The sequence below is a fragment of the Brevibacterium otitidis genome (assembly GCF_042429315.1).
GTDB classification, from domain to species: Bacteria; Actinomycetota; Actinomycetes; order Actinomycetales; family Brevibacteriaceae; genus Brevibacterium; species Brevibacterium otitidis.
In genome coordinates, this window is record NZ_JBHMAU010000071.1 from 1 (window position 1) to 55312 (window position 55312).

The window sequence follows — 55312 nt, forward strand, 5'->3', positions numbered from 1 at the left end:
TTCATCCTGGCTCGAAGTTCGAATCAATCGAAACTCTTGCTGAAGTCGGTGTGCAGTCAGCGTCCTACGCCACGATCAAACCTGACTAATTTGAGCCAAGTCAGGGCGCCCAGAATGATCCCGAAGAACACGCTCCAGCCGATGAGGAACAGCCATGTGCCGACACAGGCGATGATGTGTAGCACGTAGATGATCCCGGCCCACCGCACGCTGACGAAGTGATCGAACTTCAGATCGAGCAGCGCACCGAGGAACCCAGTGGTGTCACGTCCGGAACCAGGCTGCGCTGCCGCCGGTGCGCTGCCCCAGCCGCTAGCGGACTGGGTGCCGTAGTGGGTGCCGCCGGCCGGCTGTCCGCTGGGGCTGGTGGGGATGCTGGGTCATGCTGTTCCTTTCAGGGGTTGATACTGCTCACAGTCTAGAGAGCGCGGCGGATATCGGGGTCTCGGCACCGGTGGCGCGGCATCAGGCATCCGCCAGGAGCGGCTCAGCGGTCGGCTGTGCTGATGACGACAGTCGACGCCGCCTTGTCGTGGAAGCCCTGGCGGAGCTTCGTGTCGATGAACAGCGATAGGTAGCACAGCAGTGTGCCGAACCCGCCGACGAACGGGACGTAGGCGCAGAGCCCGGGGATGAGCCAGCGCAGGAAGCTGCGGCCGAATCCCGGCCGGGTGCCCTCGTCTGCCCGGACGACGCGGATGCGCATGAGCAACTTGCCCACTGTCGCACCCCAGATCGCGACCATGATGAGCTCGTAGGTCCAGACCAGGGTGAGGACGAGGAGGAACGCCAGCAGGTATCCGCCGAGCCGGCCGGCCTGGGCCATGAGCATGCCTTCGACAGCCTCGCTGCTGTTGGCCCGGCCGATCGCGGCGCCGATGAGCGCGAAGGTGAAGTAGATGACGGCCGTCAGCGCGTTGACGAAGGCGAGGTCGATGATGCGGGCGATCCAGCGCCTGACAGGGTTGGCCAGCACCGCTGTCTGGGAATCGGCGAAGGCGACGACCGTGGGGCCGGGAGCGGAGGCGGGCTGGGCAGAGTTGTGGGTCTGGGGCTGCATGTTCGTGGCCGTGCGCTCCAGCCACGCCCCGCCGCGGGCAGCCGCGCCGGTGACTGCGGCACCGGCCTGCGCTGCGTAGGAGGCTGCCCGGCTGCCTGTCGTCTGGGCCGGGCCGGTAGGCGCATGCGGCGGTGGGGGCGGAACTGTGTTGCTGCCGCTGCCTGCCGTGGGAGGTGCGGCAGGCGGCGGTGGTGGCTGGGCGGGAGGTTCAGGTGACGTCATCGGCATCTTCTCTCCTCGAATACTCGATATAGGGATATGTGAAACCGCTTCCGCGGTTCCTGTCAGCCTAACGACTTCCGCACGGAATGGAACGGGCTCAGCAGAGCTTTTCGGCACACGCGATCGCGGCACCGGACATGATGTCCGATGCCGCGATGTGAAGAGGAGCGGTTCAGGTGCGATTGAGCGCTTCGGTCAGGGCCTTGGCGGCTTCGAGGATGGACTGCGCATGCAGGCGTCCGGGCTGCCGCGTGAGCCGTTCGACTGGCCCGGAGATCGACACGGCAGCGACGACGCGATTGCTGGGGCCGCGCACAGGTGCGGAGACCGAGGCGACGCCGCGTTCGCGTTCGGCGATCGACTGTGCCCAGCCGCGTCGGCGCACGCCGGAGAGCATCGTGGCAGTGAAGCGGGCTCCGCGCAGGCCGGAGTGCAGGCGGTCAGGCTCCTCCCATGCCAGCAGGACCTGGGCGGCAGACCCGGCGCGCATGCTCAGGGTCGCACCGACGGGAACGGAATCGCGCAGGCCGACCGGACGCTCAGCCGCAGCCACGCACAGGCGCAGATCGCCCTGCCGGCGGAAGAGCTGCGAGCTTTCACCGGTGCGGTCGCACAGCTGGTTGAGCACCGGGCCAGCAGCAGCCAGCAGCCGGTCTTCGCCGGCAGCCGAGGACAGTTCGGCCAGGCGCGGGCCCAGCACGAACCGGCCCTGCAGATCACGGCCGACGAACCGGTGGTATTCGAGTGCCACGGCCAAACGATGTGCGGTCGGGCGGGCCAAACCAGTGAGCGTCACGAGTTCGGCCAGGGAAGCCGGACCGGCTTCGAGAGCTGAGAGAACGAGGGAGGCCTTGTCGATGACGCCGACGCCGCTGCCAGATTGTGTGCTCATAGCCCACATTCTGCAATCTCATAAATCGAGATGCAAGTTCACCATGCAGAATGCGCGATTAGTGTCGGTGGCCAATCCGCTCCATCTGTGACCTGTGTTGAGCACGAACCGCATATAGGAGGACCCTGTGGGCAAGACACTGGCCGAGAAAGTCTGGGCCGATCATGTCGTCACACGCGGCGAGGACGGCGCTCCCGACCTGCTCTATATCGACCTCCACCTCGTGCATGAGGTGACGAGCCCACAGGCATTCGAAGGGCTTCGGCTGGCCGGACGCACGGTGCGCCGACCCGATCTCACCATCGCCACCGAAGACCACAACACCCCCACGCTGGAGATCTTCAAGCCGATCGCCGACCCGACATCGCGCAAGCAGATCGAAACCCTGCGCGCCAACGCCGAGGAGTTCGGCATCCGGCTGCACTCGCTCGGCGATGCCGATCAGGGCATCGTCCATGTCGTCGGACCGCAGCTGGGACTCACCCAGCCGGGTATGACGGTGGTCTGCGGCGACTCCCACACTTCCACCCACGGTGCCTTCGGCGCACTGGCCTTCGGCATCGGCACCTCGGAGGTCGAACACGTCCTGGCGACCCAGACGCTGAGCCTCAAGCCGTTCAAGACGATGTCGATCACCATCGACGGTGAGCTGCCCGAAGGCTCGACCGCCAAGGACATCATCCTCGCCGTCATCGTCAAGATCGGCACCGGTGGCGGCCAGGGCTATGTGCTCGAGTACCGCGGCGAGGCGATCCGGAAGCTGTCGATGGAAGCCCGGATGACGATCTGCAATATGTCGATCGAAGCCGGTGCCCGCGCCGGCATGATCGCCCCGGACGAGACGACCTTCGACTACATCCAGGGCCGCCCGCACGCACCCGAGGGCGCCGACTGGGATGCTGCCGTGGAGTACTGGAAGACCCTGCCGACCGACGACGATGCCGTCTTCGACGCCGAGGTGGTCCTCCAGGCTGCTGACATCGAGCCCTATGTCACGTGGGGCACCAATCCCGGTCAGGGCCTGCCGCTCAGTGCCCGGGTGCCGGACCCGGCTGAGATCGTCGACGAGAACGACCGCGCGGCCGCTGAAAGCGCCCTGGCCTATATGGACCTGCCTCCGGGGATGGCGCTGCGCGATATCAGCATCGACACGGTCTTCCTCGGCTCCTGCACCAACGGCCGGATCGAGGACCTGCGCGCTGCCGCCGAGGTGATCCGCGGGCGCACGAAGCATCCGAACGTGAAGTTCATGGTCGTCCCCGGTTCAGCGAAGGTCCGCCTGCAGGCCGAAGCCGAGGGGCTCGATGCGGTGTTCACTGAGTTCGGAGCCGAATGGCGCTTCGCCGGCTGCTCGATGTGCCTGGGCATGAACCCCGACCAGCTGGCCGAAGGGGAGCGCTGCGCCTCGACTTCGAACCGCAACTTCGAAGGACGGCAGGGCAAGGGCGGGCGCACCCACCTCGTCAGCCCGCTCGTCGCCGCCGCCACCGCTGTGCGCGGCACCCTGTCCTCGCCTGCCGATCTGACCGCCGACGACCGCGCTGCCGTCAGCGCCTGAGGGAGGAACCATGGAGAAGTTCACCACGCACACCGGAACCGGCGTGCCGCTGCGCCGCTCGAACGTCGACACCGACCAGATCATCCCGGCCGTCTACCTCAAGCGGATCACCCGCACCGGCTTCGACGATGCGCTCTTCGCCCGCTGGCGCAAGGATCCCGACTTCGTCCTCAGCCAGGAGGCCTACGCAGGCGGCTCGGTCCTCGTCGCCGGCCCGGACTTCGGCACCGGCTCCTCGCGCGAGCACGCCGTGTGGGCGCTCAAGGACTACGGCTTCAAGGCGGTGCTCTCCAGCCGCTTCGGCGATATCTTCCGCGGCAACGCCGGCAAGGAGGGCCTGGTGGCCGCCAAGCTGGAGCAGTCCGATATCGAGCTGATCTGGAAGATCCTCGACAACCAGCCGGGCACCCCGGTCACCGTCGACCTCGAAAGCCGCACCGTGACCTGCGATTCCCTCACCGTGCCCTTCGAGATCGACGACTACACCCGGTGGCGGATCCGCGAAGGCCTCGACGACATCAGCCTGACCCTCGGCCATGCCGAGGACATCGAGGCCTATGAGGCGTCCCGCCCGAGCTTCAAGCCGCAGACGCTGCCCGCAAAGGTCTGAGCAGCCACACTCCTCTGGCGCCCCGACAGTGTGGTGACAGGCCGATCAGCACGAGATTCGCTAGGCTGGTCACGCATGCCCTGCGGCCGAGACACCGCCTCGGCGCCGGCAGAAGCGTCAGACGACTGGCATGCGCGATGCCGGGACACGGCGAAGGAGGACAATGCTCGAGGTCGACGGAGGCACTCCGCTGTGCGGAACCGTGCGCGTTCGAGGGGCGAAGAACCTCGTGTCGAAGGCGATGGTCGCCTCACTGCTGGGATCCACCCCATCGGTGCTGCGGGGAGTGCCGCGCATCCGCGATGTCGAAGTCGTCACCGGACTGCTCGAGGTCCACGGGGTCAGCGTCGAGACGCGCCCGGACGGCGACTTCCCCGACGGTGAGCTCATCATGGACCCGGCCAATGTCGAACAGGGTTCGATCGTCGACATCGACGCCCACGCCGGCTCCTCACGCATCCCGATCCTGTTCTGCGGCCCGCTGCTGCACCGCCTCGGCCGCGCCTTCATCCCGGACCTGGGCGGCTGCCGGATCGGCGACCGGCCCATCGACTTCCACCTCTCGGTGCTGCGCCAGTTCGGCGCGACCGTCGACAAGACCCCCGGCGGCATCCAGCTGGAGGCCAAGCAGCGCCTCCAGGGCACCCAGGTCGAGCTGCCCTACCCCTCGGTCGGGGCGACCGAGCAGGTGCTGCTCACCGCTGTCACCGCCGAAGGCGTGACCGAGCTGAAGAACGCTGCGATCGAACCGGAGATCATGGATCTCGTCGCGATCCTGCAGAAGATGGGTGCGATCATCTCCGTCGACACCGACCGCTGCTTCCGGATCGTCGGCGTCGAAGAGCTCTCCGGCTACACTCACCGTGCGCTGCCGGACCGCATCGAAGCGGCCTCCTGGGCATCGGCGGCGCTGGCCACCGGCGGCGAGGTGTTCGTCGAGGGCGCTCACCAGCCGGACATGATCACCTTCCTCAACGTCTTCCGGCAGATCGGCGGCACCTTTGACGTCACCGAGACCGGCATCCGCTTCGCCCACCCCGGCGGCGGCCTGTCCTCGCTGCCGCTGGAGACCGATGTCCACCCGGGCTTCATGACCGACTGGCAGCAGCCGCTCGTCGTCGCCCTCACGCAGGCGACCGGTCTGTCGATCATCCACGAGACCGTGTATGAGAACCGCTTCGGCTTCACCGAGGCGATCAACCGGATGGGCGGGACGATCCAGCTCTACCGCGAATGCCTCGGCGGCACCCCGTGCCGGTTCGGGCGCAAGAACTTCAAGCACTCCGCCGTCATCTCCGGACCGACCAAGCTGCACGGCGCCGACATCGAGGTCCCGGACCTGCGCGGCGGGTTCTCCCACCTCATCGCCGCGCTCGCCGCTGAGGGCACCTCGCGGGTCTCGGGCATCGGGATCATCAACCGCGGCTACGAGGACTTCCTCGACAAGCTCGCGGCCCTCGGCGCGAAAGTCCAGATGGCATGACACACAACGACAGCCGCGCCCACCCTGACGACGTGCCGGCCGAGGCCCTGCATGCCACCCACGACGGCAGCGTCGACGTCACCGGCACCCCGCCGAAGTACCACGTCGACTTCGATGCCAAGAGCCTGAAGAAGCAGAAGTTCACTGCCGGCTTCGTCGCCCCGGTCGCCGGCGTGCTCTTCCGGCTGTTCGGCCGTTATGAGGTGATCGGGGAGGAGCACATCCCGCCCACCGGGCAGCCGGCGATCTTCGTCGCCTATCACGCCAGCTACCTCGACCCCCTCCTCATCGGACTGACGCTGTGGTACCGCGGGCGGTTGCCGCACTACCTGGCCAAGTCCTCGCTGTTCACCGGCGTGCTCGGCATCGGCCTCAAAGCGATCGGCCAGATCCCGGTGGTGCGCAACTCCGTACATGCCGGCGGCAGCCTCGTCTACGCCAGGGCCGCACTCGAAGGCGGGCAGTCGATCGTCATCTACCCGCAGGGAACCCTGACGAAGGATCCCGACCTGTGGCCGCAGGCCTCGAAGTCAGGTGCCGCGCGCCTGGCCCTATCGACAGGAGCCCCGCTCATCCCGGTCGTCCACTGGGGCTTGGACAGGTCGATGCCGGTCGGAGCGAAGATCCCCAAGCTGCGTCCGCGCAATACGCTGCGCGTCGCCTTCGGCCCGGCGATCGACTACAGCGACCTCGATGGGCTGACCACCGCCAACATCCGCACCCTGACAGGCCGCGTCACCAGCCACATCGCAGCCGAACTCGCAGTGCTGCGAGGTGAAGCGATGCCCGAGCGCTTCCGCGCCGACTACCGGCCGGTCGCCGGGCGAACAGAAGGAGACATCGCATGACGATCGCCGTACTCGGAGCCGGGTCCTGGGGGACGACATTCGCCAAGGTGATTGCCGATGCCGGTCACGAGGTGCTGCTGTGGGCCCGCCGCACGGAAGCGGCAGACGAGATCAACACCTCCCACTCCAACAGCCGCTACCTGCCTGGCATCGAGCTGCCTGACACGATCCGCGCCAGCGACGACGTCGCCGACGTGCTCGCCGCCGCTGAGGTGGTGGTGCTGGCGGTGCCTGCGCAGTCCCTGCGCGAGAACCTCACCGCGTGGGCGCCGCTGCTGCGTGAGGACGCCGTGCTCGTCAGCCTCATGAAGGGCATCGAAGTCTCCACCGGCAAGCGGATGAGCGAGGTCATAGCCGAGGTCACCGGTGCCGGCCCGGAGCGCATCGCCATCGTCTCCGGGCCCAACCTGGCCCGTGAGATCGCCGTCGGCCAGCCGACTGCCACCGTCATCGCCTGTGCCGATGAGGCTGTGGCCGACCGCATCGCCGAACTCACCGCCAACGCCTACTTCCGCCCCTACACCAACGATGACGTCGTCGGCGTCGAACTCGGCGGGGCGATCAAAAACGTCATCGCCCTGGCCGTAGGCATCACCGACGGGCAGGGGATGGGAGACAACTCGAAGGCCTCGATCATCACCCGCGGCCTGGCTGAGACCACCCGGCTGGCACTGGCGATGGGCGCAGACGCCCACTCCCTGGCCGGTCTCGCAGGCCTCGGCGACCTGGTCGCTACCTGCGCCTCACCCCTGTCGCGCAACCGGTCCTTCGGCCGGCTGCTCGGCGAGGGCCTGAGCCTGGAGGAGGCCACCGCCCGCACCGCCCAGACCGCCGAAGGCGTCAAGAGCGCTGCCGCGGTGCTCGAACTCGGCCGCTCCCACGGCGTCGAACTGCCGATCACCCAGGGGGTGACCGCCGTGCTCACCGGCCGGCTGCATGTTGACGAACTGGGAGGTTTGCTGTTGTCTCGAAAGCGTAAGACCGAAAGCCCGATGAAGTACGACCAGACCCCGGGCCAGAGCCCGGCCGGCAGCTGAGAGCCCTCAGCCGCCACCCGTCACCGGCTCAGGAGGAAACATGATCGAACACCAGAACTCACCCTTCGCCAAGCTCAACGAGGTCCCGCGCTTCGAGGTCACCAGCACCGACATCACCGAAGGAGCCGAACTCGACGCCGCCCAGCGCTCCGGCGCGATGGGCATCGACGGCGGCGGGGACATCTCTCCGCAGCTGTCCTGGTCCGGCTTCCCAGCCGAGACGAAGGCCTTCGCCGTCACTTGCGTCGACCCCGATGCCCCGACCGGCTCCGGATTCTGGCACTGGGTGCTCACCGACCTGCCGGCCGATGTCACCGAGCTGCCGGCCAACGCCGGTGACCCGGATGCCGGGCTGCTGCCCGACGGCGCCGTCATGATGCGCAACGACGCCGGTGAGCCTCGCTTCGTCGGTGCCGCCCCGCCGGAGGGCCATGGACCGCACCGCTACTTCTTCATCGTCCACGCCCTGTCCGAACCGCTCGAACTCGACGCCTCGGCCAGCCCGGCCTTCGTCGGCTTCAACATGTTCTTCAAGTCGATCGGCCGCGGCTGGATCGAGACCACCTTCGAAGTCAAATGACCAATACTGCCAGGAACAGCTGATCCCATGACACCAGTCTCCTCGTCCTCCACCGCCGGTGGCTCCCGTCCTGTCGTCGCCGTCCTGTTCGGCGGCCGCTCCTCCGAGCACGCCGTCTCGTGCGTCTCGGCGGCCAATGTGCTTGCCGCGATCGACCGGGACGCCTACCGGGTCATCCCGATCGGCATCACCCGGCAGGGCACCTGGCGGATCGTGGAGGACTGGGAGAAGTTCTCCTTCGACCCCGACTCGATGCCGGAGGTCACCGACGACGGCACCTCGGTCATCCCCTCGATCTCCGAGCATCGCGAACCGCTGCTGCACCGGGCCGCCGACGGCACGCTGAGCGAACTCGACGTCGTCGATGTGTACTTCCCGGTGCTGCACGGCCGCTACGGTGAGGACGGCACCATCCAGGGGATCTTCGAGTTGTCGAACACTCCGTTCGTCGGCGCCGGCGTGCTCGCCTCGGCCGTGAGCATGGACAAGCACTTCATGAAGGCCGTCATGGCCAACTCCGGGATCCCGGCCTGCCCGTTCGTTCTCATCACCGAGGTGAAGTACGAACACGCCCCGGAGGTCATGGCCGAGCGGGTCGAGCAGCTCGGCTTCCCCGCCTTCGTCAAGCCTTGTCGTGCTGGATCGTCGATCGGCGTCTCGAAGATCAACGACGCCTCCGAACTCGATGCGGCTCTCAAGGAGGCGTTCGAACACGACAACAAGGTCATCGTCGAACCGCTCGTCGACGGACGTGAGATCGAATGCTCCGTCCTCGGCTCCGTCTACGACCGCCGGGCGCGGACCTCGGTGCCCTCGGAGATCGTCTTCGGCGGGGACCACGAGTTCTACGACTTCGAGGCTAAGTACCTCGACCTCGATTCGGTCAAGCTCATCTGCCCGGCTGATGTCGATGCTGAGACGACCGCGAAGATCCAGGATCTCGCCGCCCGCACCTTCAAGGCTTTCGAATGCACCGGCCTGGCCCGCGTCGACACCTTCGTCACCGCCGACGGCGATGTGCTCATCAACGAGCTCAACACGCTGCCCGGCTTCACCCCGAGCTCTGCCTACCCGCAGATGTGGGCGGCGACCGGCCTGGAGTACGGCGAGCTCATCTCCGAGCTCATCAGCATCGCGATGAGCGACCACGCCCGGGGTTCATGATCACGAGTGGCGGACTCACCGCCCGATCGACCAATGAAGCTAACGCTGTCGTTAGGGGAGCAGGGATGGAGTTGGCAACAAGTCCTGTGCCTCGCAGTACTGCGGATTCGCTGAATGTTGGCGGCTAAGAGCCCTAGATTCTTGTCCCAGGAGCAGTTGCGCAGAAGCAGCCCGGTGAATGCGTCGAATGCGTCAGCACTGACGACTTGCGAGCGGAACTGCACCTTCGCAACTCTTGCACAAGAGTATCGGAGTGGTTACGCTTGCAACCATCATCCGTCTATGAGTAGAGGTGCACAATGAGACGAGTATTTGCCCCCCCGGTGATCGCACTTAGCTTGGCGTTCTCGCTTCTGGCCACGCCAGCTATGGCATCCGCCCAGGCACAGTCGCCTGACACGGGTGCGGTCATTTCCGGTGTTGAGATTTCCGGCGGAAATCTGACGTCCAAAGAATCAGCAGACGGCAGCGTTGATTTTAGCTTCCGCGGGCCGTCTATCGAGACCCCGGACGAGCTGAAGTGGGAACACGGTCTAGAGGGTGGAGTTTACGCCGTAGATAGTTCGGGCGAATTCCGCCTGGTTGTTTCGGCTCCGGAGGTCGCTGGTAACGTGGTCGCGTGGGCGATCGATGGAAATGAGCTGAAGGTCGATACCGATCGCCCAGTGGGTTCGGAGCGGGTCAATGCCGCGGCCGGAATTTCGCTGATCAAGAGCGTCAAGCGAGGAACTGAAAAGCGCAAGCCGCGGTACATGATCAGCCCGACCAAGGTGGGGCGGTTTGCGCCATCGGCAGTGCACGCCACAGCTGGTTGGAATGAGGCGAAGCGCAAGGGCGTTAATCGACCGACGCAGGGTCTGAAAGAGCAGTACGTGTGCCACCCAATGTCAAAGGTTGCTCGTTTGAAGTCGACGTGGAATATTGAGTCCTGGCGCCCAACGGTTGGTTTGCCGCGGACGCTTGCGGCGGCATGTAATCCCAAGTGAGGAGTAGAGAGATGAGGAAATCTAACGTCCTGAATGTTGTTCTAGGGGTGTTCTTTGTTCTGTTGCTACTCGCCTTAGTGGCCAGTGGCGCCATTTCTGGAATGGAGCGCGACAACAATATCTACGGTTCGCCGGCGGATCAGCTCTTTCCGTGGCTAGCGATAGCTGTTCTGGGAGTCGGAGCTGTCTGGGGTGTTTCGCTCTTCCGGAGCCTTAGCCGGCGTCGCCGGTAAAAGCAGGACAGTCAATAAGCGGCGCGTACGCAGTTGGAAACTGCGTACGCGCCGCTTATTGCATGAGGTCCGCTTTCGGTTGGAACCTGTCAGTTGGAGGTTCTGCTCACGGCTGGGACGTCTCCTCACCGGCAGGCTTCTCACCGGCCGGCTTCTCCTCGGCACCCGGTGTCTCGATGGGCTGACCCTTCTCATCGAGATCCTCAGCGCCGACGCACTGCCGGGTCTGCTTGATCGTCGACACCGGCGGGGACACCTCGGCGAGCACAGTGGCACCGGCGATCTTGTCCGTGGCGACAAGCACCTCGACAGCCGGTTCACGGCCGTAGGTGACGAACCGCCAGTTCTTGCCCTTCTCCTCGGTCGAGACCCAGTCGACGCCGTTGACGTTGACGCAGCGGTCCGTCGAAGGAACCGGCGGCTCGACGCCGCAGCGCAGCACCGCCACCGAGGGATCGCCCCACGCCTTGGTGCCCTGCGATGTCGTCTTGCGCCCGTTGTTGCCGTCGACCTCACCGGGCATCCGCAGCATGACAGCAGCGCACTCGGGGTTGTGGGCATCGGCAGCCGGCTCGACGGACAGAGCGGCACCGCAGCCGCTGAGACCCAGGCCCAGGACGGCGCAGCCGGCAGCGATGATGGGGAGGCGGTTCATGCCCTCCAGGTTAGTCGGTGTCCGTTCCGCTTGGCATACTGACCCCATGACATCACCTGCTCCCGGCACACCGCCGGTCTCACCTGGTGCCACGCTCGGCGACGTCGGCGAGGACGGCGTGCTCGCAGCCCTTATGGACGTGCTCCCGGCTCCCGGTCCCGAGGTGCGGGTCGGGCCCGGAGACGACGCTGCGGTCTCGACGGTGCGCGGGGATCTCGTCTCGACGACCGACATGCTCGTCGAAGGCGAGGACTTCCTGCCGGCCTGGACGGACCCGCATCGGCTCGGTATCAAGGCCGCCGCCCAGAACCTCGCCGATGTCCACGCGATGGGTGCCTCCCCGCACGGGATGCTGCTGACTCTCGGCGCGCCGAAGGACACTCGGCTGTCCTTCGTCCGGGAGTTCATGAGCGGTTTCGCTGAGGAGACCGCACGCGGGGGAGCACAGGTCCTCGGCGGCGACCTGTCCGGCGGGCCGGTCGTCATCATCTCCGTCACCGCCCTCGGCACGCTCGCCGCCCGCCCGCCGGTGCTGCGCAGCGGCGCACAGCCCGGCGATGCGATCGTGCTCGCCGGCACTGTCGGCCGGGCCGCAGCAGGACTCGACCTGCTGCTGGCCGAACCCGAACTTGCCGAAACGTCGGAACCGGCCCTGCGCGAGCTCATCGAAGTCCAGCGCAGCCCCCGGCCGGACTACGCCGCAGCCGCCCGGATTGCCGGCAGCGCGCACGCGATGATCGACGTCTCCGACGGACTCGCCGGCGACCTCGGCCGCATCGCCGCCGCCTCGCACGTCACCGCCGACCTCGACCCGGATGCCCTCGACGCACTCGCCGCACCGCTGCAGGCCGCCGCCGACCACCTCGGGAACGATGCCGACCCGCGGGACTGGGCGCTGCACGGGGGAGAGGACCACGGGTTCCTCGCCACCGTCGATGAGGCCGACGTTCCGGTAGGCTGGATGCGCATCGGCACCTGCCGCGAAGCCACTGAGAGCGGCGGCGTCACGATCGCCGGGCAGCCGGTGCAGGCAGGGTCGTTCCGGCACTTCGGCTGATCCGCACTGCGCAGGCGACGACGAGCGGGGGAGGGGAGCATGAACGAGCGCGATGCGCGCAATATCAACGGGCGGCTGGCCGCCCGCTGGGCCCGACGCACCGTCGAACGGATGCGCCGCGAACGCAACGACATCAACGCCATCAACGTCTTCCCCGTCGCCGACGGCGACACCGGCTCGAACCTCTACCACACCGTCCGCTCGGCCTACCGCGCCGTTGAGAACCTGCGCGGGGCCGTGACCCTCAGCGACGTCATCGGCGCGATGGCCACCGGCGCGCTGCGCGGAGCCCGCGGCAACTCCGGGCTCATCCTGTCTGTCGCCTTGCGCGGAGTCGCCGACGCCCTCGACGGAGTCACCGACCTCGACGCCCCGACCTTCGCCGGCGCACTCGAACTCGCCGCCGCCCGCGCCCGTACCGCCGTCGCCGCCCCGGTCGACGGCACCATGCTCACCGTGCTCGAGGCGATGGCCGCCGAAGCCCGCAGCCAGGCCGATGCCGGCGCTGACCTCATCACGCTCATCGCCGCCGTGCGCGAAACCTCCCAGCAGGCGCTGCTGGAGACCACCGGACAGCTGCCTGCGCTGAGCGAAGCCAACGTCGTCGACGCCGGTTCGTCTGGCATCGTCGAGCTCTTCGACCTGCTCTACCTCACCGTCACCGGTGAGGACCCCGCCGACCACCCCGCCCTGCACGCAGCCCACCTGACCGCCACGACCGGCGGCTCCACCGCCTCGGGCACTGACACCGGTGCAGGAGCCGACGCGGCTGCTGAGGAGTGCCGCGAACCGAGTGCCGGGGCGCTGCTGCACACCGGCGAACAGGGCTTCGAACTCGTCTTCTACGTCGCCGAGCGCCGCGACCGCACCCGGCAGGTGAAGAAGACCCTCACCGCCGCCGGTGGTGACTCGATCGTCGTGTCCTGGCCGATGATCCACGTGCACGTGCCCAGCGAGGACGCCACCCTGGAGACCCTGCGGTCGTGTGCCGACCTCGGGATCGACCGGCTGCGCGTCGAAGACCTCTCCGTCACCGGCGGCCGCACCCTGGCCACCACCGTCATCGCCGTCTGCTCCGGGGTCGGGATGCTCTTCGCCTGCGCGCTGCAGGACGCCCACGCCGTCAACGCCGACGGGGCAGCAGTCGCCGAGCAGATCGACGAGCTCATCGCCGAAGCCGACGCCCCCGTCATCGTCGTCCCCGACTCCGCGCAGCTGCTCGGCGAGCTGCGTCGCCGCTACGGCCACGGCAGAGAGGCCGCCGCAGACAGCACCGGCGGCGAGTCACGACAGCCGGTCTCGATCGTGCGCTCCCGCTCAGCTGCCGCAGTGCTCTCGGCACTGGCCGTCTACGACAGCGCAGCCCCAGCCGCGGAGGCGTTCGAGGACATGGCCGAATCAGCCGCCGCCACCCGGGTCGGAGGAGTCGTGCGCGCCGAGCGCAGCTCAGCCGGCCCGCTCATCTACGACCGCAACGACCTGCTTACGATCATCGACGGGCGGATCCGCAGCGTTGAGCAGAACCCCGCCGCCGCCGTCATCGCCTGCGCCGACCGGCTCCTCGGCGCCGGCGGTGAGGTCATGACGGTCGTCACCGGCGCACAGCTGCCGGCCAGTGCCGTCGATGCGTTGCTGCGCCACGCCGAGACCCGCCACCCCCTCGTCACCGTCGACATCGTCCGCTCCGAGCACCCCGAGGGCTGCGCGGTGCTCGGCGTCGAATAGATCGCGGAGAGCCGAGAAGATGACCCGCGAACCGATCGACGTCAGCACCCTGCTCGATGACGAGCGCCTGTCCGCTGACCTGCGCACCGTCGGGATCACCACTGTCGACGAAGCGCTGCGATACTTCCCGCGCCGCTATCTGCAGGCCGGCACCCTGAGCAATCTCGCCATGGTGATGGAGGAGGGCGCCGATGTCGCCTTCATGGCCCGTGTCGAATCGGTCACCACCCGGCAGATGCGGCGGCGCCGCGGCAGCATCACCACCGCCCGCGTCACCGACGGCTCCTTCATCGTCGATGTGCCGTTCTTCAACCAGCACTGGATCGCCGACAAGATGCTGCCGGGCACGGAGATCGCCATCAGCGGCAAAGTCGCCCGCCAGAACCCCCGCTACGGCACGGATGCGCACTTCCAGATCAAGAACCCGGTGTGGCTCAATCAGATCGCCGGCGATGAGCTGAGCTTCGAGACCCGCAGCCATCCGATCCCCATCTACCGGGCCACCAACCGCATCGCCACTCACCGGCTCGCCGCGGCCATCCGCACGATCCTCGACACCGCCCCTGAGGAGGCCTTCGCCGACCCGCTGCCCATCCAGGTGCTCAGCGATCGGCAGCTGCCGGATCTGCGCAGCGCCTATGGGCACATGCATCGGCCCGACACCATGGAGCAGGTCGCAGCCGCCCGGCAGCGCTGGAAGTTCGAGGAGGCCTTCGCCCTGCAGGCTCACCTGCTGGCGGAGAAGAGCCTGTGGAACCGGGAGCTGGCCCGCGAACTCCCCGGCCGGCCGGACGGCGCGCTCGCCTGCTTCGATGAGCACCTCGCTTTCCCGCTCACCGGCGCCCAGCAGCGCGCCGGCGATGAGATCGCCGCCGATCTCACCCGGGCCCATCCGATGAACCGGCTGCTGCACGGCGATGTGGGCTCCGGCAAGACGCTGGTGGCACTGCGGGCGATGCTCCAGGCCGTCGACTCCGGCGCCCAGGCGGCGATGCTCGCCCCCACCGAGGTGCTGGCCGCCCAGCACTACCGCTCCCTGCTGACGATGCTGGGCCCGCAGGCTGAGGATCCCTCGCTGTTCTCCCACAGCCGGCTGCCGAACGAACACACCCGCGTCCGCGTGGCGCTGCTGACCGGCTCGCTCACAGCAAAGGAGCGCAAAGAGCTGCTGCTGGGGCTGGTGTCCGGGCAGATCGACATCATCGTCGGCACCCACGCGCTGGTGTCCGATACGACGATCTTCAACGCCCTCGGCCTCGTCGTCATCGACGAGCAGCACCGCTTCGGCGTCGCCCAGCGGGAGGCGCTGCGCCGCAAATCCGCCGACTTCGCCCCGCACGCCCTCGTCATGACCGCGACCCCCATCCCACGCACCATGGCGCTGACGGTGTTCGGCGATCTGGAGACCTCGGTGCTCGACGAGCTGCCCCACGGTCCTAAGGACATCACCACCCACGCCTTCTCCCTCGGCGAGCACCCCAGCTGGCTCGGCCGCGTCCTCACGATCGTCGCCGAGGCCGCCGCGCAGGGACAGCAGACCTTCGTGGTGGCCTCGAAGATCGACTACGACCCCAGCCAGGGCGACCCGGTCACCGCACCGATCGGCGTCGACGAGCTGCTGCGCCGCCTTCAGGGACACCCCGCCGTCGCCCACCTGTCCATGGCGACCCTGCACGGCCGGATGAGCATGGAGGACAAAGACGCCGTCATGAGCGCCTTCGCCGCCGGTGAGCTCGACGTCCTCATCGCCACGACCGTCATCGAGGTCGGCATCGACGTGCCGCGCGCCCGCATCATGGTGATCTTCGATGCGGAGAGCTTCGGCATCGCCCAGCTGCACCAGCTGCGCGGCCGGATCGGCCGCGATGGGAAGCCCGCCACCTGCTTCCTGCTCACCCACCAGCCCACCGAGACCGAGGCGATGGAGCGGCTGCAGACCGTCGCCGGGACCCTCGACGGCTTCGCCCTGGCCGAATACGACATGGAGAAGCGCCGCGAAGGCGATGTGCTCGGCCGCACCCAGTGGGGCCGGACCTCGCTGACCCATCTGTCGGTCGCCCGGGACAAACGCGTCATCGAAGAGGCCCGGAAGGCCGCGGCCGCGGTCGTCGACGCCGATCCGCTGTTCGAGGCCTATCCGCACCTGCGCGACTTCATCGACACGATCATCGGTCCCGACGGCAGCTTCAGCAGTTCGGCCAGCTGAGCATGCGCATCATCGCCGGCCGCTTCAAAGGCCGCCGCCTCAAGACGCCGGCAGGGGGGAACACCCGGCCCACCTCCGACCGGGTGCGCGAATCGCTGTTCTCCTCCCTTGAGAGCCTCGACGTCCTCACCGGCGCGCAGGTCCTCGACCTCTGCGCCGGTTCCGGTGGCCTCGGCTTCGAAGCGCTCTCCCGCGGCGCGGCGCACGTGACGTTCATCGAACGCGCCGCCGCGGTGTGCCGGGTCATCACCGCCAATGCCCGCGCGCTGCGTGCAGCACGGGAGGTCGACGTCGTCCAGGCGCCGGCCGCCTCGGGAGCGGCACGCCTGCCGGCCGGCAGCATCGACCTCATCTTCGCCGACCCGCCCTATCCCATGCCCGAAACCGAGGTCGCCGAGATCCTCGAGGCCTGCCGGCCGCTGCTGCGCGACGCGGAGGCCCTCATCGTGCTCGAACGCTCCAGCCGCTCGCCTGAGCCCAGCCTGCCGGCGGGTCTGGAGGTGTTCCGGCACCGGAAGAGCGGCGAGACCGCGCTGTGGTTCCTGCAGCTGGAAGACGCAGAGACGAGCGCGGTTCCGGCTCAGTGATCGAGCACAGCGGAGAGGAACTTCGCGGTGCGCTGATGCGTCGGATGTGTGAAGATCTGCTCGGGCGGGCCGTCTTCGATGATCTGACCGCCGGAGAACATCATCACCCGCTGCGAGACGTCGCGGGCGAACTGCATCTCGTGGGTGACGATGAGCATCGTGATGTCGGTGGTCTCGGCGATCTCGCGCAGCACCTTGAGCACATCGTCGACGAGCTCCGGGTCGAGCGCTGAGGTCACCTCGTCGAGGAGCAGCACCTCCGGATCCATCGCCAGCGCACGGGCGATCGCCACCCGCTGCTGCTGACCGCCGGAGAGCTTGGTGGGATGCTCGTTCTCCTTATCGGCCAGCCCCACCTTCTCCAGCAGCTCGCGCGCCTTGTCGAGCGCATCCGACTTCGACATCCCGAGCACATGCATCGGCGCTTCGATGATGTTCTCGGCCACCGTCATATTGGGGAACAGGTTGAAGTGCTGGAACACCATGCCGATCTGCTTGGTGTTGCTGCGCACCTGCTTCTTCGGCAGCGCCACGCGCTTGCCGCCGCGGTTCTCATGGGTCAGGGGAGTGCCGTGGACGTAGATATAGCCGTCCGTGAGCGTCTCCAGGGTCATGATGAGCCGCAGGATCGTCGTCTTGCCCGAACCGCTGGGGCCGATGAGCGTCACCCGCTCGCCGGGTGCGACGGTGAAGTTGAGGTCCTTGAGAACCGTGTTGTCGCCGAAGCGCTTCTCAACACCGGAGAACTCGATGGCCGGCTGGGCTCCCGCCGCCGAGGCGGTGGCGGCGCTGGCCGGCTGGGTCTCGTCAGTACCGGGCAAGGGATTTCTCCAATCGTCGGATGAGCAGTGAGGTCGGGTAGCTGGCGGCCAGGAAGATGAGGCCGGCGATGGTGAACGCCTCGGTGTAGGCGAAGTGCCGGCCGCCGTACTGCTGGGCGGAGGTGACGAGCTCGACGACGCCGATCGCGAACAGGAACGGCGTGTCCTTGAACATCGCCACCGCATAGTTGCCCAGCGACGGCACCGTGGCGCGCAGCGCCTGCGGCAGCACGATCGAGCGGAACGCCCGGACCGGCGGCAGGGACAGGGCGCTGATCGCCTCCCACTGGCCCTTGGGCACCGCGTCGATGCCGGCGCGGTAGCTCTCGGACATGTACGTCGAATAGTGCACGCCGATGATGATGAGCCCCAGCGTCAGCGACGGAATGCCGGCGAGCACCGGGTTCTTGGCGAACAGGAAGTAGATGAACAGCAGCTGCACCACCAGCGGCGTATTGCGCACGAAGGCGACGGCGAGCTTGAGCAGCCAGTTGATCCACCGGGGCAGCGCCCGCAGCAGCACTGCGATGATGAGGCCGAGGACGACGGCGATGAGGGTGCCGCCGAGGGTGGCGATGAGCGTCTTGCCGAAGCCTTCGAGCAGCATCGGCAGCGCATCGAGTGCCCGCGACCAGCTCCACATCAGCTCACCACCCCCTTCTTCGGTCCGTGCTGGCGGAAGAGCACACCGCGCAGCGCACCGGACTTCTCACGGCGGCCGAGGCGGACAGCGGCGCGCTGTTCGAGGAAGTCCATGCCCACCTGCAGCAGCCAGGCGAGGACGAAGTAGCCGAGCAGGCCTACGGAGTAGGAGAAGAAGGTGTCGCCGGTGGCCTGCCGCAGCTGATCGATGCGGTCAGTGAGGTCCTGCAGCGTGATGAACGAGACGACGGCGGTGCCCTTGAGCAGCTGGATGAGCAGCGTCGCCAGCGAAGGGATCATGAGCAGCCAGGCCTGCGGGAAGATGATGCGCCGCATCATCCGCACCGGCGAGATGCTCAGTGCGGTGGCCGCCTCCCACTGGCCGCGGTCGACATGCGCGATCGAGGAGCGCACCACCTCGGCGGAATAGGCGCCGTAGTTGAGCGCGAGAGCGAAGATGCCGCAGCTGAGCGGATCGAGATTCACCCCCAGCAGCGGCAGCACATAGAAGAGCCAGAAGAGCTGCACGAGCAGCGAGGTGCCGCGGAAGAACTCGACGATGATGCGGGCGGGCACGCCCAGCCAGCGGTACGGGCTGGCCATCGCCAGGCCGAGCAGCACGGCGATGAGCAGCGCGCCGGCGGCACCGCCGCCGGTGAGCATGAGCGTGACCTTGAGCCCGTCCCACAGCTGGGGCAGCTGATTCAGGAGAGCGGAGAGATTGTCTGTCATGAGAGCGTGTCTGTCATGTGCGGGCCTGAGAATCCTGAGGGGTCGGCTGGGAACACATCGTCACCGGTGAGCGGCCCGCACCCGAGGTGCAGGCCGCCCGGCCGATGACGCTGGCGGTGCAGCAGCAGGCTGCGATCAGCTCGGCAGGTCGCCCGAGCACAGCTGCTCGGTGGTGATGGAGCCGTCCGGGCGCTCCTCGGCGGTGAAGCCGAACTCGCCGACGATCTCCAGGTAGCGCTCCTCATCGCCGACGATCTCCTCGAGCTTCTCGTTGTAGGCCTCGAGCAGGTCTTCGTCATCGGTGCGGAAGACCGTGCCGCCTGCGCCGATCTGCGGCACCCCGTCGATCTCCTGCACGAAGGAGTCGGTCACCTCGACACCGGCGTCGGGGTTGTTGTCGGCCATCCAGTTGAGCGAGATGCCGGTGAGCGCGAAGACATCGGCGCGGCCGGAGGTCACCATGTCCATGCCGTCCTGCGGAGTGCCCACCTCGGTGGAGCCCTCGATGCCGAGGTCGGCGGCGTAGTCGGATTCGATCGCACCGGTCATCGTCGCCAGGGTCAGATCCGGGTTGGCGGCGACGTCGTCGAGGGTCGAAAGGTTGTGCGGATTGCCCTCTTCGACCATGAGCGCGGTCGTGTACATGAACTCCGGGCTGGAGAAGTTGGCCTGCTCGCAGCGATCCGGCAGGATCGACATGCCGGCGGAGACGACATCGAAGCGGTTGGCGTTGAGGCCTGGGATGAGGCCGCCGAATTCGGTGAGCACGCCGTCGACCTCCTCGACGCCGAGCTCCTTGAAGATCTCCCGGTGCAGAGCGACGGTCGCGCCGGTGAGCTCGCCATCGGCTTCGAAGCTGTAGGGGGCCTCACCAGCGAAGCCCACGGTGATCTTCTTCTCCTCCTGGATCTTCTCCAGGGTGTTGCCGGCCTCCGAACCGCCGCCTCCGCAGGCAGCGACGAGGCCGAGGGAAGCGACAGCGGCAACGGCTGCCAGAGGACGAGCGATTCGGCGGTTGCGCATAGTGTTCTCCGTTTCGTGTATTCAGCATTCGACAGCGGGCAAGCCGTGCGGATGAGGATCCTTATGACCTGCATCACTGCTGAACAACGTAGTCGAGGCGCAGCGTGAAGCCCCCAGCTTCTGCGGGAGCGTTAGGACATCGTTACATGCATACGCGGCGCATCGGTCGCGGGAACCGGCCGCGCCCGAGGTGTCCTGCGCTAGTCTGAGAGCGTCCCCTGCCCCGGATGGAACGGATGCGCATGAAGGTCGTCTGCCCCGGCTCCTATGACCCGGTCACCGTCGGACACATCGACATCGCCGCCCGTGCGGCCGCACTGTTCGACGAGGTCGTCATCGCGGTCGTGCACAATCCGTCGAAGACCGGTCACTATCCGGTCGCCCAGCGCATCGAGCTCATCGCAGCGGCGCTGGCCGCTGAGCCGCGCACCGCAGAGGCCGCCAACATCAGCATCGACGATGTGCCCGGCGGGCTGCTCGTCGACTACTGCCGGACGATCGGCGCCACCGCCGTCGTCAAGGGGCTGCGCTCGGGCACCGACTTCGCCTATGAGCTGCCGATGGCGCTCATGAACCGCCACCTCACGGACCTGGAGACGATCTTCCTGCCCGGCGACCCGCGCTTCGAACACGTCTCCTCCTCACTCATCCGCGAAGTCCACGCCCTCGGCGGCGATGTCTCCGAGCTCGTGCCCGCGGCGGTGCTCGCAGCGATGGACGCCAAGCGCGACCGCTGAGAGCCTGCGGCCCCGCCATGTGGGTCACAGCCGCCCAAGTGGCAATCACTGGGCGAAGCCATTAGACTGTTTCCTTGCGTGTGATCCGTTGCGTGCCGACATCACGGACAGCGTCCAAACCGGAGGTGAAGACACATGAGCAGTCGATCTGACCTCATCGTCGACCTTCGCTCGCTCGGCCTGGCAGACAGGCCCGGCGAATGGACCCGGCTGGAACGTGACGTCCCGGCTCCGGCGGATCTGCGGATCGAGATGATCGGAGTGCCAACCGGTTCGCCGCTTCACCTGGACCTGCAGCTCGACTCCGTGGTGGAGGGGATCTTCGTCTCCGGCACCGTCACGGCCACAGCCCAGGGACAGGACGCCCGCACGCTGGAGGACCTGGAGGTTCCGCTGAACGTGGAGCTGTCCGAACTCTTCGCGTACGAGGTCGAAGAAGGCGACGAGGAGACATATCCGGTTGATCGCGATCGGATCGACCTCGAACCGGCGATCCGAGACGCACTCGTCATGGCTTTGCCGTTCCGTCCTCTCAAGGATGGGGAGGATGCGGACGAGTTCCGGTACACCGTCGGCGAGGACATTGTCGAAGAGGCACCGGAAGATGACCCACGCTGGTCAGAACTGAAACGACTGTTAGAAGAGAAAGAGAGCTAGACGTGGCTGTTCCCAAGCGAAAGATGTCGCGCAGCAATACCCGCCACCGTCGTTCGCAGTGGAAGGCCAAGGTTCCGACCCTGGTCAAGACTGTGGAGAACGGTCGCGTTGTGTACTCGCGCCCGCACCAGGCCAAGGTGGTTGAGGACTCCGCCGGCACCCCGCTGTTCCTTGAATACAAGGGACGCAAGGTCGCCGACATCTGATTCGGTTCTGCACCGGAATCGCATCAGACAGTGGAATCAGCACCTGATCTGAACACACTCAACGAGCGTCTCGGGGTCGACATCGACCCCGAGACGCTTCGTCTTGCCCTCACGCACCGCAGCTACGCGTTCGAGAACGGCGGCATCCCCACCAATGAGCGCCTCGAGTTCCTCGGCGACGCCGTCCTGCAGCTCGTTGCCACCGAGTCGCTGTTCCTCGACAACCCCGAGTTGCCCGAGGGCCGGCTGGCGAAGATGCGCGCCGCCGTGGTCAACACCCGTGCGCTGGCACAGATCGCCCGGCGTCTGAAGATCGGCAAGTTCGTGCTGCTGGGCAAGGGCGAGGAGATGACCGGCGGGCGGACGAAGGACTCGATCCTCGCCGATACCGTCGAATCCCTCATCGGCGCCTGCTTCATCAGCTGCGGCCGCGCAGAGGCCTTCGCGCTCGTCCACCGGCTCATCGACGACATGCTCATCGACGCCGTCCGCCTCGGCGCCGGCATGGACTACAAGACGACTCTGCAGGAAGCCGCCGCCGATCTCAGCCTCGGCGCCGTCGTCTACGAGGTCACCGGCCGCGGCCCCGACCACGCACGCGTCTTCACCGCCGTCGCCCTGCTCGGCGGGACGGCATGGGGCACCGGCGAGGGCACCTCGAAGAAGGCCGCAGAAGCCGTCGCCGCCGAGGCGGCCGTCACCGCGATCCGCGCCGCCCACCCGGACTACAGCCGGCACTGAGCCGATCGCTGTGCCCGAGCTTCCCGAAGTCGAATCCGTCCGCCGCGGTCTGGCCGAATGGCTGCCCGGCGCCCGCGTCGACGCCGTGCGTCTGTACGACCCGCGGATCCTCGGCACAGCCTCCCAGCGCATCATCGCCCCGGCCGCAGCCGAGGCGTTCGCCACCGGCATCACCGGTGCGGCTTTCGACGTGCCCGCCCGCCGAGGCAAGTTCCTCTGGGTGCCGCTGGCCGATCACCGGCGTGCGCTGTCCGTCCATTTGGGGATGAGCGGCCAGTTCCGCATCCATGAACCCGGTGACCCGCTGCACCGGCACACCCGTGCCGATTTCGCTTGCTTCGCACCCAGCGGCCGGGAGTTCTCACTTCGGTTCGTCGACCAGCGGATCTTCGGCCACCTCGGCATCGACGAGCTCACCGTCCCCGCCCAGTGGAACAGCCACCTGCCGGTGCCTGCGCAGATGGCCCACATCGCCCCAGATCCGCTGGAAGCAAGCACCGACCTCGAAGCGATCGCCCGGGTGGTCAAGACGAAGCGCTCAGCGATCAAATCCGTGCTGCTCGACCAGAGCGTGCTCAGCGGCATCGGCAACATCTACGCCGACGAAGCTCTCTATCGCGCTCGGGTCCACCCGCTCGCCCAAGCCGCTCGTCTGCGGATCTCCCGGGTGCGGGCTGTGCTGGAATCTGCCCGCGAGGTGATGCTCGAAGCCCTCGCGCAGGGTGGGACGAGCTTCGACGCCCTCTACGTCAACGTCAACGGCGAGTCCGGTTACTTCGACCGCTCTCTCGGCGTCTATGGCCGTACCGGTCAGCCGTGCCTGCGCTGCGGAACTCTCATCACTCGGCTCGTCGTCGGCGGCCGCGGCACACACATCTGCCTGCAGTGCCAGAAACCGCAGCGCTGAGCTGCCGAGGTGGAAATCAGTAGTGGTAGCGAGCCTGCAGGATAACGAGGTCATCACCGTCGACAAGATAGACGAGCCTGTGCTCCTCAGTGATCCGACGCGACCAGGATCCCTGCGCACCGTACTTGAGTTGCTCCGGCTTGCCGATGCCGGCGAAAGGCTCGCGCAAGCAGGCATCGATGAGCGTATTGATGCGTTTGAGAATCTTCCGGTCAGCAGTCTGCCAGTACCTGTAGTCCTCCCATGCTGACCGGTCCCAGACCAAGCGCACTTAGGCGGACCTCTCAATCTCGTCGGACCGGTCGAGCTCGTGCACCTCGGTGTCGCCCGAGGTGGCGCGCTCATACGCGTCGAGCAGCCGACGGGCGTTGGCCGGCGAGCGGAACAGGTAGGCGGTCTCCTGCCATGCCGCATACTCGTCGGCCGGCATGAGGACGGCGTTGCCTTTCCGGGAGACGATCTCGACGGCCTCCCGGTCATCATTGATGCGTTCGATGAGAGGGAACAGGGTCTTACGGGCTTCGCTGGCGCTGATGGACATGAACCGCTCGCTTCCATGGATGAGTTGTACCTATTAATGGTACCACTTTGGATGGGTTCTCCGGGACCCAGCTTTCGAGCAACTCTCCCGAACCTCATGCAAGCCCTCGGGCTCATGGAGGAAGCCAGAGGGCTGTTTCAGCGCGTCGACATCGATAACTTCCCGAAGAAGCAGTCCCGTTGTGAGCTGGGACACTGAATAGTGATTTTCCGATACCGTGGAAGTCTTCGACGCCGGTACCAGAGACCGCGCCGGTGAAACGGAACAGATCTGGAATTGGACACTGATGCCCGACGTACACAGCACCCCTCCCTCTCGCCGATCGACCCTGGTGACGATTGCGAGCTTCGCCTGCTTCTGGCTCATCCTCACCATCGTCTCCGCAATACGCGATGACGCCTCGACTGCCGCAGCGATCAGCGTTGCGTCCGCTGTTCCGCTGATCATCTGCTCCGGGATCATGCTCTGGCGCAACCGGCGGCGACGCCGGCGCGCTGATCACAGCTGAAGGCGCCAACCACCTCGGGAACGGTGTCCTCCGATGCGTGCGTGAGACCGTCGAGCGACTGTCGCGGCTGGTCAGCCCCGGCGCGGCGGGCCAGACGGTAGACTTTCGCACAATGTCACCGCCGGCGTGACACCGGAACCGACCGCGGAGAGGAGCTGAGGCGATGTACCTGAAGTCGCTGACGCTGCGCGGTTTCAAGTCCTTCGCCTCAGCCACCACACTCGCCTTCGAACCCGGCATCACCTGTGTCGTCGGGCCCAACGGCTCGGGCAAGTCCAATGTCGTCGACGCGCTGGCCTGGGTGATGGGGGAGCAGGGGGCGAAGAACCTGCGCGGCGGGAAGATGGACGACGTCATCTTCGCCGGCACCTCCTCCCGGCAGGCACTCGGGCGCGCCGAGGTGTCGCTGACGATCGACAACACCGACGGTGCGATTCCGATCGAGTACACCGAGGTGACGATCTCCCGGACGCTTTTCCGCACCGGCGGCAGCGAGTACGCCGTCAACGGCGCACCGGCCCGGCTGCTCGACATCCAGGAGCTGCTCAACGACTCCGGTCTGGGCAAGGAGATGCACGTCATCGTCGGGCAGGGCCGGCTCGACCAGATCCTGCACGCCGACCCACTCGAGCGCCGCGGCTTCATCGAAGAGGCCGCCGGGGTGCTCAAGCACCGCCGTCGCAAGGACAAGGCGCTGCGCAAGCTCACCGGTCTGCAGACCAACCTCGACCGGGTCGCCGACCTGCGTGCCGAACTCGCTCGGCAGCTCGGCCCGCTCGGCCGGCAGGCCAAGGCAGCCAAACGCGCCGCTGTCGTGCAGGCGACGCTACGCGACACCGCCGCCCGGCTGCTCGCCGACGACATCGTCCAAGTCCAGGCCCGGCTGGAGACCATCACCGGGCCCGAGGACTCCCAGCAGCGCCGCGAACAGCTGCAGGCCGCGCTCACCGACATCGACGAGCGGATCCGCGAAGTCGAGACACAGCTGCGCGACCACGACTCCGGCGCCGAGGCGATCCGCACCCGGCTGCGCACCGCCGGCAACCGCGCCACCCGAGCTACCGCGCTGGCCCAGCGGGCAGGCGACCGGATCGGGTTCCTCGAACAGGCCCCGGTCGACCGCAGCGGCGGTGACAGCCCCGATGCGATCCGTGCCAGGGCTGCGAAGTTCGAAGAGGAACTCGAAACCGTGGCAGCCGATCACGAGCAGAAAGCCGCCGAACTCGCCGAGCTCACAACCCGGCGCGATGAGGCGGCCGGGAAGCTGAAGGAAGCCGAGCAGCAGCTCACCGTCCAGCGCCAGCGCATCGCCCAGCGGCTGCGAGAGCGCTCCAGCGTCGAATCCGCCCGCGATGTCGCGCGCAAGACCCTCGCCGATGCTCAGCGTCAGCTCGCAGGCCTCGGCGAACAGGAATCGTCCCTTACCAGCAGGCTCAACGAGGCGAAGACGGCATTGGCGTCAGCCCAGCAGCAGGCGCAGGACACCGAATCCGGGGAGACCGCCCTCGACGAAGCCCACGAAGCGGCACTTGAGAAGCTCAACGCGCTGCAGGAGACGAAGTCGCAGGACGAAGCCGAACGTGACGAGATCCGCACCGAACTCGGCCAGGCCAACGCCCGGGTCGAGGCGCTGCAGATGAGCACCCGGCTGGCCGCCGAGACCGCTGAGCTGCTCGACAGCGGACTGCCCGGCATCCAGAGTGCCGTCGGCGATCAGCTCGACATCACCCCCGGCTGCGAAACCGCGATCACCGCCGTCCTCGGCGAACTCGCCGGAGCTGTCGTCGTCGACGACATCGATGCCGCACTCGCCGTGCTCACCCACGTCGGCGAGGACACCGACGTCGACCTCGTCGTGGCCGGAGCGCCGAACGCCGCCACGGGCACGACGGGTGCGCCGGCGGCCACCGCCTCGGGCGCGGAAGCCCCCGACCTGAGCCGCGGAGTGGCAGCACTCGACCTCGTCTCCACCAGCCATGCTGGTCTGGCAGCACTGCTGACGGCCAGCCTCGGCGAGGTCATCGTCGTCGACTCCGCTGACACCGCCGCCGCGCGTGCCCGCGACGCCGGCGGAAGGACCTTCGTCACCCCGGCCGGTGAGGTGTTCTCACCCTTCCGGGTGGCCCGGGCCAGCTCCGGAGAGGGCGCGCGCATCGCCTCACGCCAGGCGCTGGCCGAAACCGTCGAGAAGGTCGAGGCACTCGAGCGGTCGCTGGCCGCCGTGGAGAAGCGCCTGGCTGATGCCGAACCCGGCATCAGCCAGGCACAGACCGCAGTCGACGAGGCGCTGGAGAAGCTGTATGCCTCCGATGCGCAGATCGTGGCCGTCGGCCAGGAAGTCTCCCGCGCAGCAGAGGAAGTCCAGCGCCTGGAGAAGACCCTCGCCGGCACCGACGAAACCCGCAGCAGGCTCAGCGACGACATCGCGCAGGCCGAAGCCGAACTCGCACGCGCCGAAACCGCGCTGCAGGCCAACACCGACCACGTCGAGGAGGAACCGGACACGAGCGAACGCGACCGACTCGCCGCACGCGTCGCAGGACTTGGCGATGAGGTGATGGAAGCCCGCATCGCCGAACGCGGACTCAGCGACCGCGTCGGCTTCCTCACCGACCGGATCCGCGGCCTCGAGCGGGCAGCCAAGCAGGAGGAGGACGCCCGTGCCCAAGCCGCCCGGGCCGCAGCACGGCGGCGCGCCCAGGCCGCATCAGCCCGCGTCATCGAACGACTCGCCGAAGCGCTCGCCACTCGGCTCAAGGACATCGAAGCCCGCGCCGAAACCGAACTGGCCGAATCGAAGACCCGGCACGAACAGCTCGACGAGGAGCTGCGCCGGCTGCGCGAATCCCGCACCAGCCAGGCCGATGAGCTCACCGCTGTCACTGATGCCGAACACCAGGCCCAGCTGGCACGCGAACGGTTCGTCCTCACCCTCGATGAGCTCACCCGGCGGGCCCGCGAGGAGATCGGCCTGTCGCCGGAGAACCTCGTCGACCAGTTCGGACCGCACATGCCGGTGCCGATCCTGGACGAGACAGCCGGTCGCGACGACGACGGCCCGGCCGGCGAGGTGCCCTACGTTCGTGCCGATGTCGAGAAAGCGCATGCCGCTGCCGAGAAGGAGCTGAAGAAGATCGGGGCGGTCAACCCGCTGGCATTGGAGGAGTACGCCGCGCTCAACGAGCGCCACGACTACCTCGAAAAGCAGATCAACGACATCGAGACGAGCCGGCGCGACCTGCTCAAGCTCGTCGACGACGTCGACGAGCACGTCCGCGCCGTCTTCGCTGAGGCGTTCGCCGACACCCAGCGGGAGTTCGCCGATATCTTCTCCCGCCTGTTCCCCGGCGGTGAGGGCCGGCTCGAACTCACCGAACCCGATGACATGCTCGCCACCGGCGTCGACGTCTACGCCCGCCCGGCCGGCAAGAAGGTCAAACGGCTCTCCCTGCTCTCCGGCGGTGAGCGCTCCCTGGTGGCGATTGCGATGCTCGTGGCGATCTTCAAAGCCCGCCCGAGCCCGTTCTACGTCATGGACGAGGTCGAGGCCGCCCTCGACGATCTCAACCTGTCCCGCCTGCTCACGGTGTTCCGGGAGCTGCAGGAGTCCTCACAGCTCATCGTCATCACCCACCAGAAGCGCACGATGGAGATCGCCGACGCCCTCTACGGCGTCACCATGCACGGCGATGGTGTGTCGAGGGTGATCTCTCAGCGAATTCACCGCGGCGAATGACGTGGGTGCGCCGCCGGCGCGGTGGAGGGGAGATACACTATCGGGGACACACGCTCTATGCCTCGGTGTTCATGCGTTCGCACACGCGCGCACACCTGATGAGAAGGAGACCCCAGCGCATGCCCGCAGCTCAGCCCATCTCGGAGACGCCATGGGCATAGGCGGCGGTCTTGCGGTTCTCATCGGCCTGGGCGCCACGGTGCTCATCGGCCTCGTCATCGTGCTCGTCGTGGCACTGCCCGGTCTGCAGTCCGAAGGCCGGATCAAGAGCGACCGCACGCAGCGGTTCCGGCTGCCGAACGAATGGACCGGCTACGACGACGAAGCGCATGGCTTCTTCGGCCACGACGAGGAGACCTCGCATCTGGCCACTCGTGAACAGGCGGCCGTCACCGCGATGCGCGAGCACTCCTATGTGCTGCGCCCGCAGCCGCGCCGCCACTGCACCCCGGCCCTGCTGACATTCCGCCCGCGGACCCGGCACTGGAAGGTGCCGGAGACCGGATCGGGCTTCCGCACAGCACTGACCCTGCTGTTCGGGTGAACCCGTGCCGTGCCGGTGAGCTGCGCCGCACCTGCACGCGCGTGCCGCTGGCAGCTTGCCAGCCCGCACCGCACATGACACTGTGCCAAGTGAAGCGCCCACCTGCGGGCGCATGACCAACGACCGCCGCCGGCCCGCCTGACTGTTTGGAGATGATCGTGGACGCTCTGACCGGAGACTCGCTGCTGTGGATCGTGCTCATCGGCGCGGCCGTGCTCATCATCGGCGCTGCGCTGCTCTTCGTTCCCAAGCGCCGTAAGCCCGTCCCGCCGGAGAGCGAGCTGCCCGACCTCACCGAGGAGGCCGCGGGAGACCTCGAACCCGGGGAGGAACCGCCTGCCGATTCCGCCGAGGCGCCGGTCGCCGTTGAGACGCCGACCGAACCGAAGACCCGGCTCGCGAAGCTGCGCAGCCGCCTGGCGAAGTCGAACTCCACCATCGGCCGCGGCCTGCTGGCCCTGCTCTCGCGCGACACCCTCGACGAGGCCACGTGGGAGGAGATCGAAGACACCCTCATCATGGCCGACCTCGGCGTCGACACCACCACCGAGCTCGTCGACCGGCTGCGCGAACGCGTCCGCGTGCTTGGCACCCGCGAACCGGAGACCGTCCGGGAACTGCTGCGCGAAGAGCTCATCGCCGTCGTCGACCCGACGATGGACCGCAGCCTCAACGTCAACCGCGACACCGCCGGCACCCCCGGCGCTGACCCGGCGGTTGTGCTCGTCGTCGGCGTCAACGGCTCCGGCAAGACGACGACTGTGGGCAAGATCGCCCGCGTGCTCGTCGCCGAGGGCCGCAGCGTCCGCCTCGGCGCAGCCGACACCTTCCGTGCCGCGGCGGCCGAGCAGCTGATGACCTGGGGCGAGCGCGTCGGCGTCGAGACGGTCAGGGGAGAGGAGGGCGCCGACCCCGCCTCGGTCGCCTATGCCGCTGTCGAGAAGGGCAAGGTCGACGGCGCCGAGGTGGTGCTCGTCGACACTGCCGGGCGCCTGCAGAACAAGCGCGACCTCATGGACGAGCTCGGCAAGGTCCGCCGCGTCGCCTCCCGCCCGCTGAGCGAAGAGGGCCACGACATCGACGAGGTGCTGCTCGTCCTCGACGCCACCACAGGCCAGAACGGCATGCAGCAGGCCAAGGTGTTCTCCGAGGCCGTCCACATCACCGGCATCGTGCTCACCAAGCTCGACGGCACCGCCAAGGGCGGCATCGTCGTCGCCGTTCAGCGCGCCCTCGGCGTGCCGGTCAAGCTCATCGGCCTCGGCGAGGGTGCTGATGACCTGGCGCCCTTCGACGCAGCAGGATTCGTCGACGCGCTGCTGGCCGAATGATGTGCGGCGCCTGACCGGAGCCGCCTGGGCCAAGGCGACCGGCACCTCGGCAGCCAAAGCTTAGGCGACCGGCACCTCGGCGCCGTGCTGCCCGTCATCTCGGTGCGTTATCCTGAGATGCTGATAAGCCCTGACTCTGACGAAAGCTAAAGACCTTCGTGTTCAACTCACTCTCCGATCGTCTGACATCGACCTTCAAGAACCTGCGCGGCAAGGGCAGACTGTCCGAAGCCGATGTCGATGCCACGATCCGGGAAATCCGGCGCGCGCTGCTCGATGCCGACGTCGCCCTGCCGGTCGTGCGCACCTTCACCGGCAATGTGCGTGAACGCGCCCTGTCGTCTGAGGTCTCAGCCGCGCTCAACCCCGGCCAGCAGGTCGTCAAGATCGTCAACGACGAGCTCGTCTCCATCCTCGGCGGGCAGACCCGCCGCCTGCAGTTCGCCAAGCGTCCGCCGACGGTCATCATGCTCGCCGGCCTGCAGGGCGCCGGTAAGACCACCCTGGCCGGCAAGCTCGCCCACTGGCTCAAGTCTGAAGGCCACCGGCCGATGCTCGTCGCCGCCGACCTGCAGCGCCCCAACGCCGTCAACCAGCTGCAGATCGTCGGTGAGCGCGTCGGCGCCTACACCTATGCCCCGGAGCCGGGCAACGGCGTCGGCGATCCGGTCAAGGTCGCCACCGATTCGATCGCTGTGGCCAAGTCGAAGCTGCACGACGTCGTCATCGTCGACACCGCCGGCCGCCTCGGCATCGACGAGGAGCTCATGCAGCAGGCCGCCGACATCCGCGCGGCCGTCAACCCCGATGAGGTCCTCTTCGTCATCGACGCGATGATCGGTCAGGACGCCGTGCAGACCGCCGAGGCCTTCCTCAACGGCGTCGATTTCACCGGCGTCGTGCTCTCCAAGCTCGACGGCGACTCCCGCGGCGGTGCCGCACTGTCGGTCGCACAGGTGACCGGCAAGCCCATCATGTTCGCCTCGACCGGCGAGGGCATGAAGGACTTCGAGCAGTTCCACCCGGACCGGATGGCCGACCGGATCCTCGATATGGGCGATATCCTCACCCTCATCGAGCAGGCCGAGAAGACCTTCGACCAGGAGCAGACGGAGAAGCTGGCGAAGAAGGTCCAGGCCGGCGAGGACTTCGACCTCAACGACTTCCTCACCCAGATGGCTGCTGTGAAGAAGATGGGCTCGCTGAAGAAGATGATCGGCATGATGCCGGGCATGAGCCAGTACAAGGAGGCGATCGACGCCTTCGACGAGCGCGAAGTCGACCGTGTCGAAGCGATCGTCAAATCGATGACCCCGCAGGAGCGGACCAACCCCAAGATCCTCAACGGCTCCCGCCGGGCGCGCATCGCCCGCGGCTCCGGCACCACCGTCACCCAGGTGAATCAGCTCATGGAGCGCTTCGCTGCTGCGCAGAAGATGATGCGCCAGATGGGCAGGGGCGGCGGCATGCCTGGGATGCCGGGCGGTGCCGGCGGTCCAGGGATGGGCGGTATGCCGGGCATGCCCGGGATGCCCGGCGCCGGCGGGCGCGGACCCAGCCGGAAGAAGAAGGGCAAGAAGGGCCGTCCGGCAGGCAAGTCCGGCAACCCGGCCAAGCGCGCAGAGCAGGAGCGGCTCGCACAGCTCAAGCGCGAAGGCAAGGAGCCCACGCCCACCGGCTCGGCCTTCGGCAACCTCGGCCTCGACAAGGACGAGGACATCGATCTGTCGAAGCTGCCCAAGGGCTTCGGCGGAATCTTCGGCAAGGACTGATGAGACTCAGCCGACACCTCGGGCCCGGTGCGCGCCGGTTGGCGCCGGGTGCGTATTTCTGGCAGAATATCCGCTTGTACTCGACTGTGCTCGGACCCTCTCAACCGCAGCGCAGTCCGGTCCACGCGCGCGTCAGCTGAGTCTATCCCCACGGATGCGGTGACGCCTGCAGCACCTAACATGCAAAAGGAGACACCACTACAGTGGCAGTCAAGATTCGACTCACCCGCATGGGCAAGATCCGTGCACCCTTCTACCGTGTTGTCGTTGCCGACTCCCGTACCCGCCGTGACGGCCGTGCGATCGAGGAGATCGGCATCTACCACCCGACCCGTGAGCCCTCGGTCATCGAGATCGACTCCGAGCGCGCACAGTACTGGCTGTCCGTCGGCGCGCAGCCGACCGACCAGGTCAAGGCACTGCTGAAGCTCACCGGCGACTGGGCGAAGTTCACCGGCGAAGGCGACACTGAGAACCGCGTGAAGCCGCAGCAGGAGAAGGAGGGCTTCACCGCTCCGGCCGCTGACTCGGTCGTCAAGGAGACGAAGAAGGACGACGAAGACGAGCAGGCTGAGGAGAAGTCCGCCGAGGCACCGGTCGAGGACAAGGCTGACGAGACCGCTGAGGCCCCGGCTGAGGAATCGGCCGAGGCTGGAAGCGAAGAGAGCTGATCATGCTCTCGCAGGCTCTCGACCACCTCGTGCGCGGCATCGTCGACAACCCCGATGATGTCTCGGTGCGCTCGCGCGGCTCCCACCGCGGCACCACGCTCGAAGTCCGCGTCCACCCCGACGATCTCGGCCGCGTCATCGGCCGCTCGGGTCGCACCGCCAAGGCGCTGCGCACCGTCATGAGCGCGCTCGCCGGCCGTGAACAGGTGCGCGTCGACCTCATCGAGGCCTGAGCGCAGCCGCAGACAGCTGAGAAGCCCCGGCACCACCCCATGTGGGAGGTGCCGGGGCTTTCGCGTGCCCGGTTCGCAGCCCGGACAGGGAAGCTACATCCTGTGCTGGTAGAATGGCATACGGAGAAGTCCCCGGCCTGGTCGCCGGACCAGCCAGCTGAGTTAGCCGAAATGAGTGCCATAGCATCTGCGAGGTCACAACCGAGCCGGAGACGACGGGGCCTTTGGGCGGTGGTCGGGGTGATCGCTGCAATCGTCTTAATCGTCGCCGCAGTCGTCTGGCTGCGCGGGGGAGTCCAGCAGCGCACGGTCGGAGACCTGCTCGAATCGGACAGCGAGATCCATCCGGTCGAAGCGACATCGGACCTGTGCAAGCAAGCCGGGTGCGTCGAAGGCTGGCGCACAGACGTCGGTGACTATCTGCGGTTCGACTCCGTGGGGAAGGCGGAATACTGGGCAACGGTGCGCGGGGATGAGAGCAGACGGTGGGAGAACGTCGTCCTCGATTTCGGTGACAACGAGCTGAATGCCGATCAGCGCCGCCTCGCTATCGACATCCTCTTCGCCTGGCATGACTGGAACTGAGAACACGAGACGCTCAGCAGATCAGCAGCAACCGCCTGGCCTCGTGCCCAACGGCTGGACGTGACCGCCTGCGATACCGTTGGAGTCATGAGCACAGTAGTCGCCCGCCTGGGCAAACCGCACGGCATCCGCGGTGAGATGACCGTCGAAGTCCGCACCGACGATCCCGATGAGCGATTCGTTCCCGAGGCGGTGTTCGGCACCGAACCCGATATCGGCCCGCTGACGCTCACCCGCGCCCGCTGGCACCGCGATCGGTTGCTGCTCAGCTTCGCGGAGGTGCCTGACCGGAACCGGGCCGAGGAGATCCGCAACACCCTCATCACCGTCGATGCCGAGGACACCGACGACGACGATGAGGACGCCTGGTACATCGACGACCTCATCGGCGCCGACGCCCTCATCGGCGAACACCTCGTCGGGAAAGTCTCCGGGGTCAGCCCCGGCGCGGCACAGGATCTGCTGCACATCACACCCTCCGCACAGCAGGTCGAGCGCAGCGACTCCGATGAGGAGATCCTCGTGCCCTTCGTCGCCGAGATCGTCCCCGAGGTCGACATCGACGCCGGACGCATCGTGCTCTCCCCGCCCGCCGGCCTCATCCCGGGGTTCGACGACTGATGCGCATCGACGTCATCTCGATCTTCCCCGACTACCTCGCCCCGCTTGAACTCTCCCTGACCGGCAAGGCGATGGCCGCAGGCCTCCTCGACGTCGGCATCCACGATCTGCGCGACTGGACGAACGACCGGCACCGCACCGTCGACGACACCCCCTACGGCGGGGGTGCGGGCATGGTGATGAAGCCCGAACCATGGGCCCAGGCACTCACCGACGTGGCCGACTTGGCAGGGCGGGCCGACCTGGCAGGGGCGTCCGACTTGGCCGGTTCAAGCGACGACACCCAGGCGCCCACCGCCTCGGGCACGGATGCCGCCGAGGCGGGGGAGAAGCCGGTGCTCATCGTCCCCTCACCGGCCGGTGCCCCCTTCACCCAGGCCGACGCCCGTCGGCTGGCCGGCCGGTCGCATCTCGTGTTCGCCTGCGGCCGCTATGAGGGCATTGACCAGCGGGTCATCGACTGGGCAGGAGGCGACTTCGAGGTCGAACTCGTCTCGATCGGCGACTACGTCCTCAACGGCGGCGAGGTCGCCGCACTCGTCATCATCGAAGCCGTCGCCCGCCTCATCCCCGGCTTCATGGGCAACCCGGAGTCGCTCGTCGAGGAGAGCTACGAGGACGGGCTGCTCGAATACCCCGTCTACACGAAGCCGGCAGACTGGCGCGGACATGAGGTGCCCGAGGTGCTGCTCTCCGGCAACCATGCCGCGATCGCGCGGTGGCGGCGCGACCAGCGGCTCATCCGCACCCAGCGCACCCGCCCCGATCTGCTGGCAGACCTGCCCGATGAGGCCCTCGACGCTCGCGACTGGCAGGTCCTCGGCGACCTCGACGACTGAGCACACGACACTGAGCGCACAGCACAGACCGGCGCGCCCGCAGCTGATGCTGCGAGCGCGCCGGTCTGTCGTGGGGATCAGGGCTCCTCGGTGACGGTGCGGCGCCAGCCGATGATCGCCGGGAGGACGATCCAGAAGGCGATGGCCGTCAGCATCCGGGCGATGCCGCCGGTTGTCACCTCGCCTGCGATCGGCTGGAGGATGGCCGGGTTGATCCAGGTGAAGAACTCCTCCGTGGCGGAGACGAAGGTCGTCACCATGGTCTCGACCATCGACCACATGGCCACGATGATGATCGGGGCCGGAGCCGAGCCGAAGGCCAGGCCGAGAGCGATGCCGGTCAGTGCGAAGCCGGCGTTGTTGCCCAGCGTGGTCAGCACCAGCGACCAGTCGGTGGTCCAGCTCGCCGGCTCATCGGCGAACGTTCCCGACAGCGGCACGATGACGGCGGCCAGTGCCAGAGCGAGGACCCAGGCGATGACGCAGAGGACGAGAGCGGCTTCGGCCTTGGCGATGATCACCTGGTGCCGGCGCGGGGTCAGGCTCCACGTCGTGACACCGGTCTGATGGGTCCGCTCCTGGGTCACGAGCAGGATGGCCAGGATCTGCACGGCGATGGCGCCGGGCATCGCGGCCATGGACGCGATCTGGCCGAAGTCGGCATCCGACCACGCCCGGCCGACGGCGAAGGCGCATGTCAGCAGTGCGGCGACGGCGAGGACGATGAGTCCGGCGCGGGTGTCGGCGACCTTGCGCAGTTCGACGCCGAGCAGTCGCAGGTGCCGGAGGCCATGGGTCTGGACACGGGTTTCGATCGGGGCGGCAGCGGCATGGGTGGCGGTCGGGGTGGTCATGGTGACTCCTTCAGGTTGTCCCGGGTGCTGGTATCAGGCGGCGGTCGCCCGGTCGGCACCGGAGGTGAGGCGGAAGTAGAGTTCTTCGACATCGTCGGCGCGGGCCTGCAGACTCGACATCTTCTCGTCTGCGACGATGCGGCCCTTGGCGATCATCACGACGCGGTCGGCGATGCGTGAGACGGCTGAGAGCTGATGGCTGGAGAGCAGAACTGCGCAGCCGGACTGCTTGAGGTCGGTGAGCAGTTCGCCGAGCCAGTGCTGGCCCTGCGGGTCGAGCCCGTTGGACGGTTCATCGAGCACGAGGGCCGAAGGACGGCCCAGCAGCGCGAGGGCGAGTCCGAGGCGCTGCTTCATGCCCAGTGAGTAGGCGCCGACGCGGCGGCGGGTCTCAGCGCGGCTGAGTCCGACCTGCTCGCAGACCACCGGGATGCGGCTCTTCGGCACGCCCATGGTGAGGGCGGCCAGTCGGAGGGTCTCGCGGCCGGTGCGTCCGGGGTGGAAGCATTCGGTGCCGAGGAGCGAGCCGACGATGGTGCCGGGATTGACGATCTCGCGGTAGGGCTGGCTGGCGACTTCGGCGGTGCCGGAGTCCTGGCGGGTCAGTCCGAGCAGGATCTTCATCGCGGTGGTCTTCCCGGCTCCGTTGGGGCCGAGGAAGCCGACGATCTCGCCGGGGTCGACGTGGAAGTCGATGCTGTCGAGGGCGGTGTGGTCACGGTACGTCTTTGAGATGCTCTGTATGTTCAACATGGCTTCAGTCCATCGCACCCAGGTGGGTCGCCACTACGGGCAGGAGGCTGAGGATCGCCTATCCGATGGTCGCGGTTCTCCCGCAGCCGACTATCGACCATCGGCTACCCGGACTTCCGGCGCACTGTGGCCGGGGACCGGCAGTCTTCCTAGACTGACAGTGTGAATACCGCTCAGTCGCCGCAGGTCCACCCGCCCGAGCCGCCGGGCAGCGTGGTCATCCGGGCCCCGCTCATCGTGTGGGGCCTGGCCGTCGTCCTCGGCCTGTACTACCTCACGCCGCTGGCCGTTCCCGAGGTGCGCAGCGACCCCCAGCTCATCCTGCGTCTCGTGCTGCCGGCAGTCGTCGCCGTCGCCGCGCTGGCGCTGCGGCACCGCCTGCCTGTGTGGGCCGGTCTCATCATCCTGCTCGGCCTCATCGGCAGCCCCGCCGCGATCGGGGCGGCCTGCGCCTTCACCGCCTCGATCGCCGGGCGCGGCCGGACCCTGCACGCCATCGGCTATGCGCTTGCCGCGGTGGCGGCGAAGATCGTCCAGCTGCTCACCAGCGGCAGCCCGAGCTTCGACGTCGCGTCACGGTTCGAACTCATCATCGCCGTCACCGGCCTTGTCGTGGCCCTGTCGATCGGGGCGGTGTGGCAGAGCTCGGCGGTGGCCACCCAGGAGCGCGGTCTCGCCTCCGCCGCCCGGGCCGATGCCGAGGCGGCCCGGCTCGAACGGGTCCGCGCCGGCGAACGGGAGCGCATCGCCCAGGAGATGCACGATGTGCTCGCCCACCGGCTCTCGCTCGTCGCCATGCACGCCGGTGTGCTCGCCGGCCAGGAGGACCTCAGCAGCGAGGACAGCCGGCAGTCGGCGGTCCTCATCCGCAACAGCTCGAAGCAGGCACTCGACGAGCTGCGGCTCGTGCTGGCCAATCTGCGCGGCAGCGATGCAGCCCCAGCCCCACCGCAGCCGACCCTGGCCGACCTGCCGGTGCTGCTGGCCGAATCCCGCGAAGCCGGACAGGAGGTCGACGCCGCCATCGCCCCCGGTGCAGAAGAGATCACCGGCCAGACCGGGCGCAGCGCGTTCCGCATCGTGCAGGAGGCGCTCACCAACGCCCGCCGGCACGCCCCGGGTGCGCCGGTGCACGTGCGCATCGACATCGCCGACGACACCCTGACCCTCGAGGTCCGCAACCGGCTGACCCCGATGGCGCAGGCGAACCGCGGTGAGGGATTCGGCCTCATCGGCATCAGCGAGCGGGCCCGGGCGGCAGGCGGAACGAGTACTGTGGGCTCTGACGGCGAGTCCTTCGCCGTCAGAGCCGAACTGCCGGTTGGAGGCCGACGTTGATCCGCATCGCTCTCATCGACGACGACGCCATGGTCCGCACCGGACTGCAGATGATGGTCAGAGCCGATGACATCACCGTCGTCGGCGAGGCAGCAGACGGTGAGGAGGGGCTGGCGCTCATCGAAGCCGAATCCCCCGATGTCGTCCTGCTCGACATCCGGATGCCGGTCCTCGACGGACTCGGAGTGCTCGAGCGCCTGCAGGAAGCCGGCACCGACGGCCCGGCCGTGCTCGTCCTCACCACCTTCGACACCGACGACTACGTGCTGCGCGCACTCAGGCAGGGGGCGGCAGGATTCCTGCTCAAGGACACCGAACCGGCCGACCTTGTCGCCGCCATCCGCGCCGCCGCCCGCGGGGAGGCCGTCCTGGCACCCACGGTGACCCAGCAGGTGATCTCCGCAGCCACCTCGGGACCGGAACCGGCGGCAACCGGCCTGGCAGACGAGCTGACCGAACGCGAGAAGGACGTCGCCCGGCTGCTGACGACCGGCAGGACCAACGCCGAGATCGCCGAGGAGCTCTACATCAGCCTGGCGACCGTCAAAGCCAACGTCACCCGCATCTTCGTCAAAACCGGCGCCGAGAACCGGGTCGAAGCCGCCATCCGGCTGCGCGACGCCGGCCTGTGAGACCTGCCATCGCCGTTTGAGCTCCGCTAGGTTGGAGGGAACCGACGCTGCCAGGAGGCGAGCATGAAGTTCGGCATCCGCACCCCGAATCTCAAGTCCCGAGTCCGAGCCCGGACGACCGGCAGACTTAAACGCAAGGTCAAAGGCTCGATCAATCCCTTCTACGGCAGGAAGGGGACCGGCTGGGTGCGCAACCCGAAGCGCGCGGCGTACAACAAGGTCTACAACAAGACCTCGATCAGCGTCGACGGGCTGCTGAAGAAGCTGCTGAAGTGAGCCTCTGCTGCGAAGTTGAGCCCGCTGGGCGCGGCGGCTAAGATAGTGCATTGCGTTTGTTGGCACCGATCTGCCCCGGGGGAGCAGGTGCCAGCGCCCACCGTCAGCCCATGAGGACCATGTCAGCGGGTATGCGCAGCAGAGGAACAGCAGTTCCGGCAGACGATCTCATCTCATCACCGGCTTAGGCCGGGCTGATCGAAGCTGTGCCGACCCGAGGCGAGCACACAGGAGAACACATCATGCAGAAGCTTGACATTGTCGACAAGAAGTCGATGAAGACGGACCTCCCCGAGTTCCGCGCAGGCGACACCGTCGACGTCGCCGTCCGCGTCATCGAGGGCAGCCGCTCGCGTATCCAGATGTTCAAGGGTGTCGTCATCCGCCGTCAGGGCGCTGGCGTCTCCGAGACCTTCACCGTGCGCAAGATCAGCTTCGGCGTCGGTGTTGAGCGCACCTTCCCGCTCCACTCGCCGACCGTCGAGCGCATCGACGTCGTCTCCCGCGGCATCGTCCGCCGCGCGAAGCTGTACTACCTGCGCGACCTGCGCGGCAAGGCAGCACGCATCCGCGAGAAGCGCTGATCACTCGCCACGGCGAGCCCATGACACCGACGAAGGGCGTGACTGCACAGTCGCGCCCTTCGCCGCGCCCGAGGCGGTGGCTGCGCACGCTCGCGATCCTCGCGATCATCGCCGTGCTTGCTGCCGCCGGCATTCGGGCGCTGGGCGTGCAGTCGTTCTCGATCCCGAGCGAGTCGATGCAGCCGACCTTCGCACCCGGTGCGCGCGTCACGGTGCTGCGCGCCGATGCCCTCACCGGCAGGATCGATGCTGGTGATGTCGTCGTCATCGACGGCCGCGGCTCCTTCCTGCCGACCAGCCCACCCAATGCCGCCCAGCAACTCGGCTCCTGGTTCGGGCTCGGCCCCGGCGATGTGTTCTTCATCAAACGCGTCATCGCCGGCCCCGGCGACACGCTCGAATGCTGTTCAGAATCCGGTGCCCTCATCCGCAACGGCAAAGAGCTCGACGAACCCTATCTGGCCGAGCAGCCGAGCGCCGAACAGCCAGCCTCGGCCATCCCATTCCGCATCGAGGTGCCCGGCGACCGCCTCTGGCTCATGGGCGACAACCGCGCGGACTCGACCGATTCCCGCAGCCTGCTCGGCAGCCCCGGCGGCGGAATGATCCCCACGCGCCGCGTCATCGGCGTTGCGATCGGACACGGCTCCTCAGTCGACCGTGGCGAATAGGTAGACTGCCTGCGTGGCCCCGAAAGAGACAGCAGAGAAGAAGAGCTGGCGATCGTTCTTCACAGAGATCGCTGTCATCCTCGTCATCGCGCTGGTCGTCTCGACCGCCGTGAAGACCTGGGTGGTGCGCTCGTTCTACATCCCCTCCAGCTCCATGGAACCGACCCTGCTCATCGACGACCGGGTGCTGGCCAACCAGCTGCCCGGCAACCGCGTCGACCGCGGCGACATCGTCGTCTTCACCGATCCCGGCGGCTGGCTCTCACCTGACATCGTCGCCAGCTACGAGCCCAATCCGGTCCTCGAATTCCTCGGCCTCGTCCCCGCCGATGCCGGTAGCCAGCTCGTCAAACGCGCCATCGGCGTCGGCGGCGACCACGTCGAATGCTGCGACGCCGAGGGCCGCGTATCCGTCAACGGCGAACCCCTGGACGAAAGCTATCTGGGTGAGGGAACAGAACCTTCCGAGATCGAGTTCTCCGTCGACGTTCCCGCCGGCCACTACTGGATGATGGGCGACAACCGCTCGAACTCGCTCGACTCCCGCTACAACATGGACGCCCCCGGCGGCGCCTTCGTCCCCGAGGACAAGGTCGTGGGCACCGTGTTCGTGCGCAACTGGCCATTCGACCGGATCGGCCGCGTGCAGAACCCGGAGGCGGTCTTCGCCGATGTCCCGCAGCCCTGAGACCGCCGGGCTGCGCGATCTGAGCGTCGAGCGCGAACTCGCCGCAGCGGGCATCGACACGATCATCGGCATGGACGAAGTCGGCCGCGGCTGCGTGGCCGGACCGATCGGCGTCGGTGCCGTCCACTACCGGCTCGCCGATCTGCTCGCCGATGAGACCCCGCCGGGCATCCACGATTCCAAACAGCTGAGCATCACCGCCCGCCAGACGATCGCTGCAACGGTCACCGCCTGGCAGCCGCACACTGCCGTCGCCTACGCCGACCCGGCCGAGATCGACGCCCTCGGCGTCACCCTCGCCCTGTGCCTGGCCGGCCGCCGGGCCCTGGCACAGCTGCCGCCGGCCGCGCTCGTGCTGCTCGACGGCAGCCACGACTGGCTGTCCGCGCCGCTGACGCTCGACTGCATCGACGTCTTCGGCACCGCCGCCGAGGTGGAGGTCCCGGAGGTGCGCACGATCGTCAGGGGAGACGGCACCCGGGTGACGATCGCCGCCGCCAGTGTGCTGGCCAAAGTCGCCCGCGATGAGCTCATGCACGCCCTGGCTGCTGAGCATCCCGGCTACGGCTGGGAATCCAACGTCGGCTACCTCACCCAGGCCCACCGCGCGGGAGTCGCCGCACACGGGCTGAGCCCGCACCACCGGCGCAGCTTCCGCATCGCCGGGTGAACGCCAGCCGGGACGTCGCTGGGCACTGCCGACCCACGCGACGGGCGCAGGTCCGCAAGCCCGGACAAGTGGCATAGGATGACGGCATGAGCGCCGAGGACCTGGAAAACTACGAAGCCGAGCTGGAACTGCAGCTGTACCGCGAATATCGCGATGTCGTCGGACTGTTCTCCTACGTCGTCGACACCAATCAGCGGTTCTACCTGGCCAATTCGGTCGATCTCAAAGCCCACCACGAAGGCTCCGACGTCTACTTCGAGGTCACCCTCAAGGACGCGTGGGTGTGGGACACCTACCGCACCGCCCGCTTCGTCAAGCACGTCTCGATCCTGACGTTCAAGGACGTCAACATCGAAGAGATCGCCAAGAACGAGGACTTCAATCCGCCCCGGCCGCTGCGTCCCTGAGCGGCCCGGGCGCCACCTGACGGCTTGTGATTGACGAAGAGCTGTGACCGCACTCCCGTGTGCGGTCACAGCTCTCATCGTCTGCTGGTCGATCAGCGCGCGTCGGCGATGCGCTTGCCGGCCATCTCCTCAGCGACCTCGGCAGCGGGACGTCCCTCCGCCTCGGCCTGGGCGAGCACCTGGGTGACCCGGTCGAACAGCGACAGCACGCTCTCACGTGAGCTCTCCAGCGAGGGCTCGGAGTAGATCATCGTCGCCGCGGCCATAACGCCGCCGGCGTTGGCGAGGAAGTCGGGCACATAGGTGATGCCGCGCTCGCGCAGCTGCTGGCCGTGGGCCGGCGTGGCGAGCTGATTGTTGGCGATGCCGCTGATGAGACGGGCGCGGATGTCGCCGATCGTGTCGTCATTGATGATGCCGCCCATCGCACAGGGAGCGAAGACGTCGACATCCTGCTTGTGGATCTCCTCGGCCGGCACGGCGGTGGCGCCGAAGGCCTCGACCACGGAGTCGACGGCCGGCTGGTAGACATCGGAGACGATGAGCTCGGCGCCGCCCTCATGCAGCATCCGGCACAGCTCGCGTCCGGTGCCGCCCAGACCCTGCACAGCCACACGCAGGCCGGACAGGTCGGTGCGGGCCGCCGGATCGGACGCCTCGGCCTTGGCACGCTCCTTCCACACATGTGCGACACCGGCCTGCAGCGAGGTGAACGCGCCGAGCGCGGTGAACTGCGAGGTGCTCACGCCCTCGGGGAACTGGCTGGCGCGGGAGAAGATGTAGTCGCAGTTCTCGGCCAGCACATCGGCATCCTCCGGGCCGACGCCCACATCGATGGCGGTCCAGTAGCGGCCGCCGAGGGTCTGCACGTGCTTGGAGAAGGCACGCAGCACCTCGTGCTTGTCGGGACGGTGCGGATCGGCGATGATGACGCACTTGCCGCCGCCCAGCGGCAGGCCGGCGATCGAGTTCTTGTAGCTCATGCCGCGCGACAGGCGCAGCACATCGGTGAGCGCATCGGCCTCGGACTCGTACGGGTACATCCGGCAGCCACCGGCGGCCGGGCCGAGCGAGGTGTCGTGAATGGCGATGATCGCGCGCACGTCGAGCTCGCGGTCATGGCAGAAGATGACCTGTTCGTGGTGGTCGAACTCCGGGTGGGAGAAGAGGTCCACGGTGACTCCTTCAGTCTCTGGTGTCGAGCAGCAGACGCAGGATGAGCGCCCGTGCAAAAACCGCACGCGGTTCGCGCGAGCGGTCTCTGCACTCACCGTACAACGGTTCTCAGCACCAGAGGTAGTTCGCCGGTGCTCCGCGCGCGTGGGTTGCGGGTGCATCGCCCGGGTGTCGCGGGTGCGCCGGGAGGTGTCGATGGCCGCCGAGGCGTGTGCCGCCTCGGCTGTGAATGCGCCGCTGGCATCCACAGCCGGGCCCGAGGTGTTCGCTGCGCCGCGGCGCGCTGGTGGGGTTGAGACATGGAACCGAAGAAACTGGGACGGGCCGGCGAGGACTATGCCGCTCGCTATCTCGAAAGCATCGGCTGGACGATCCTGCACCGCAACTGGCGATGCGGCAACGGGGAGATCGACATCATCGCCCGTGAGGGCGACACCCTCGTCTTCGTCGAGGTCAAGACCCGCATCTCCTCGTGGGCCGGGCATCCGCTGGAGGCGATCTCGGCGGTCAAGCTCAAGAACCTGCGCACACTGGGCGTGCGCTTCCTGGCTGAGTCGGATGAATGGCACCCGCAGTTCCGCTTCGACGCCATCGGCATCCTGTGGAGCCCGACCCACCCGGATCTTCAGCACGTCAGGGATGTGCGATGAGCGGCGCTGAGATCGGCGCCGGGCAGCTGGCAGGCGAGCCGCTGGAGGGCCTCCGGCTGGAAGACGAACCGCTCGTCACAGGTGAGAAGGCCCGCGTCGTCGGGGGAGTGCGCAACGACCTCGGGCGTGCGCAGGCGATCGCGCTGTGGGGCACGAGCGGGACGCCGATCAGCATCGAGACGAGCATCAACCAAGGGCTGCCCGGCATCGACATCATCGGCCTGCCCGATGCCGCGGTGAGCGAATCGCGCAAGCGCATCCGCGCCGCCCTGTCGAACCTGGGCATCGCGTTGCGTTCGGCGAAGCTGACCGTCAACCTGCAGCCGGGCGCGGTGAAGAAGGTCGGCACCTCCTTCGACCTCGGTATTGCGGTGACGATGCTCGTCTGCGAGGGCCTCATCCCACCCAACCGCGCCGATGACGTCGTCCACTGCGGTGAGCTCGGCCTCGACGGGCGCATCCTGCCGGTGCGCGGTGTCCTGCCGACGATCCTCACCGGCCTGGAAGCCGGCTTCACCCGGTTCATCGTCCCGTACGGGAACAGGGCGGAAGCAGAGCTCGTACCGCAGGCAGAGATCATCGCAGCCGGCCACCTCGCTGATGTCGTCGATGCGCACGGCGGCCGGGCCGCACCCTCGAACACCGAGCCGGTGCCTGCCGTACCGAGCGTCCGCGAGAACGTCATCGAACCCACTGATCTGGCCGATGTGCACGGCCAGCACGATGCCCGCCGGGCCCTTGAGCTCGCCGCTGCCGGCGGCCACCACCTGCTCATGAGCGGGGCGCCGGGCGCCGGCAAGTCGATGCTCGCCGCCTGCCTCAGCGGCATCGTCCCGCCGCTGACGAGCGATGAGCGGATCGAAGTGCTCGCGCTGCAGTCACTGGCCGGCTGTGTCGAAGCCGATGAACTCGACGATGTCGCACCACCGTTCGAAGCACCGCATCACCGCACGACAGCCACCGCGATGGTCGGCGGATCACGGCCGGGAGCGATCGGCGTGTTCTCCCGGGCGCACCGCGGTGTGCTGTTCCTCGATGAGGCGCCGGAGTTCAGCCGCGATGTCCTCGAAGCCCTCCGGCAGCCCCTGGAGAGCGGCAGCTGCGATATCCACCGCGCCTGGGGCTCAGTCGTGCTGCCGGCGAAGTTCCAGCTCGTCCTCGCTGCCAATCCGTGCCCCTGCGGTGTCGCCGGCAGCACACAGAGCTGCTCTTGCACCCCGCATGTGCGCCGCCGCTACCGGCAGAAGCTCTCCGGCCCGCTGCTCGACCGTGTCGACATCCAGCTCGACGTCCTGCCCGTCACCGCCGCCGATCTGCGCCGCGACGGCCCGGCAGAATCCTCAGCCGTCGTCGCCGAACGGGTGCGAGAAGCACGTGAGCGCCAGACCCGCCGCTACGCCGATATGCCCTGGAACACGAACGCGCGAGCTCCCGGCTCCTATCTGCGGGAGGCATTCGCCTTCCGCTCCAGCGAAACCCACATCCTCGACCGAGCGCTCGAACGCGGACTGCTGTCGATGCGCGGCTACGACCGCGTCCTGCGGATCGCCGCCACCATCGCTGATCTCGCCGGCCGTCAGCGACCCGATGGCGACGATGTGCTGGCAGCAGCACTGCTGCGCATGAGAGAGGCGCAATGACCACCGACACGCAGCGTCTGGCATTCATCGACCTGCTGCGGCTGACCGAGCCCGGCGACGAGATCCTCAAAGCCGGAGTCCTGGCACTCGGCGCTGAAGAGATGCTCGCAGTCGCCCGCTCACCCCAATCAGAGGCGATCGGAAAGCTGCACGAAGCCTGCGCAAGCGTCGGCCTGCCCGTCGAAGGACAGAAGCTGGCCACCGCCCACGAACGCTGGCGACTACGCCTGCCGAGCCTCAACGCAGCCCAGGAGCAGCGGATCATGAGCCGTCTCGGAGCCCGGCTCATCCACCCCGAGGACGATGCCTGGCCCACCCAGCTGGCTGATCTCGGCATCCACGAACCGCTCGCACTGTGGGTCCGCGGTCCCGGTGACCTGCACGAGCTGCTGACCGGTTCGATCGCACTCGTCGGTGCACGCGCCTCAACCCACTACGGCGAACACGTCGCCGGCAGCATCGCCTATGAACTGGCCATGCGCGGACACACGATCGTCTCCGGCGGCGCCTATGGGATCGATGCCGCAGCCCACCAGGCAGCGCTGAGCGCTGCAGAGAGACCTGATGTCGGCACTGTCGCCTTCATGGCCGGGGGAGTGGATCGGTACTATCCCCGCGGCAACGCCGATCTGCTCAGCCGCATCGGCTCCCGGTACGCAGTCGTGTCCGAAACCGCCGCCGGGCAGACAGCCATGCGCCACCGCTTCCTGCTGCGCAACCGGCTCATCGCAGCCGCCGCCCAGGCGACCGTCGTCGTCGAAGCCGGCTGGCGGTCTGGTGCATTGAACACCGCGAACAGGGCAGCTGAATTGCTGCGCGCGGTCGGTGCGGTGCCCGGGCCGATCACCAGCCAAGCATCCGCTGGCTGCCACCGCCTCATCCGCGAAGGCGGAGCCGTGTGCGTCACGTCTGCCGATGACATCGCCGAACTCGTCGAACCGATCGACACCACCCGCAGCGAGACCGACCATCAGCCAGCGCTGCGGATCACCGACGCCATGACCGCAGAACAGAGCAGAACATACAACGTGCTGCCGACCTCTCGCGGGATCGAAGCCGCCACAGCCGCCGTACGCTCCGGCCTCGACGCCCACACCGTCATGGCCGCACTCGCTGCACTCGAACTGGCCGGCCATGTCGAACGCGAAGCACACGGCTGGATCAAGAAGCGCACGAGTGCTCGGCAGGCAGCGAACTGAGCACAGGCACACGGGCCGGATCGGCCTGTCACAGCATCGGCCTCTGGCTACACTGGGAGCATGTCGACTTCCCCCGACACTCCGGCACAGCTGCCGGGAGAATACGCTGAAGCGTTCGCCGCCTTCGCTGAGGAGCTGCGAGTGCACCGCAATGCTTCTGAACACACCGTGCGCAACTACCAATCAGACGTGCGCACACTGCTGACGTTCCTCACCGACGACGATGGGCATCTGCCGCTGGACGCCATCGAGCTGGGGAACCTGCGCCAGTGGCTGCTGGCCCAATCCCGCACCGGAGTCGCACCGGCCACGACGGCACGGCGGATCGCTGCCGTGCGTGCTTTCTGCGCCTTCTGCACACGCCATCAGCTCATGAGCAGCAACCCCGCGCTGCGGCTGGCCAGCCCCCGCAAAGCCTCACGGCTGCCGGCAGTGCTGCAGCAGCGCCATGTCGACGCTGTCATGGACAACGCCGCCGCCCCCCACCTGCAGGACGATCCCCATGCCGGGACTGATGCGGCGGCAGACAAAGAACCAGAGGATCCGAAGAAGGAAGCCCTGCGGCTGCGGGACCGAGCCCTGCTCGAACTGCTCTACGCCACCGGCGCCCGCGTCTCGGAGATCGCAGCCTTGGACACGACGAGCATCGACTCCGGCCGCAGGCTTGTGACCGTCATGGGCAAAGGCAGCCGGGAGCGACGGGTTCCCTTCGGCCTGCCTGCCGAGAAAGCACTTGACGCGTGGCTGCAGCGCGGCCGACCCGCGCTGGAGAACGACAGAACCGCAGCGGATCCGCAGCCGCTGTTCCTCGGAGCTCGCGGCGGGCGCATCGATGTGCGACAGATCCGCACCGTGGTGCAGACGGCGACCGCCGCGCTGCCGGACGCACCGCAGCTCTCACCGCACGGGCTGCGGCACTCGGCAGCGACCCACATGATCGAAAACGGCGCAGACCTGCGCGAAGTCCAGGAGTTCCTCGGCCATTCCTCCCTGAGCTCGACGCAGATCTACACCCACGTGTCACTCGGCCGGCTGGCCGAAAGCTACCGGCAGGCGCATCCGCGAGCCTGAGCGAGCACAGGCACCTGCGCTCAGGAGTCGAGCGCTGTCTTGAGGCTTTCGTGCATCGGAGTCTCACCGTCGATGATGTCGAACTCGCGGCCGACGGTGCGGCCGTCATCGAGGATCATCGCGATGAACTCCGCGACATCCTCACGCCGCGTCGTGGCACCGCGGTCGGTGCCGACAGCGATATCGAGATTGCCGGTGCCCGGCTCATCGAGCAGCCGGCCGGGCTTGACGATCGTCCAGTCCAGGCCGCTGGCACGCAGCGCGTTGTCGGCCTCGCGCTTGGCGTCCCAGTACGCGGCGAAGACCTCCTCCGTGCCGGGAGGGGTCGGATTGCCGGCGCCGATGAAGGAGATCTGCACGAAACGGTCGATGCCGGCAGCGGCAGCAGTCTGCATCGACGCGATCGACGCGGCCAGATCGACGGTGTACTTGCGGAAGGCCCCGGAGCCGCCGCCAGCACCGGCAGCGAAGATGACGGCATCGGCGTTGCCGAAGGCTTCACCGAGCTCAGCCTGCGATGCCTTCTCCAGGTCGCAGACCACCGGCACGGCCCCGAGCTGCTCCAGCTCGGCCGCCTGATCCGGATTGCGGATGATCGAGCGGACTTCCATATCCGGGGTGACAATCTCAGTGAGGTGACGGGCGATCTTTCCGTGGCCGCCGACAACGGCGATGCTGTGAATGCTCATATCTGCCTCAACGGCCGGCCCGCCCCAGCTATTCCGCGCCGACGCTGCCCCGCACCCGGGCTGTTCCGGACTGTTCCAGACATCTGCCGGCCGGGACGCAGACTCAGTGAGCTCACCGTCCCTTGAACTCCCAATGCCAGGCCTCCGGCAGAGAACCCGACTGCCGAGCCCAACTGGGATGGATCCAGCCGTAGCGCGGCGCATTGGCCCGCATCCACTCGTGCTCAGCGCTGCCGAACCGGTTGATCCCACTGCCGAGGTCGACAGCCAGACCCCAGCCGTGATTCGACTTGCCCGGGGTGGCAGCCATCCGGCCCTTGCGTCGCTTGAGCAGCACCTGCGTCTCGTAGTCGCGGTACGAATCCGTCACTGCGATCGGCCTGCCGAACTTCTGCCGGAAGGCATCGCTGAGCTCATCGAAGGCCGCAGCCGCATCACAGCGCAGCCGATGCCCGGCGGCCCGCTCGAGCGGGCAGAGCGCCACCGCTGGGATCCGGCCGTTCTTGTGACCGCCCCAGGCTCCGGCACCCGAGGTGCCGTCATCGCCGGAGGCGGCCGGCATCTCCTCCGGCGCCTGCGCATCCGGCAGCAGAATCGAGAAGTCCTGGGAGAAGAAGGCTCCCGGATTCAGATAGTCCTTCGGGCTGTCCGCCGCCCAGACGCCGACGTGCACACAGCCGTCATCGCAGTGACTCGGATCGGCGACAGTGCCGACCGGATGACCGGCCCACACCTCATCGCCGGCCTGCAGCTGTGTTTCGACCGGTTCGAAGGACACAATGTGCCCGCCGACTCTGAGGCTCAGCACCGGACGCCCGGCGACCGTGCCCGCAAAATGGACCGTTCCCGCAGCAGGCGCACGTATCTCCTCACCCGGCAGCGCTGCGACGTCGATGCCGCGATGTCCCTTCTGCCAGTTCTTCTCCGGCTTGTCGAAGGCGCGCACGATGTCGAATCCCGGCACCGGCGTCACCCAGTCGCCGGGCCCCTCCGGCTCACCATTCGGCACCGCTGCAGCCGCCGGCACCGCCGGAGCGATGATGACGACCGAACGGCTCAGCCGGCTCGGTTCAGCTCCGCCGACGCTGCTGCCGCCCAGACTGCCGCCGGCCAATCCGGCCAGCACGGTCATGATCCCGGCCAGCACCCCGCAGACAGCCAGCCAGCCCAGCTGCAGGAAACCTCGTCTCATCCGGGTGCGCTCACATCCACTCATGGCACCCAGCCTCAGGGTGGGCACCGCGCCAGCCCACACCTCGGGCGCGGCTGTGGACACGCACCGGCCATCCCCACCCGCTGGCGCGCAGGAGTCGCCGGCCAGCCCGCGCCTCGGCAGCGGTGCAGAGAGCGGCTGCCAGGTTTGGCCGCTGGCAGCGAAGAACGTAGACTGGAGGCAGCAGAACTGTCTGCCCACAGCTGTGCCTCCGTACGCGGCTGAGGGAAGCAGAACTGACTACGCGCATCCGGTCACCCGGAACGGGCCACCGGTGCAGATCCCACCCTCCGCGACGACGCACACACGTGTGCTGTGCCGCGCGGCTGAGCTGGGACTGTCGGCCCGAGACGGCGGATGCCAGGCATCAACCGAATGACAATGAAAGGAGTGCGTCGGCATGGCCGTCGTCACTATTCGCCAGCTGCTTGACAGCGGCGTCCACTTTGGACACCAGACCCGTCGTTGGAACCCGAAGATGAAGCGCTTCATCTTCACTGAGCGCAACGGCATCTACATCATCGACCTGCAGCAGACGCTGGGCTACATCGACACCGCCTTCGAGTTCATCAAGGAGACGGTCGCTCACGGTGGCTCGATCATGTTCGTCGGCACCAAGAAGCAGGCTCAGGAAGCCATCGCGGAGCAGGCCAAGCGCGTCGGCCAGCCGTACGTCAACCAGCGCTGGCTCGGCGGCATGCTGACGAACTTCCAGACCATCTCCGGTCGTCTGCGCCGCCTCAAGGAGCTTGAGGAGATCGACTTCGACGACGTCGCAGGCTCGATGTACACCAAGAAGGAACTCCTCATCCTGCGCCGCGAAAAGGACAAGCTAGAGAAGACCCTCGGCGGCATCCGCGACATGCAGCGCACCCCGTCGGCCGTCTGGATCGTCGACACCAAGAAGGAGCACCTGGCCGTCGACGAGGCGAAGAAGCTGGGCATCCCAGTCATCGCCATCCTCGACACCAACTGCGATCCGGACGAGGTCGACTACCCGATCCCGGGCAACGACGACTCGATCCGCTCCGTCGCCCTGCTCACCCGCGTCGTCGCCGACGCTGTGGCAGAGGGCCTCATCAAGCGCCACTCCTCGGACGAGGGCGGCGAGAAGAACGTCTCGGCCGTCTCCGTCGAGCCGATGCCGGAGTGGGAGCGCGAGCTGCTCGAAGGCAAGGGCGAGGCCAAGGCTGACGAGGCCAAGGCCGAGGAGACCGCTGAGGCTCCGGCCGAGCAGCAGACCGAAGAGACCGCTGAAGCCGGCTCCACCGAGTCGACCGAAGCCTGAGCCGCACCCGCACGTCTGACCCAGACCACCACGCCTCAACAAGGAGATCGCATGGCAAACTACACTGCCGCTGACATCAAGGCACTGCGCGACCGCACCGGCGCCGGCATGATGGCTGTCAAGAAGGCTCTCGACGAAGCACAGGGAGATCAGGCCAAGGCCATTGAGATCCTGCGCGTCAAGGGACTGAAGTCCGCTTCGAAGCGCGAGGACCGCTCGACCTCCGACGGACTCGTCGCCACCCACGTCGAGAACGGCGTCGGCACGATGATCGAGCTGAACTCGGAGACCGACTTCGTCGCCAAGTCCGACAAGTTCCGTGAGCTCGCCGATGAGGTTCTGCGCCTCGCCGTCGAAGCCCAGGTTGACAATGCTGAGGCGCTGCTGGACTACGAGACCAACGGCAAGAAGGTCTCGGAGTTCATCGCCGAGCAGGGCGCGGTCCTCGGTGAGAAGGTCGTCCTGCGTCGCGTCGGTCTCATCAAGGGCCAGAAGGTCGACTCGTACCTGCACCGCACCAACCCGGACCTGCCGCCGCAGGTGGGCGTGCTCTTCGCCTACGAAGGCGATGAGGATGCAGCTGCGCACGATGTCGCCGTGCACATCGCCGCGATGACCCCGACCTACTTCTCCCGCGAAGACGTCCCCTCCGACGTCGTCGCCAAGGAGGAGAGCATCGCGCTGGAGACCTCGAAGAACGAGGGCAAGCCCGAGCAGGCGATCCCGAAGATCGTCGAGGGCCGCGTCAACGCCTTCTTCAAGGACACCTGCCTGCTCGATCAGCCCTTCGCCAAGGAGCCGAAGAAGAGCGTGCAGACCGTCCTCGACGAGGCCAAGGTCACCCCGCTCGGCTTCCTGCGCTTCCGCGTCGGCAGCTGATCTGCGACTCTGATCGCTGAGAGAAGGCGGCAGTTCCCACCCCGGGGCTGCCGCCTTCTGTCGTGTCCGCACCCCGTTCCCGAGGCGGTGGTCACCTGCCGCGGCGCAGGTGGAGCTGGGGGCAGGCGGACACGTTAGACTGATCGGTGGCGTGCCCACAGAAGGCGCCGCCAGCCTGCCGCCTGACAAGGAAGAGAGCGATGTCGGAATCTCCAGTCCATTCCTCCAAGCACGACCAGATCTCCCCGGTGCGCACCGATCGCCGGCGCATCCTGCTCAAGCTCTCCGGTGAGGTGTTCGGCGGCGGCACCGTCGGCGTCGACCCGGATGTGGTGGCTGCGGTGGCCAAGGAGATCGCCCAGTGCGTGCCGGAGACCGAGATCAGCATCGTCGTCGGCGGCGGCAACTTCTTCCGCGGCGCGGAGCTCTCCCAGCGGGGCATGGACCGCACCCGTGCTGACTATATGGGCATGCTCGGCACCGTCATGAACTGCCTGGCGCTGCAGGACTTCCTCGAACAGCAGGGCGTCGACACCCGCGTGCAGTCGGCGATCCCCATGACCCAGGTCGCCGAGACCTACATTCCGCGCCGGGCCATGCGCCACATGGAGAAGGGCCGCGTTGTCATCTTCGGCGCCGGTGCCGGACTGCCGTTCTTCTCCACCGACACCGTGGCCGCCCAGCGGGCCCTGGAGATCCGCGCCGATGAGGTGCTCATCGCCAAGAAGGGCGTCGACGGCGTCTACACCGCCGACCCGAAGGCCGACCCGACTGCCGAGAAGATCGACTCGATCACCTACCATGAGGCGCTGCAGCGCGGCCTCAAGGTCGTCGACGCCACCGCCTTCAGCCTGTGCATGGACAACGCCCTGCCGATGCGGGTGTTCGGCATGCAGGGCGAACACAACCTGCGCCGGGCGATCGCCGGGGAGCCGATCGGCACGACTGTGCGCGGCACCTGAGCCGCCAGACCCCTGCCACCCTGCCCGCCTGCCGTGCTGGTGGAGGCGGAGACAATAGAATGGACCTGAGGGACGACCAGCAGTTCCGCAACCGACCGAAGAAAAGAGTGCACCGCGATGCAAGCAACTCTCGCCGAAGCCGCAGAGAAGATGGACAAGACGATCGAGGCGACGAAGGATGACTTCGCCTCGGTGCGCACCGGACGGGCGAACCCCGCGCTGTTCGCCCACATCGAAGTCGAGTACTACGGCACCCCGACCCCGCTGCAGCAGCTGGCGTCCTTCCAGGTGCCCGAGGCCCGCACTCTGCTCATCACCCCCTATGACCGCACCGCGCTCGGCGACATCGAGACTGCGCTGCGCAACTCCGACATCGGTGCCAACCCGGCCAACGACGGCAACGTCATCCGCGTGGTGCTCCCGGAGCTGACCGAGGAGCGCCGCAAGGAGTACGTCAAGATCGTCAAGGGCCACGCCGAGCAGGGCCGCGTGTCGATCCGCAACATCCGCCGCACCGCCAAGGACGCCATCGAGAAGATGCAGAAGGACGGCGACGTCGGTGAGGACGAGGCCAAGCGCGCCTCCGGTGAGCTCGACGAGCTGACGAAGAAGAAGGTCGACTCCATCGACCGCCTCCTGGCAGCCAAGGAAGAAGAGCTGCTCGAAGTCTGAGCCCAGCGATGGCGCAGCAACCAGTCGACGGCGAGAAGCGGGAACTCTACACCCAGGAGTTCCCGCGTCGGCGTGATGCCATCAGAGCCGAGCAGGAGGCCGCCAGGACCGGTCAGCTGCCGGTCGTGCAGCCGGAGTCCACACCGCCGGCCCACCGGACCGGCAGCAGCGCCGCGGGGACGAAGAATCTGCCGCAGCCAGCCGAGACGCAGCCGCAGGCAGTGGTCGGCTCCCCGCCGGCCTCGGCCTACGGGCACGGGCTCGTCACCCAGACCCCGGAAGCCGAGAAGGCCGCCGAAGCCAGCAGCGCGAGCGCCACGACGGCAACCGATGTCGCACCGGGCTCATCGACCGCACCCGAGGCCCAGCAGAAGGACTACGGGCGGGCGGGGCGCAATCTGCCGGCAGCCATCGCGGTCGGCGTGGTGCTCGGCGGGGGAGTGCTGGCCTCGCTGCTGTTCTACCCGCCGTCGTTCGTCGTCATCGTGCTCATCGGCGTCGTCGTGGCCATGTGGGAGCTGGCGAACGCGCTCTCCCGCTCCGGCTCCGTCGTCGCCCGCGTCCCCACCGTCACCGCTGCCGGCCTCATGATCGTGGCGACGTACTTCGCTGGCCGTGAGGCCCTGTGGGTGGCCTTCACCGTCGGGGCCGGGGCGATCCTGCTGTTCACACTGCTCGAACGCCGGCCCAACCCCGTCAAGGACGTGTGCCTGAGCCTCTTCGCCCTCACCTATGTCGGGCTCATGGCCTCCGCCGTCGTCTTCATCCTCACCCAGCCTGAGGGCAACCTGCTCGTCATCCTCTTCCTCGCCCTCGTCGTCGCCAGCGACATCGGCGGCTACACCTTCGGCGTGCTGTGGGGCAAGCACCCCATCGCCCCGAAGATCAGCCCGAAGAAGTCCTGGGAGGGCTATGCCGGCTCCGCCGTGTTCTCCACGGCAGTGGGCATCGGCATGGCGCTGTGGGTCTCCGACGCCCCGATCTGGACCGGCGTCGTCCTCGGCACGATCATCCCGGCATTCGCCACCCTCGGCGACTTCGCCGAATCGATGATCAAACGCGACCTCGACCTCAAGGACATGGGCACTCTGCTGCCCGGTCACGGCGGAGTGATGGACCGCCTCGACTCGATCCTGCCGACGGCCCCGGTCGCCCTCGTCCTCTTCACCTTCCTGCCTGGATTCCTCACATGAGCCTTCTTGCCTCCCTGTCTCAGGTCCTCCCGGCCGAGACGATCATCACCGATGCCGACATCATGGCCTCCTACCTGCACGACGAGGCCGAATGGGCGCCATACGGCCAGGCCCTGGCGATCGTGCGCCCGCGCGAAACCGCCGAGGTGGTCGCCGTCGTGCGCTGGGCGATCGAGCATTCGGTCGCCGTCGTCGCCCGCGGAGCCGGCACCGGCCTGTCCGGCGGGGCGAACGCACTTGAGGGCTGCCTGGTCATCAGCTTCGACGCGATGAACCAGATCCTCGAGGTCGACCCGGTCGAACGCACCGCCCGCGTGCAGCCCGGCGTCGTCAACAACGACCTGCGCGCCCGGGTGGCCGAGGACGGCCTGTGGTACCCACCGGACCCGGCGAGTGCACCCTGGTCGACCATCGGCGGCAACGTTGCGACGAACGCCGGTGGGCTGTGCTGCGTCAAATACGGTGTCACGAGCGAATACGTCCTCAACCTCGAAGTCGTCACCGGCACCGGCAAACTCGTGCGCGTGGGCAAGACGACGGCGAAGAACGCCGCCGGCTACGACCTGCGCGGACTCATCATCGGCGCTGAGGGCACGCTCGGCATCGTCACGGAGATCACCGTGCGCCTGCTGCCGCTGCCACAGGACTCCCGGGCCATCGTCGGCTACTTCGACAGCCTCGTCGATGCTGGCCGGGCCGTCGCCAACGTCACGGCTGCCGGCATCATCCCCTCCGCCCTCGAACTCGTCGACTCCTACTGCCTCAAAGCTGTCGATGAGTGGAAGAACATGGGTCTCTCGGCCGAGGCCGAGGTGCTGCTGCTGGCCGCCACCGACGTCCCGGGCGCTGCCGGGCAGACCGAGGCAGAAGGCATCGTCACAGCCTTCGAATCCGCTGGTGCCACGTTCGCTGCGATCAGTGAGGACGCAGAGGAAGCCGATGCGTTCTTCGCCGCCCGCAGGCTCGCCTACCCGGCTCTCGAACGCCTCGGCCCGGTGCTGACCGAGGATATCTGCGTAGCCCGCTCGAAGGTGCCCGAGGTGCTGGCGAAGATCCA

At 67.5% G+C, this 55312-nt stretch carries 59 protein-coding genes (1 of these 59 cut by a window edge); 45 read left to right on the forward strand and 14 right to left on the reverse strand.

Annotated elements, in window-relative coordinates; genetic code table 11:
• Nucleotides 1-487 precede the first annotated feature (487 nt).
• A complete protein-coding gene (locus ACFFN1_RS11755; RefSeq protein ID WP_376840969.1) occupies nt 488-1282 on the reverse strand; it encodes an RDD family protein in 795 nt (264 codons plus the stop codon).
• Between the two features lie 172 nt (nt 1283-1454).
• Nucleotides 1455-2174, reverse strand: coding sequence for an IclR family transcriptional regulator (locus tag ACFFN1_RS11760; RefSeq protein ID WP_376840970.1), 720 nt, complete (start codon nt 2172-2174; stop codon nt 1455-1457).
• 127 nt (nt 2175-2301) lie between these two features.
• Between ACFFN1_RS11760 and leuC the strand changes: the two genes are divergently transcribed.
• The 8 genes from leuC (at nt 2302) to ACFFN1_RS11800 (ending at nt 10440) form a co-directional block, all read left to right on the forward strand.
• The gene (gene leuC / locus ACFFN1_RS11765) at nt 2302-3732 is read left to right on the forward strand and encodes a 3-isopropylmalate dehydratase large subunit (protein WP_376840971.1); all 1431 of its coding nucleotides are present in this window, start codon (nt 2302-2304) and stop codon (nt 3730-3732) included.
• 10 nt (nt 3733-3742) lie between these two features.
• On the forward strand, nt 3743-4342 hold the full coding sequence (gene leuD / locus ACFFN1_RS11770; protein ID WP_376840972.1) for a 3-isopropylmalate dehydratase small subunit: 600 nt from the start codon (nt 3743-3745) through the stop codon (nt 4340-4342).
• Between the two features lie 163 nt (nt 4343-4505).
• Nucleotides 4506-5825 carry a UDP-N-acetylglucosamine 1-carboxyvinyltransferase gene (gene murA / locus ACFFN1_RS11775; RefSeq protein WP_376840973.1) on the forward strand — a complete coding sequence of 440 codons (1320 nt, stop codon included), beginning with the start codon at nt 4506-4508 and terminating at the stop codon, nt 5823-5825.
• On the forward strand, nt 5822-6673 hold the full coding sequence (locus ACFFN1_RS11780; RefSeq protein ID WP_376840974.1) for a lysophospholipid acyltransferase family protein: 852 nt from the start codon (nt 5822-5824) through the stop codon (nt 6671-6673). The genes murA and ACFFN1_RS11780 overlap by 4 nt, the downstream gene beginning before the upstream one ends.
• Nucleotides 6670-7710: an NAD(P)H-dependent glycerol-3-phosphate dehydrogenase gene (locus tag ACFFN1_RS11785; RefSeq protein ID WP_376840975.1), complete on the forward strand. Its 1041-nt coding sequence runs from the start codon at nt 6670-6672 to the stop codon at nt 7708-7710. The genes ACFFN1_RS11780 and ACFFN1_RS11785 overlap by 4 nt, the downstream gene beginning before the upstream one ends.
• Before the next feature lie 40 nt (nt 7711-7750).
• Nucleotides 7751-8290 carry a YbhB/YbcL family Raf kinase inhibitor-like protein gene (locus ACFFN1_RS11790; RefSeq protein ID WP_376840976.1) on the forward strand — a complete coding sequence of 180 codons (540 nt, stop codon included), beginning with the start codon at nt 7751-7753 and terminating at the stop codon, nt 8288-8290.
• 27 nt (nt 8291-8317) lie between these two features.
• Nucleotides 8318-9454, forward strand: coding sequence for a D-alanine--D-alanine ligase family protein (locus ACFFN1_RS11795; RefSeq protein WP_376840977.1), 1137 nt, complete (start codon nt 8318-8320; stop codon nt 9452-9454).
• 368 nt (nt 9455-9822) lie between these two features.
• Complete coding sequence (locus tag ACFFN1_RS11800; protein WP_376840978.1) at nt 9823-10440, forward strand: DUF2599 domain-containing protein; 618 nt, start codon at nt 9823-9825, stop codon at nt 10438-10440.
• A 339-nt stretch (nt 10441-10779) separates the two neighbouring features.
• Here the strand turns inward: ACFFN1_RS11800 and ACFFN1_RS11805 are convergent, their stop codons facing one another.
• Nucleotides 10780-11328, reverse strand: a complete 549-nt coding sequence (locus tag ACFFN1_RS11805) for a DUF3515 domain-containing protein (protein WP_376840979.1) — start codon at nt 11326-11328, stop codon at nt 10780-10782.
• Between the two features lie 46 nt (nt 11329-11374).
• On the opposite strand from ACFFN1_RS11805, the gene thiL reads away from it, so the two are divergent.
• Genes thiL through rsmD form a run of 4 tightly spaced genes read left to right on the forward strand, consistent with a single transcriptional unit; the run spans nt 11375 to nt 16903 of the window.
• Nucleotides 11375-12385, forward strand: coding sequence for a thiamine-phosphate kinase (gene thiL, locus ACFFN1_RS11810; protein ID WP_376840980.1), 1011 nt, complete (start codon nt 11375-11377; stop codon nt 12383-12385).
• Between the two features lie 39 nt (nt 12386-12424).
• The gene (locus tag ACFFN1_RS11815) at nt 12425-14110 is read left to right on the forward strand and encodes a DAK2 domain-containing protein (RefSeq protein ID WP_376840981.1); all 1686 of its coding nucleotides are present in this window, start codon (nt 12425-12427) and stop codon (nt 14108-14110) included.
• A 19-nt stretch (nt 14111-14129) separates the two neighbouring features.
• Entirely contained in the window at nt 14130-16316 is a 2187-nt protein-coding gene (locus tag ACFFN1_RS11820; RefSeq protein ID WP_376840982.1) for an ATP-dependent DNA helicase RecG, read from the forward strand.
• A gap of 2 nt (nt 16317-16318) precedes the next feature.
• Complete coding sequence (gene rsmD / locus ACFFN1_RS11825; protein WP_376840983.1) at nt 16319-16903, forward strand: 16S rRNA (guanine(966)-N(2))-methyltransferase RsmD; 585 nt, start codon at nt 16319-16321, stop codon at nt 16901-16903.
• Here the strand turns inward: rsmD and ACFFN1_RS11830 are convergent.
• The 4 genes from ACFFN1_RS11830 to ehuB all read right to left on the reverse strand — a co-directional run bounded on the left by ACFFN1_RS11830 (nt 16897) and on the right by ehuB (nt 20121).
• The gene (locus tag ACFFN1_RS11830; RefSeq protein WP_376840984.1) at nt 16897-17724 is read right to left on the reverse strand and encodes an amino acid ABC transporter ATP-binding protein; all 828 of its coding nucleotides are present in this window, start codon (nt 17722-17724) and stop codon (nt 16897-16899) included. The genes rsmD and ACFFN1_RS11830 overlap by 7 nt on opposite strands.
• A complete protein-coding gene (ehuD, locus tag ACFFN1_RS11835) occupies nt 17711-18367 on the reverse strand; it encodes an ectoine/hydroxyectoine ABC transporter permease subunit EhuD (protein WP_376840985.1) in 657 nt (218 codons plus the stop codon). The genes ACFFN1_RS11830 and ehuD overlap by 14 nt, the downstream gene beginning before the upstream one ends.
• A complete protein-coding gene (ehuC, locus tag ACFFN1_RS11840) occupies nt 18367-19098 on the reverse strand; it encodes an ectoine/hydroxyectoine ABC transporter permease subunit EhuC (RefSeq protein WP_376840986.1) in 732 nt (243 codons plus the stop codon). Before ehuC ends, ehuD begins: the two co-directional genes overlap by 1 nt.
• Before the next feature lie 135 nt (nt 19099-19233).
• Nucleotides 19234-20121 (reverse strand): ectoine/hydroxyectoine ABC transporter substrate-binding protein EhuB, encoded by an 888-nt coding sequence (gene ehuB / locus ACFFN1_RS11845; protein WP_376840987.1) that lies wholly within the window; start codon nt 20119-20121, stop codon nt 19234-19236.
• Between the two features lie 242 nt (nt 20122-20363).
• Here ehuB and coaD point away from each other — a divergent pair, with 242 nt between their 5' ends.
• From coaD to mutM, 5 genes are all read left to right on the forward strand, one after another.
• On the forward strand, nt 20364-20858 hold the full coding sequence (gene coaD / locus ACFFN1_RS11850; protein ID WP_376841055.1) for a pantetheine-phosphate adenylyltransferase: 495 nt from the start codon (nt 20364-20366) through the stop codon (nt 20856-20858).
• A gap of 135 nt (nt 20859-20993) precedes the next feature.
• On the forward strand, nt 20994-21515 hold the full coding sequence (locus ACFFN1_RS11855) for a YceD family protein (RefSeq protein WP_191725121.1): 522 nt from the start codon (nt 20994-20996) through the stop codon (nt 21513-21515).
• A gap of 2 nt (nt 21516-21517) precedes the next feature.
• Nucleotides 21518-21721, forward strand: coding sequence for a 50S ribosomal protein L32 (gene rpmF / locus ACFFN1_RS11860; RefSeq protein ID WP_102162557.1), 204 nt, complete (start codon nt 21518-21520; stop codon nt 21719-21721).
• 30 nt (nt 21722-21751) lie between these two features.
• Nucleotides 21752-22462, forward strand: coding sequence for a ribonuclease III (rnc, locus tag ACFFN1_RS11865; RefSeq protein ID WP_376840988.1), 711 nt, complete (start codon nt 21752-21754; stop codon nt 22460-22462).
• Nucleotides 22463-22472: 10 nt separating this feature from the next.
• Nucleotides 22473-23369 carry a bifunctional DNA-formamidopyrimidine glycosylase/DNA-(apurinic or apyrimidinic site) lyase gene (gene mutM / locus ACFFN1_RS11870; protein WP_376840989.1) on the forward strand — a complete coding sequence of 299 codons (897 nt, stop codon included), beginning with the start codon at nt 22473-22475 and terminating at the stop codon, nt 23367-23369.
• 16 nt (nt 23370-23385) lie between these two features.
• Here mutM and ACFFN1_RS11875 read toward each other — a convergent pair whose 3' ends face one another.
• Nucleotides 23386-23640, reverse strand: coding sequence for a Txe/YoeB family addiction module toxin (locus tag ACFFN1_RS11875; RefSeq protein ID WP_376840990.1), 255 nt, complete (start codon nt 23638-23640; stop codon nt 23386-23388).
• Nucleotides 23641-23910 (reverse strand): type II toxin-antitoxin system Phd/YefM family antitoxin, encoded by a 270-nt coding sequence (locus ACFFN1_RS11880; protein WP_376840991.1) that lies wholly within the window; start codon nt 23908-23910, stop codon nt 23641-23643.
• A 217-nt stretch (nt 23911-24127) separates the two neighbouring features.
• On the opposite strand from ACFFN1_RS11880, the gene ACFFN1_RS11885 reads away from it, so the two are divergent.
• From ACFFN1_RS11885 to trmD, 10 genes are all read left to right on the forward strand, one after another.
• Nucleotides 24128-24418 carry a hypothetical protein gene (locus ACFFN1_RS11885; protein ID WP_376840992.1) on the forward strand — a complete coding sequence of 97 codons (291 nt, stop codon included), beginning with the start codon at nt 24128-24130 and terminating at the stop codon, nt 24416-24418.
• 163 nt (nt 24419-24581) lie between these two features.
• Nucleotides 24582-28154: a chromosome segregation protein SMC gene (gene smc, locus ACFFN1_RS11890; protein WP_376840993.1), complete on the forward strand. Its 3573-nt coding sequence runs from the start codon at nt 24582-24584 to the stop codon at nt 28152-28154.
• Nucleotides 28155-28305: 151 nt separating this feature from the next.
• The gene (locus tag ACFFN1_RS11895) at nt 28306-28698 is read left to right on the forward strand and encodes a hypothetical protein (RefSeq protein ID WP_376840994.1); all 393 of its coding nucleotides are present in this window, start codon (nt 28306-28308) and stop codon (nt 28696-28698) included.
• Nucleotides 28699-28850: 152 nt separating this feature from the next.
• The gene (gene ftsY / locus ACFFN1_RS11900; RefSeq protein ID WP_376840995.1) at nt 28851-30029 is read left to right on the forward strand and encodes a signal recognition particle-docking protein FtsY; all 1179 of its coding nucleotides are present in this window, start codon (nt 28851-28853) and stop codon (nt 30027-30029) included.
• Nucleotides 30030-30187: 158 nt separating this feature from the next.
• The gene (gene ffh / locus ACFFN1_RS11905; RefSeq protein WP_376840996.1) at nt 30188-31801 is read left to right on the forward strand and encodes a signal recognition particle protein; all 1614 of its coding nucleotides are present in this window, start codon (nt 30188-30190) and stop codon (nt 31799-31801) included.
• Nucleotides 31802-32004: 203 nt separating this feature from the next.
• Nucleotides 32005-32472 carry a 30S ribosomal protein S16 gene (gene rpsP / locus ACFFN1_RS11910; RefSeq protein WP_376840997.1) on the forward strand — a complete coding sequence of 156 codons (468 nt, stop codon included), beginning with the start codon at nt 32005-32007 and terminating at the stop codon, nt 32470-32472.
• A gap of 2 nt (nt 32473-32474) precedes the next feature.
• The gene (locus ACFFN1_RS11915) at nt 32475-32705 is read left to right on the forward strand and encodes an RNA-binding protein (protein WP_376840998.1); all 231 of its coding nucleotides are present in this window, start codon (nt 32475-32477) and stop codon (nt 32703-32705) included.
• Nucleotides 32706-32945: 240 nt separating this feature from the next.
• Nucleotides 32946-33290 carry a hypothetical protein gene (locus tag ACFFN1_RS11920; protein ID WP_376840999.1) on the forward strand — a complete coding sequence of 115 codons (345 nt, stop codon included), beginning with the start codon at nt 32946-32948 and terminating at the stop codon, nt 33288-33290.
• An 87-nt stretch (nt 33291-33377) separates the two neighbouring features.
• Nucleotides 33378-33911 (forward strand): ribosome maturation factor RimM, encoded by a 534-nt coding sequence (gene rimM, locus ACFFN1_RS11925; RefSeq protein ID WP_376841000.1) that lies wholly within the window; start codon nt 33378-33380, stop codon nt 33909-33911.
• Nucleotides 33911-34750: a tRNA (guanosine(37)-N1)-methyltransferase TrmD gene (gene trmD / locus ACFFN1_RS11930; protein ID WP_376841001.1), complete on the forward strand. Its 840-nt coding sequence runs from the start codon at nt 33911-33913 to the stop codon at nt 34748-34750. The genes rimM and trmD overlap by 1 nt, the downstream gene beginning before the upstream one ends.
• A 77-nt stretch (nt 34751-34827) precedes the next feature.
• Here the strand turns inward: trmD and ACFFN1_RS11935 are convergent, their stop codons facing one another.
• Both ACFFN1_RS11935 and ACFFN1_RS11940 read right to left on the reverse strand, forming a co-directional pair.
• Nucleotides 34828-35604, reverse strand: coding sequence for a hypothetical protein (locus ACFFN1_RS11935; RefSeq protein ID WP_376841002.1), 777 nt, complete (start codon nt 35602-35604; stop codon nt 34828-34830).
• Between the two features lie 33 nt (nt 35605-35637).
• Nucleotides 35638-36357, reverse strand: coding sequence for an ABC transporter ATP-binding protein (locus ACFFN1_RS11940; protein ID WP_376841003.1), 720 nt, complete (start codon nt 36355-36357; stop codon nt 35638-35640).
• A gap of 162 nt (nt 36358-36519) precedes the next feature.
• Between ACFFN1_RS11940 and ACFFN1_RS11945 the strand changes: the two genes are divergently transcribed.
• The 8 genes from ACFFN1_RS11945 (at nt 36520) to ACFFN1_RS11980 (ending at nt 41623) form a co-directional block, all read left to right on the forward strand.
• On the forward strand, nt 36520-37695 hold the full coding sequence (locus tag ACFFN1_RS11945; RefSeq protein WP_376841004.1) for a sensor histidine kinase: 1176 nt from the start codon (nt 36520-36522) through the stop codon (nt 37693-37695).
• On the forward strand, nt 37692-38327 hold the full coding sequence (locus ACFFN1_RS11950; protein WP_376841005.1) for a response regulator: 636 nt from the start codon (nt 37692-37694) through the stop codon (nt 38325-38327). Before ACFFN1_RS11945 ends, ACFFN1_RS11950 begins: the two co-directional genes overlap by 4 nt.
• A 63-nt stretch (nt 38328-38390) precedes the next feature.
• Nucleotides 38391-38603: a hypothetical protein gene (locus ACFFN1_RS11955; protein WP_376841006.1), complete on the forward strand. Its 213-nt coding sequence runs from the start codon at nt 38391-38393 to the stop codon at nt 38601-38603.
• 242 nt (nt 38604-38845) lie between these two features.
• Nucleotides 38846-39187: a 50S ribosomal protein L19 gene (rplS, locus tag ACFFN1_RS11960; protein WP_376841007.1), complete on the forward strand. Its 342-nt coding sequence runs from the start codon at nt 38846-38848 to the stop codon at nt 39185-39187.
• 20 nt (nt 39188-39207) lie between these two features.
• The gene (gene lepB, locus ACFFN1_RS11965) at nt 39208-39858 is read left to right on the forward strand and encodes a signal peptidase I (protein WP_376841008.1); all 651 of its coding nucleotides are present in this window, start codon (nt 39208-39210) and stop codon (nt 39856-39858) included.
• Nucleotides 39859-39871: 13 nt separating this feature from the next.
• Nucleotides 39872-40546 carry a signal peptidase I gene (lepB, locus tag ACFFN1_RS11970; RefSeq protein ID WP_376841009.1) on the forward strand — a complete coding sequence of 225 codons (675 nt, stop codon included), beginning with the start codon at nt 39872-39874 and terminating at the stop codon, nt 40544-40546.
• Nucleotides 40530-41216 carry a ribonuclease HII gene (rnhB, locus tag ACFFN1_RS11975; RefSeq protein WP_376841010.1) on the forward strand — a complete coding sequence of 229 codons (687 nt, stop codon included), beginning with the start codon at nt 40530-40532 and terminating at the stop codon, nt 41214-41216. Before lepB (ACFFN1_RS11970) ends, rnhB begins: the two co-directional genes overlap by 17 nt.
• Nucleotides 41217-41302: 86 nt before the next feature.
• The gene (locus ACFFN1_RS11980) at nt 41303-41623 is read left to right on the forward strand and encodes a DUF2469 domain-containing protein (protein ID WP_376841011.1); all 321 of its coding nucleotides are present in this window, start codon (nt 41303-41305) and stop codon (nt 41621-41623) included.
• Between the two features lie 92 nt (nt 41624-41715).
• Here ACFFN1_RS11980 and ACFFN1_RS11985 read toward each other — a convergent pair whose 3' ends face one another.
• Nucleotides 41716-42798 carry a Glu/Leu/Phe/Val dehydrogenase dimerization domain-containing protein gene (locus ACFFN1_RS11985; RefSeq protein WP_376841012.1) on the reverse strand — a complete coding sequence of 361 codons (1083 nt, stop codon included), beginning with the start codon at nt 42796-42798 and terminating at the stop codon, nt 41716-41718.
• A gap of 300 nt (nt 42799-43098) precedes the next feature.
• Here ACFFN1_RS11985 and ACFFN1_RS11990 point away from each other — a divergent pair, with 300 nt between their 5' ends.
• The 4 genes from ACFFN1_RS11990 to ACFFN1_RS12005 are packed head-to-tail and all read left to right on the forward strand — an operon-like array spanning nt 43099 to nt 47359.
• Nucleotides 43099-43449, forward strand: coding sequence for a YraN family protein (locus ACFFN1_RS11990; RefSeq protein WP_376841013.1), 351 nt, complete (start codon nt 43099-43101; stop codon nt 43447-43449).
• Nucleotides 43446-45089 (forward strand): YifB family Mg chelatase-like AAA ATPase, encoded by a 1644-nt coding sequence (locus ACFFN1_RS11995; protein ID WP_376841014.1) that lies wholly within the window; start codon nt 43446-43448, stop codon nt 45087-45089. Before ACFFN1_RS11990 ends, ACFFN1_RS11995 begins: the two co-directional genes overlap by 4 nt.
• Nucleotides 45086-46288, forward strand: coding sequence for a DNA-processing protein DprA (gene dprA, locus ACFFN1_RS12000; protein ID WP_376841015.1), 1203 nt, complete (start codon nt 45086-45088; stop codon nt 46286-46288). The genes ACFFN1_RS11995 and dprA overlap by 4 nt, the downstream gene beginning before the upstream one ends.
• 60 nt (nt 46289-46348) lie before the next feature.
• Nucleotides 46349-47359, forward strand: a complete 1011-nt coding sequence (locus ACFFN1_RS12005) for a tyrosine recombinase XerC (protein WP_376841016.1) — start codon at nt 46349-46351, stop codon at nt 47357-47359.
• Nucleotides 47360-47379: 20 nt separating this feature from the next.
• On the opposite strand, the gene ACFFN1_RS12010 is transcribed toward ACFFN1_RS12005, so the two are convergent.
• Together ACFFN1_RS12010 and ACFFN1_RS12015 are read right to left on the reverse strand one after the other, a co-directional pair.
• A complete protein-coding gene (locus tag ACFFN1_RS12010; RefSeq protein ID WP_376841017.1) occupies nt 47380-48048 on the reverse strand; it encodes an SDR family oxidoreductase in 669 nt (222 codons plus the stop codon).
• Nucleotides 48049-48160: 112 nt separating this feature from the next.
• Nucleotides 48161-49240 (reverse strand): D-alanyl-D-alanine carboxypeptidase family protein, encoded by a 1080-nt coding sequence (locus tag ACFFN1_RS12015; RefSeq protein WP_376841018.1) that lies wholly within the window; start codon nt 49238-49240, stop codon nt 48161-48163.
• Between the two features lie 421 nt (nt 49241-49661).
• Here ACFFN1_RS12015 and rpsB point away from each other — a divergent pair, with 421 nt between their 5' ends.
• From rpsB to ACFFN1_RS12045, 6 genes are all read left to right on the forward strand, one after another.
• Entirely contained in the window at nt 49662-50549 is an 888-nt protein-coding gene (rpsB, locus tag ACFFN1_RS12020; protein ID WP_376841019.1) for a 30S ribosomal protein S2, read from the forward strand.
• A 51-nt stretch (nt 50550-50600) separates the two neighbouring features.
• Nucleotides 50601-51428 (forward strand): translation elongation factor Ts, encoded by an 828-nt coding sequence (gene tsf / locus ACFFN1_RS12025; RefSeq protein ID WP_376841020.1) that lies wholly within the window; start codon nt 50601-50603, stop codon nt 51426-51428.
• Nucleotides 51429-51628: 200 nt separating this feature from the next.
• Entirely contained in the window at nt 51629-52390 is a 762-nt protein-coding gene (gene pyrH, locus ACFFN1_RS12030) for a UMP kinase (RefSeq protein WP_376841021.1), read from the forward strand.
• Nucleotides 52391-52507: 117 nt separating this feature from the next.
• A complete protein-coding gene (gene frr / locus ACFFN1_RS12035) occupies nt 52508-53062 on the forward strand; it encodes a ribosome recycling factor (RefSeq protein WP_376841022.1) in 555 nt (184 codons plus the stop codon).
• 8 nt (nt 53063-53070) lie between these two features.
• Complete coding sequence (locus tag ACFFN1_RS12040) at nt 53071-54255, forward strand: phosphatidate cytidylyltransferase (protein WP_376841023.1); 1185 nt, start codon at nt 53071-53073, stop codon at nt 54253-54255.
• Nucleotides 54252-55312, forward strand: partial view of an FAD-binding oxidoreductase gene (locus tag ACFFN1_RS12045; protein WP_376841024.1) — the 5' portion only. 319 nt of this gene lie beyond the right edge of the window; only the first 1061 of its 1380 coding nucleotides appear in the window; it begins with the start codon at nt 54252-54254; its stop codon lies beyond the right edge, outside the window. The genes ACFFN1_RS12040 and ACFFN1_RS12045 overlap by 4 nt, the downstream gene beginning before the upstream one ends.

Excerpts from the sequence above, each read along its gene's own strand:
- ACFFN1_RS11755 (WP_376840969.1), bottom strand. The coding sequence starts at position 1,282 with ATGACGTCACCTGAACCTCCCGCCCAGCCACCACCGCCGCCTGCCGCA.
- ACFFN1_RS11760 (WP_376840970.1), bottom strand. The coding sequence starts at position 2,174 with ATGAGCACACAATCTGGCAGCGGCGTCGGCGTCATCGACAAGGCCTCC.
- leuD (WP_376840972.1), top strand. The coding sequence starts at position 3,743 with ATGGAGAAGTTCACCACGCACACCGGAACCGGCGTGCCGCTGCGCCGC.
- murA (WP_376840973.1), top strand. The coding sequence starts at position 4,506 with ATGCTCGAGGTCGACGGAGGCACTCCGCTGTGCGGAACCGTGCGCGTT.
- ACFFN1_RS11780 (WP_376840974.1), top strand. The coding sequence starts at position 5,822 with ATGACACACAACGACAGCCGCGCCCACCCTGACGACGTGCCGGCCGAG.
- ACFFN1_RS11785 (WP_376840975.1), top strand. The coding sequence starts at position 6,670 with ATGACGATCGCCGTACTCGGAGCCGGGTCCTGGGGGACGACATTCGCC.
- ACFFN1_RS11790 (WP_376840976.1), top strand. The coding sequence starts at position 7,751 with ATGATCGAACACCAGAACTCACCCTTCGCCAAGCTCAACGAGGTCCCG.
- ACFFN1_RS11795 (WP_376840977.1), top strand. The coding sequence starts at position 8,318 with ATGACACCAGTCTCCTCGTCCTCCACCGCCGGTGGCTCCCGTCCTGTC.
- ACFFN1_RS11800 (WP_376840978.1), top strand. The coding sequence starts at position 9,823 with ATGGCATCCGCCCAGGCACAGTCGCCTGACACGGGTGCGGTCATTTCC.
- ACFFN1_RS11805 (WP_376840979.1), bottom strand. The coding sequence starts at position 11,328 with ATGAACCGCCTCCCCATCATCGCTGCCGGCTGCGCCGTCCTGGGCCTG.
- thiL (WP_376840980.1), top strand. The coding sequence starts at position 11,375 with ATGACATCACCTGCTCCCGGCACACCGCCGGTCTCACCTGGTGCCACG.
- ACFFN1_RS11815 (WP_376840981.1), top strand. The coding sequence starts at position 12,425 with ATGAACGAGCGCGATGCGCGCAATATCAACGGGCGGCTGGCCGCCCGC.
- ACFFN1_RS11820 (WP_376840982.1), top strand. The coding sequence starts at position 14,130 with ATGACCCGCGAACCGATCGACGTCAGCACCCTGCTCGATGACGAGCGC.
- rsmD (WP_376840983.1), top strand. The coding sequence starts at position 16,319 with ATGCGCATCATCGCCGGCCGCTTCAAAGGCCGCCGCCTCAAGACGCCG.
- ehuD (WP_376840985.1), bottom strand. The coding sequence starts at position 18,367 with ATGTGGAGCTGGTCGCGGGCACTCGATGCGCTGCCGATGCTGCTCGAA.
- ehuC (WP_376840986.1), bottom strand. The coding sequence starts at position 19,098 with ATGACAGACAATCTCTCCGCTCTCCTGAATCAGCTGCCCCAGCTGTGG.
- ehuB (WP_376840987.1), bottom strand. The coding sequence starts at position 20,121 with ATGCGCAACCGCCGAATCGCTCGTCCTCTGGCAGCCGTTGCCGCTGTC.
- coaD (WP_376841055.1), top strand. The coding sequence starts at position 20,364 with ATGAAGGTCGTCTGCCCCGGCTCCTATGACCCGGTCACCGTCGGACAC.
- ACFFN1_RS11855 (WP_191725121.1), top strand. The coding sequence starts at position 20,994 with ATGAGCAGTCGATCTGACCTCATCGTCGACCTTCGCTCGCTCGGCCTG.
- ACFFN1_RS11880 (WP_376840991.1), bottom strand. The coding sequence starts at position 23,910 with ATGTCCATCAGCGCCAGCGAAGCCCGTAAGACCCTGTTCCCTCTCATC.
- smc (WP_376840993.1), top strand. The coding sequence starts at position 24,582 with ATGTACCTGAAGTCGCTGACGCTGCGCGGTTTCAAGTCCTTCGCCTCA.
- ACFFN1_RS11895 (WP_376840994.1), top strand. The coding sequence starts at position 28,306 with ATGGGCATAGGCGGCGGTCTTGCGGTTCTCATCGGCCTGGGCGCCACG.
- ftsY (WP_376840995.1), top strand. The coding sequence starts at position 28,851 with ATGATCGTGGACGCTCTGACCGGAGACTCGCTGCTGTGGATCGTGCTC.
- ACFFN1_RS11915 (WP_376840998.1), top strand. The coding sequence starts at position 32,475 with ATGCTCTCGCAGGCTCTCGACCACCTCGTGCGCGGCATCGTCGACAAC.
- rimM (WP_376841000.1), top strand. The coding sequence starts at position 33,378 with ATGAGCACAGTAGTCGCCCGCCTGGGCAAACCGCACGGCATCCGCGGT.
- trmD (WP_376841001.1), top strand. The coding sequence starts at position 33,911 with ATGCGCATCGACGTCATCTCGATCTTCCCCGACTACCTCGCCCCGCTT.
- ACFFN1_RS11935 (WP_376841002.1), bottom strand. The coding sequence starts at position 35,604 with ATGACCACCCCGACCGCCACCCATGCCGCTGCCGCCCCGATCGAAACC.
- ACFFN1_RS11940 (WP_376841003.1), bottom strand. The coding sequence starts at position 36,357 with ATGTTGAACATACAGAGCATCTCAAAGACGTACCGTGACCACACCGCC.
- ACFFN1_RS11955 (WP_376841006.1), top strand. The coding sequence starts at position 38,391 with ATGAAGTTCGGCATCCGCACCCCGAATCTCAAGTCCCGAGTCCGAGCC.
- rplS (WP_376841007.1), top strand. The coding sequence starts at position 38,846 with ATGCAGAAGCTTGACATTGTCGACAAGAAGTCGATGAAGACGGACCTC.
- lepB (WP_376841008.1), top strand. The coding sequence starts at position 39,208 with ATGACACCGACGAAGGGCGTGACTGCACAGTCGCGCCCTTCGCCGCGC.
- rnhB (WP_376841010.1), top strand. The coding sequence starts at position 40,530 with ATGTCCCGCAGCCCTGAGACCGCCGGGCTGCGCGATCTGAGCGTCGAG.
- ACFFN1_RS11980 (WP_376841011.1), top strand. The coding sequence starts at position 41,303 with ATGAGCGCCGAGGACCTGGAAAACTACGAAGCCGAGCTGGAACTGCAG.
- ACFFN1_RS11990 (WP_376841013.1), top strand. The coding sequence starts at position 43,099 with ATGGAACCGAAGAAACTGGGACGGGCCGGCGAGGACTATGCCGCTCGC.
- ACFFN1_RS11995 (WP_376841014.1), top strand. The coding sequence starts at position 43,446 with ATGAGCGGCGCTGAGATCGGCGCCGGGCAGCTGGCAGGCGAGCCGCTG.
- dprA (WP_376841015.1), top strand. The coding sequence starts at position 45,086 with ATGACCACCGACACGCAGCGTCTGGCATTCATCGACCTGCTGCGGCTG.
- ACFFN1_RS12005 (WP_376841016.1), top strand. The coding sequence starts at position 46,349 with ATGTCGACTTCCCCCGACACTCCGGCACAGCTGCCGGGAGAATACGCT.
- ACFFN1_RS12010 (WP_376841017.1), bottom strand. The coding sequence starts at position 48,048 with ATGAGCATTCACAGCATCGCCGTTGTCGGCGGCCACGGAAAGATCGCC.
- ACFFN1_RS12015 (WP_376841018.1), bottom strand. The coding sequence starts at position 49,240 with ATGAGACGAGGTTTCCTGCAGCTGGGCTGGCTGGCTGTCTGCGGGGTG.
- rpsB (WP_376841019.1), top strand. The coding sequence starts at position 49,662 with ATGGCCGTCGTCACTATTCGCCAGCTGCTTGACAGCGGCGTCCACTTT.
- tsf (WP_376841020.1), top strand. The coding sequence starts at position 50,601 with ATGGCAAACTACACTGCCGCTGACATCAAGGCACTGCGCGACCGCACC.
- pyrH (WP_376841021.1), top strand. The coding sequence starts at position 51,629 with ATGTCGGAATCTCCAGTCCATTCCTCCAAGCACGACCAGATCTCCCCG.
- frr (WP_376841022.1), top strand. The coding sequence starts at position 52,508 with ATGCAAGCAACTCTCGCCGAAGCCGCAGAGAAGATGGACAAGACGATC.
- ACFFN1_RS12040 (WP_376841023.1), top strand. The coding sequence starts at position 53,071 with ATGGCGCAGCAACCAGTCGACGGCGAGAAGCGGGAACTCTACACCCAG.